The sequence below is a fragment of the Desulfogranum marinum genome (assembly GCF_963675105.2).
Classification (GTDB): Bacteria; Desulfobacterota; Desulfobulbia; order Desulfobulbales; family Desulfobulbaceae; genus Desulfogranum; species Desulfogranum marinum.
Genome location: NZ_CAXXRO010000002.1, coordinates 641,883 through 699,553, shown reverse-complemented (window position 1 = coordinate 699,553; position 57,671 = coordinate 641,883). Strand labels below are relative to the sequence as shown.

Below are 57,671 nucleotides of genomic sequence, written 5' to 3'. Positions count from 1 at the left end.
TGATCAATTTTTCGATCAAGACTTGTATCGTACATGTCTTTATAGCTCTCTTTCCAAGTCTGTGCTTTTTGCGCTGTCGCCATGGCATAACCTCCTGATTTTGCAGAACATTACACCATAAAAGCGTTAATTTTTGAACTAAAAATTCAACTTAAGTGTCTAAAATTACTAACTAAATCGTCCCTCAGTGTGATCGGCTTACGCATTCCATAAACGTCGGATGCACCCCATGTGATCAACTACCGCCCTTTTTCATTGTTTCTTCAATACTCAATGCTATATAATATTTTTATGCAATAGCAGTATTCGTCCAGAGCAAAACTAGTTCAACATCTGATTGTACAAGGACTTTCATGGAAAATTATCTACAGCCTATGGATCGACGAACTCATGACCGGTACCTAATAAAGGAAGGTGAAGATATACTCGTTGACTTTAAGGGAGATACAATAAAGGGTGTCTTTACCGTAAGGGATCTTAGCGAGGGAGGTTTAGCATTTTTTGCAGATGGCGTAAAGGGAGATGAGATGTGCAAAAGTGTTCACATTGATTTAGTTTTTGGAAATCATGATGTGATTTTCCGTTCTCTTGTATCACAGATTGTCTTCTGCTGCGACCCTACGAGGTATGGCTTGAAATTTTTGTTCCTTTCTAATTTTGAAAAAAGAGCTTTAAGGGTGTTTATTAATAAATATTGTCAGTAAGTTTTTTTCTACCCAAAACGTAATTATTCAACGAGAAGAAATAATATAAAAAACAGTGCGTTCTCATAGGTTAGCCTTATAGTTAAAGAGTTGAGACATCAACAGGTTCTTATATGCCTGGGGATTCTTATAGTTTAATAGGTGCCGTTGCCGGTTTGCTTGCAGGCAGGGTAATGACCTATGCAAGCTCCGTCTTCAAGGTAACATTCTAGTAGGGATTATCGGCGGCTTTCTCTTCAGACTCTTGGCAATCGCCGCCGGTGGCCTGACAAACTCAATATTGACTGCTGCTGAAAGTGGTCTGTTTTTGAAGATAACTGCCGGATAACTTGCGAGAACCACCATGGAAAAGAGCACGCTAGTTGCTAACACTGGGAAGGTACTGCTGGTTCGTGGCAGCGTAGTAGATATCAGTTTCCAGGTACATCTGCCTCCCATCTACACATTGCTGCACGCAAAAGAAGGGGCAATTGTAATAGAAGTGCTCGCTCAACTCGACACCCATCGTGTCCGTGGAATTGCGTTGACCCCCACACAAGGCCTCGCCCGCGGAGATGTGATCAAGGACACGGGCGGGCCTCTGAAAGCTCCAGTCGGTAAGACCATTCTCTCGCGAATGTTCGATGTCTTCGGAAACACTATTGACCAGCAACCCGCACCGACCGACGTCATGTGGCGCACAGTCCATCGCAACCCACCGACGCTGTCACAGCGCTCTTCCAAATCCGAGATTTTTGAAACAGGCATAAAGGTCATTGATGTCTTGGTGCCGCTGGAGCGTGGCGGCAAAGCCGGCCTTTTCGGCGGAGCCGGTGTCGGTAAAACGGTGTTGCTGACCGAGATGATCCACAACATGATCGGACACCAGGAAGGTGTAAGCATTTTTTGCGGCATCGGCGAGAGGTGCCGTGAAGGTGAGGAGCTGTACCGCGACATGCGGGATGCCGGCGTTTTACCGAACATGGTGATGATCTTTGGTCAGATGAACGAGCCGCCGGGCAGCCGGTTCCGCGTGGGCCACGCCGCCCTGACCATGGCTGAATATTTTCGGGACGATGAGCACCGTGACGTGCTTCTGCTGATTGATAACATTTTTCGTTTTATCCAGGCCGGTATGGAGGTGTCAGGTTTGATGGGCCAAATGCCGTCGCGTCTGGGATACCAGCCGACCATGGGCACGGAGTTGTCCCATCTTGAAGAGCGCATCGCCAATACCAACGCAGGAGCAATTACTTCCATTCAGGCGGTCTATGTACCGGCAGACGACCTGACCGACCCGGCAGCGGTTCACACCTTTTCGCATCTTTCATCATCCATCGTACTGTCACGCAAGCGGGCAGGCGAAGGGCTGTACCCCGCTATCGATCCATTGCAATCCAGTTCTAAAATGGCTACACCCAGCATCATCGGCGAACGACATTATCATCTGGCGCGGGAAATCAGGCGGACACTTGCCCAATATGCTGAACTAAAGGACATAATCGCCATGCTCGGCCTTGAGCAACTGTCGCCGGAAGATCGCAATGTCGTTGCCCGTGCCCGTCGATTAGAGCGTTTTCTCACCCAGCCATTTTTTACAACCGAGCAGTTCACAGGCCTTACAGGAAAACTTGTTACCTTGGAAGATGCTTTGGATGGTTGTGAGCAAATTCTGAGTGATGAGCTGAAAGACTACCCGGAAAGTGCGTTCTACATGATCGGAACCATTGACGAGGCCAGGAAAAAAGCCACACCGAAACCAGAAAAGGAGGTCGAAAATGCAGCCGTCACTCATGACGCTTAAAATTCTCCTGCCGTTTCAGATCTTCGCCGACAAAACCGGCATCACACGTATCGTAGCTGAAACCAGGGCCGGATCGCACGGAATTCTACCGAGGAGACTTGATTGCGTCGCGCCTCTCGTGCCTGGGATATTGATTTACGAAAACGATGAAGAGGGCGAAATTTATGTGGCCGTCGATGAAGGGATTCTGGTGAAAACCGGCCCGAATGTATTTGTTTCTGTACGCAATGCCATCGACGGAACAGACCTCAGACAATTGCAGGAAGCGGTGGAGCTGGAGTTTCTAGACCTGAATGAACGTGAACAGAACGTTCGCTCGGTGCTGGCAAAAATGGAGAGTGGTTTCATCCACCGCTTTACAGAGTTTCAGCATGGCAGATAAACTCGAAAAACGGCCGTCAAAGTCGAATCCGCCGTTCATCCAGGAGGTTGGCAGGAAGGCCAAGAACAAGCTCAAGGCGCAGCGAAAGACCACCCGCAACGTATGGTTTGGCCTGGGAATGATGGGGCTTGTCGGCTGGTCGGTGGTGGTTCCGACCCTGCTCGGTGCGGCGCTTGGCATCTGGCTGGACGGGCGTCACGCAAGCAGTCATTCCTGGACCCTGATGCTGCTGATTATTGGCTTAGGGCTCGGCTGTTTCAATGCCTGGCACTGGGTGGCCAAGGAAGACAGAGAAATACAGGCGGACCAGGAGGATAATGATGAGTGAAACTTTGACGGTGTTACTCGTTATAGTGGCCGGTTTTATTCTCGGACTACTGTTTTTTGGGGGCCTGTGGTGGACCGTGAACAGGGGACTGTCATCCCGGCGGCCAACCCTGTGGTTCATGGGAAGTTTTGTGCTACGAACAGCCATTGTCCTGGCGGGTCTGTATCTTGTCGCTGGCGATGATTGGCAGCGGTTACTGCTCTGCCTCTTCGGATTCATCATAGCGCGGGCCATCGTGCGCCGATACACCGACCGGCAACCCAACCAACAGTGCCTGCCAGCAAAGGAGGCCGGACATGCGACTGACTCCTGACGAGATTATTTTTTGGCAATATGGCTTTTTTAAGCTCAACGCAACTATTGTCTTCACCTGGATGCTGATGTTCCTACTCGCTGTCGGCGCAAAACTGATCACCCGGCATCTTTCCACGGACCTGACACGCTCCCGCTGGCAGAACCTGCTGGAGATCATCGTCACCACCATCGAAAAACAAATTTCCGAGGTGGGCCTCAGTCAACCACGGCCATATCTTGGCTTTCTCGGCACCCTCTTCCTGTTCATCGCTGCAGCCAGCCTCTGTACCATCTTTCCGGGCTATGAACCGCCCACTGGCTCGCTGTCAACCACAGCGGCACTCTCACTGTGCGTCTTTGTTGCGGTACCCTTTTACGGCATTGCGGAACAGGGGCTGCCTGAATATCTGCACTCCTACATGAAGCCGACACTCATCATGCTGCCCTTCAACATCATCAGTGAGATTTCACGCACCCTCGCCCTGGCTATCCGCCTGTTCGGCAACATGATGAGCGGCACCATGATAATCGCCATCCTGCTCACGATTACGCCCTTTATCTTTCCTATTCTAATGACTTTGCTCGGTCTGCTTACCGGCATGGTACAGGCATATATCTTCAGCATCCTGGCTGCAGTGTATATCGCAGCGGCGGCACAAGTCAGAAAAACCAGGCAAATAGTCGATAACGACAGAAACCACCAACATGTACACATCTTACCCTAGGAGCTGCTATGTATGACATGACTATTATCGCGGTGGCATCGATCGTCATCGCCGGGATCACGACTAGTTTTGGCACCATGGGGCCTGCTCTGGCTGAAGGCAGAGCGGTCGCCACAGCGCTTAGTTCTCTCGCCCAGCAGCCAGATGCCTCCTCGACGATCACCCGGACCTTATTCGTCGGCCTGGCGATGATCGAATCCACAGCTATTTACTGTTTCGTGGTCTCGATGATCCTCATCTTCGCCAACCCCTTCTGGAACCATGTCATAGCCCAGGCAGCAGGGAAATAGGCATATGTTAATCGACTGGTTCACCGTGGGAGCACAGGTAGTCAATTTCGCCATTCTGGTGTGGTTGCTCAAACGCTTTCTGTACAAGCCCATCATCGATGCCATTGATGCCCGTGAAAAGCGAATAGCACTTGCACTTGCAGACGCCGATGCGAAAACGGCCGAAGCCCAAAAGGAACGTGACGAATTTCTGGCAAAGAGTGAAGAATTTGATCGGCAACGGGCTACGCTTTTCATTCAGGCAACAGAAGAGGCACATGCTGAACGCCGACGACTCTTCGACGAGGCGCGGCAAGCCGCTGAGGAATTGCGGGTGAAACGACAAGAAGCAATACGAAACGAAGCCTCTCTCTTGCATGAGGCCATCAGCCGCCGAACCCGTGAAGAGGTTTTTGCTATCACGCGCAAAACCCTTGCAGACCTTGCCACAACCAATCTGGAAGAACGGTTGGTGGAGGTGTTCACTCGTCGTTTAGAAGAGATGGATGACAAAGTGAAAACAGATCTTGTTGCATCTTTGACGAAAACATCAGATCCGGCGATAGTACGCACAGCCTTTGAGTTGCCTCCAGCGCAACAGGCGATATTGCAAAATGCTCTCAACGAGACGTTTTCGACTGAAATCCGCATCCGCTTTGAGACTGCACCCAATCTGATCAGCGGCATTGAGCTCGCCACCGATGGCCAAAAGATTGCGTGGTCCATTGCCGATTACCTGCTGTCCCTGGAAAGGGCTATCGACGAACTGCTCCAAGAGGAGAAGCAAACTGAAGCTAAGCTTGAACCATCTACTCAGGAAAGAACAAACCCATGAAGATGGCAGCCGAAATTCTTGAGAACCTTTTCGACAGCACCTTTGCCGAGATACGCCAGGCGCGGGAAATCTTTGCTCCGCAACTGCAGCTGCTGGAGACAGGGACGATCATCAGTGTCGCTACCGGCATCGCCAAGGTATCGGGCCTCCCCGGGGTCGGCTCCGATGAACTGGTGATGTTTCCAGGGGGTGTTCTCGGTGTCGCTTTCAACGTGGACGCAAACGAAATCGGCGTTGTTCTCTTTGGTGATTACTCGCACCTGCATGCCGGCGATGAAGTGCAGCGTACAGGTAGAGTAATGGACGTCGGTGTCGGTAAAGGATTGCTGGGGCGGGTTATCGATCCGCTCGGGCGTCCCCTCGATGGTAACGGCCCGGTGGCCGTGAGCCGGCGTCTGCCCATCGAACGTCCCGCTGCCGCCATCATGGATCGCGCGCCAGTAACGGAGCCGCTCCAGACCGGTCTCAAAGTTATCGATGCACTCATCCCTGTTGGCCGGGGTCAGCGGGAGTTGATTCTTGGGGATCGTCAGACAGGTAAGACTACCATTGCCATCGACACAATTATAAATCAGCGTGACAAGGATGTCCTCTGTGTCTATTGCTCCATCGGCCAGCGGGGATCAGCCATTGCCAAAGCTCTGGCGACCCTGCAGCAGAAAGGCGCCATGGAGTACACCGTTCTTGTCGTTACTGAGGGAAATGATCCACCTGGTCTCTCGTATATCGCTCCTTACGCTGCAACCAGTATTGCCGAGTTTTTCATGGAGGCAGGACGGGATGTGCTGATCGTGTACGACGATCTCACCCATCACGCCCGAGCCTATCGTGAGCTGTCGCTATTGCTGCGTCGTCCTCCTGGACGCGAAGCGTTTCCGGGAGATATCTTTTATATCCACTCGCGGCTGTTGGAGCGTGCAACACATCTACGCCAGGAACTCGGGGGCGGCTCTCTCACCGCTTTGCCCATTATCGAGACAGAAGCGCAAAACATTTCAGCCTACATTCCAACCAATCTGATTTCCATCACCGATGGGCAGATCTACCTCTCGCCCGCCTTGTTCGAACTTGGTGTGCTGCCCGCGGTTGACGTCGGCAAATCTGTTTCACGGGTTGGGGGCAAAGCGCAGCGAGCAGCCTATCGGGCGGTAGCTGGAGACCTCAAGCTCGCATATGCGCAATTTGAAGAGCTTGAGACCTTCTCTCGGTTTGGCGCTCGCCTCGATGAGGCTACCCGTAGCATAATCGAGCATGGAAAGCGGATTCGTTTCTGCCTCAAGCAGCCGGAATCGGAACCTTTATCGATGCCGACCCAAATTGCGGTGCTGCTGGCGTTGACCGCCGGACTTTTCGACAGCGTGCCATTTGACAAGATTAAGGATGCTGAACACGCTGTGCAGGAAGCCGCAGCCAACATTCCGGCTGAGGTACGTGCGCGTCTGGATAGCGCTGAAAAAATGAGTAACGAGGATCGCGAATCAATTCTTTTCATCGCCCGTGAATCATGCGTGCGTTTTCAGCGTGCTGCTGGATCTGCCTCCAAGCGGGATGATTAGGTAACAGACCTGACAAAACAGGCCAAAACATGACAGAGGAGTGACTACGAATGCTGATAAAACTCCGATATTGGTGGCAGGAACAACGGTCGAGCTTCTGGTTCGTTCCCAGCGTGATAGTCCTGGACGCCGTAGTGCTCGCCACAATCCTGATAGTTATTGATACGACCATAGACCTTGGGGTTGCCGAAGGGTGGCCATTGGTCTTTGGTTCCGGTGCGGCTGGTGCCCGTGGCTTGCTCACCACTGTTGCCAGCTCGATGATCACGGTAGCCGGATTAGTGTTCTCCATTACTCTCGTGGCCCTTTCCCTGGCATCCAGTCAATACACATCACGAGTCATTCGTAATTTTATGCGCGACCGCGTCAACCAGGGTGTTCTCGGCATCTTTGTCGGCATTTTTGCCTACTGCCTGGTTGTACTCAGGACCATCCGTGGTGGGGATGAAGGGATGTTCGTTCCTGCGCTGGCAGTGCTGGTTGGTTTGCTTTTCGCCTTCGTTGGTATCGCCGTTCTGATCTTCTTCATTCACCATATCTCAATATCCATCCAGGCATCGAGTATTATTGCCGGGGCCGCAGAGGAAACAATTGCAGCCGTGGATCACCTGTTTCCAGAACGACTGGACGACGATGAGGAAGAAAACAAAGACGGTGGTTTTTCGACATCTCTGGCCCATCGACCCTGGTATGCTGTTCCGGCCAGGAAGAGCGGCTACATTGAGAGTGTCGACATGAACATACTCCTCGATATTGCAAGGGAACAGCGAATCATTTTACGGATGGAGCGCGGAGTCGGAGAGTTTGTCGTCGAGGGGGCACCACTGGTCTCAGTCATGAATCTGATTAATCCGAAAGAAGAGCTGATAGCCAAGTTGAACTCGATCTATGCTATCAGCCGCCAGCGCACTGTAGACCAAGATGCCTCCTTTGGGATTCGGCAGATAGTGGACATCGCCATGAAAGCACTGTCGCCTGGCATCAATGACACAACCACCGCGATTATGTGTATAGATTACCTGGCGGCGATAATGGTTCGAATTGCTGCGCGCCGAATGTCGCCCCCCCATTATCTCGATAACGGCGAACTGCGAGTCATTGCCCGAGGCCCGAGCTTTGAGAGCCTACTGTCAGAATCCTTCGACCAGATACGAGAGCACGGTGCAAGCAACATTGCAATCTTGTTGCGTATGCTCGGTGCACTGCAAACCATTGCACATCAAACAACCAATGCCTGCCGGTGTCGGGAAGTCCATAATAAAGTGCAGTGTATTGCAGATCTGGCCGAACGTACCATTACGTTCCCCTACGACTGGGAACGGTTTCAGAGCCGACTAATACAGGTACAAAAGTCGCTAAAGTCGTGCTGACATTGAAAAGGGTGGGAACTCTATGCCGCCATCTTTTCCTGATCTCATCAGGCGGTTTGGTTATAAACCACAGTGTTGGAGATGACCAATCCACAGATATTCTCAATAGGAAAACAGAACCGTGTGTCTAGCCAAGCAGAGTAACTAAGACACCTGAGGCGTTATGAGTGACACTATAGCGAGCCTGCGTCGACAAATAAGCGGAGCTGAAGATCTGCAATCTGTTGTCCGCACCATGAAGGCCGTGGCTGCTTCAAGTATAGGACAATATGAAAAATCAGTGCGTGCGTTGAGCGACTACCATAGTGTTGTGGAGCTCGGATTGGAGGCATGCTTCCGGTATACAACCTCTCATCCTATATTTGCCAAGGACACCCTGCCTCAAGATGCACAGAGGACCAGTGCTGTCGTTTTTGGTTCAGACCAAGGACTGGTAGGCCGGTTTAATGATGAGGTGGCCAGTTATGCGGTGCAGACACTCTCAGCCTTGCCGATCAAACCCGAGATATGGACGGTTGGTGAGCGTGTCCATGCTCATTTGGCAGATGAGGAAATGCACCTGATGGGACAATTCGCCATACCGAACACCGTCAAAGCCATCACGCCGTTCGTCGGAAAAATTCTTATGGAGATAGGGACGCGCCACAGTCAGAATGATGGAGCTGAGTTATATCTCTTCTATAATCGGCCTGCCAGCGGTTCCGCCTATACACCAGTCAGCCAACGGCTGCTCCCTTTGGACGAAGAGTGGCAAGACAACCTTGCAGAACGTACTTGGCCCTCTGAAAACCTGCCGGAGGTCATAGGGGGCAGTATAATGACCTTGCAGATGCTCATTAGGGAATATCTTTTCGTCTCGCTCTTCCGGGCGTGTGCCGAGTCGCTGGCAAGTGAGAATGCCAGCCGTCTGGCAGCGATGCAACGTGCCGACAACAATATTAACGAATTAATGGAGGACCTCAAGAGAACATTCCATCACTTGCGCCAGAGTGGTATTGATGAGGAGATGTTTGACGTTATTTCCGGTTTCGAAGCGTTGAATGGAAAGGAAACCTAATGCACAACCAAAAGTCAAAGAAGCTGAAATGTCGAGGAGTCGAACGAGGGGAACAAAAGTAGCTGAAAGGAAAAAATCAATAACAAAACACAGGGGGCAATATGACAAAATCAGACCGCACCATGACACAAAAGATGGGGATCTGGATCGATCGCAGAGAGGCCATTTTAGTCTCATTACAAGACGCCAAGACATCGATTGAGCGGATCGAATCAAATGCCGAAAGTCACTTTCGTCCATCAGGTGGGTGGAAGGCCTCTGGGACGAGTGTGGCCCAGTCCATATCAAAAGAAAAAACAGCGGACGAGCGCCGCAAACACCAATTTCATAAATTCTACAAGGAGGTAATCGAGAAGACTGACAAAGCCGACAATATTTACATTTTTGGCCCAGGGGAGGCGAAACTTGAACTGGTAAAAGAAATTGAGATAATAAAAGGCCGACACGAAAGAATTGCAGCAGTCGAAACCTGCGACAGCTTAACTGAAAACCAGATAGTTGCCCAAGTGAAATCCTTTTTTCAGCACCATAGTATCGGCCCGGCTGAGTAAGAGCAATTTGCATCGACACTAATCGACAACAGAACCAGGCGACGCATATTGACAGCAGGGGAGGTTGGCTTATAACCTGTTGCCCCTTCGTGGTTACAGCTTGCTGCAAGCACTGCATTTCCCTGCAGCAAGTGAGCTTCATGGCATGCTGTTCAAAGTGATGGCCTCGTATGTCAACTTTTTTGCAGAGACCATCTCCACAGTCAAGATAACTTTTTGCGAGAGCATCGAAAACCAATGAATATATCAGACTGGCTGGATGAAAAAGAAGCAGAGGGTGCAGATGTATCACAAATCGTATTGCCGAGAAATATGGCGTTTGATCAAGACCCGGATGAAACTATTTTTTTTAAAATAATTAATCCATGTGGGATTTTCTGTACAGAAAATCATCCCTTTTCGACGGTCGAACGTTTTGGACACTGGTATTATGCCAGAGGTCAAGACAAGAAAGCCGGTATTCATTCATCAGCAATGAAGTGGAGATTTTTTACAAAAAATAAAAATCTTGCCCTCCAAACTGCTAAAGCACACATAGAATAATGTCTTTCCAGAATGGTGTGATTTCCCCTTAATCTAGGTGCTCAAAAAAATGGCTCTTTGTCATTAATTAATTTGCTGCGGTTTCTATAGATTTTTCACGACATCTTCTGCATTGAAATTTGCAGTTTTTTTGTTTTGTAATGGGTGAGTTGTCGTTTTTAAAATAATGCACCTTACTGAAAATGAAGATAAGCCTCTCTGAGGTTGCGAGTAAACAGCGAGGAGATGTTAAACATGAACCCTGAGCGTTATCTGCCTCGATCTTTGCCCCCAGCAATGAAAGGGTTAACTGACCTGGCTCTTGATCTGCGTTGGAATTGGAATCATTGTGCTGATGCTTTATGGAAAAGCGTTGATCCTGAAAGATGGGAAGCTACCGAAGATCCGTGGCTCATTCTGGAAAGCATATCAAGAAAGCGCTTGGAAGCGCTGGCCGCTGACTCTACTTTTTTAAATGAGTTGCATCGCCAGCTCGCCAACCGTCAGGCTTACCTTCGTCAATCATCATGGTTTGACAAAAGCCACGATGAAGCTGAACTGGGAACAGTGGCATATTTCAGCATGGAGTTCGGATTAAGTGATGCTCTGCCTATCTATTCAGGTGGTCTGGGGGTGCTCGCCGGTGATTTTTTGAAGACTGCAAGTGATTTGGGAATTCCTCTTGTCGGTATCGGGCTACTCTATCAGCAAGGATATTTTCATCAGGCCCTGGACACCAATGGTGACCAGTTGGCTTTTTTTCCATATAACAATCCCACCATGTTACCAGTGTTGCCATTGCAGGGTTCTGATGGAGAATGGTTACGTGTTAGTGTGGAACTGCCGGGCCGTACATTGTGGCTGCGTGGTTGGCAGGCGCAGGTTGGGAGAGTTTCACTGTATTTACTGGACAGCAACGATCTTCTCAATGCTCCGGGCGACCGAGGCATTACCGGTGAGCTTTACGGCGGTGGAATTGAAATGCGTCTGCAACAGGAGATCGTGCTTGGCATCGGCGGCTGGCGGTTGCTGGAGGCCTTGAATATTTCTCCTTTAGTATGTCATCTTAACGAAGGGCACGCTGCCTTTGTCATACTTGAACGCGCCCGTCGCTTCATGGAGCAAACCGATCGGACATTTTCCATCTCTCTTCTTGGCACCAGGGCCGGTAATATCTTTACGACGCATACCCCGGTTGCCGCAGGTTTCGATCGGTTTCCACGGAAAATTATGACGCAATACTTTTCTGATTATGCGCATCATCATCTCGGTATATCCATGGACGAACTGCTTTCCCTGGGTCATGATCATGGTAGCGATGACAGTAACTTTTTTAACATGGCTTATCTCGCCTTACGCGGTTGTGGTAGGGTCAATGGAGTCAGCCGCTTGCATGGAGAGGTCTGCCGTCGTATTTTTCTCCCCCTCTTTTCCCGTTGGCCCAAGCATGAAATACCCATCGGTCATATAACCAACGGCGTGCACATGCCATCATGGGATTCAGCGGCGGCCGATGCATTATGGACGGAACATTGTGGCAAAGGGAGTTGGCTCAGCACTCTGGAAACCATTGAACAGGTCTGGCGAAGGGTAGATGATGATAAATTGTGGTCCATGCGGAACCAGGCTCGGCAGCCACTTGTTAAGGCAGTACGGAGACGTCTGGTGCGCCAGCATGCGGCCTGTGGCGTGACAAAAGAAGGTCTTATGCAATGTCTCCAAGTTCTTGATCCGAATGTCCTGACTATCGGCTTCGCAAGACGCTTCGCGGGTTATAAACGACCAACATTGCTCCTTGCCGATCCAGACCGTCTGACTCGCTTGCTTATCGACGCTCAACGTCCCGTGCAGCTAATTATCGCCGGCAAAGCCCACCCTCAGGACGAAGAAGGAAAGCGTATGGTGCGAGAGTGGAATGATTACCTGCGCAGACCGGAGGTTCGTGAACGCGCGGTGTTTCTCGAAGACTACGATATGGGGCTCGCTGCCGAATTGGTCCAAGGCGTGGACCTTTGGTTGAACACACCGCGGCGTCCCTGGGAAGCAAGCGGCACCAGCGGCATGAAGGTGCTTGTCAACGGGGGGCTGAATCTGTCCGAGTTGGACGGATGGTGGGCTGAGGCCTATGATCCGGAAGTGGGTTGGTCTCTTGGCGACGGGCAGGAGCACGATCATGATTCAGCCTGGGATGCAGTGGAAGCTGAGGAGCTGTATATGCTTTTAGAGGAAGAGGTTGTGCCAGCTTTCTACACCCGTGATGAGAAAGGAATACCAACGGCATGGATGGCTAGGATGCGGCAGAGTCTAGCCCGGTTGACGCCCATGTTTTCCTGTAATCGGATGGCCCGGGAATATACTGAAGATTACTACATACCTGCAGCCGCTGCATATCAGCGGCGAGAGGCAGGAAATGCGAGCCTTTCGGCCACCATGAAACAGTGGGAGGTGTCACTAGCCAATCATTGGCACAAGATACGTTTTGGTCAATTCTCGGTGCAGGAATCTTTGGTTCGGAACCTGTTTCAGGCTGAAGTCCACTTGGGCAAATTAGAGCCAGCAGCGGTCCAGGTTGAATTATACGCTGAGGCGTTGTCACACAATTCAAATCCAGTACGCGTGACCATGGATCGAGGCGAGATGCTTGCTGGATCTGACAACGGCTACCTATACCATGCAACTGTACCTAAAGGGCGTCCGTCAAGGGATTATACACCACGGGTAATTCCATATCATCTGGAGGCCTCCGTGCCACTGGAGGCTAATTTTATTATCTGGTGGGAGTGAAATGGGCAGCAAAGGCAAGAGAAGTCAAAAAAGACGAAATACTCTGCAAAAAATACAACTCAGATATACTTTAAGAGTACCTTGGAGGATCAGCACAACAAGTATTACGTCGTAATAGAACAAAGAATAGAGTATATTGTTCACATCTCAATATGCTATGGAAGGCAAGTACTTAAATGTATACTTCCATCTTATCTTGCACAGTCCGCCTACACGCCCATTGAAGCCTCTGCTGTTCATTTAAAAAATGAAGTATTCGGGTGCGTCATATCGTGGACTTTTTTTCAATGGCCCAAAAGGAAATGGTCTCGTAAAAGTCTCTAAACGGTCTGGCGTTGCATCGAAAGTCAATACGTTAAGAACGTCTATAGCCAATACAATTGTATATCTTACGATTGTATCCAAAAAGAAGTCCTCACTTTTTTAATTTTCCACAAGAAAACTTCGAACAGCTCCTAATCTAAAATGGGAAAGCTGCGTAGATTTTTTCTTCCATTCAACAGTTTTGAAATGATCAATATCTTTCCTATGAAAAAAGAGGTCGCTTTTAGATCAACGAGAAGCGGAGACTCAATGGCATTAATAGTAGTTGTAAAGTCATAAAGAAATATTTGGTGTGAGTCTCACTAAAGCAGTGGAAGGCAGAATCTTCACCCTTCACTAAATTATTAAGCAATTAATCATAAAAGGTAACAATAATATGGAAATATTATCAGATGTACCGATGCCGGAAGAATGCGCATCCAGGATACTGGAATACAGCGGTCGAGAAGTGGCCCCTCAAGGGGGGCAAAATCTGTGGCAAAAAATCTTACAGCATAAATGGGTCCTGTCTGAAAAACTTGGCCGGGATGTGGGTACTCATGTTTCGTGCCTTGATTTTATGGAAAATATTGAGTTCAGAGATCATACGTCACAGGAATCGGAAAAAATTCAGTTTCTCAAAAAACGAGGTGCTATGAGGATTGACCGGGATATTTGGGAAACTATCTCCGAAACTCAACCACCGAAAAAAATCGTTAACAAAAGAATAATACTTCCATTCACAGAGCCCGAACTTGCTCTCAAACATGGAGTTGTGCCGCCTCGAGCACTCATTTTTTTCGGCCCCCCAGGAACCGGCAAAACCCATTTTGTCCGTGCAATTGCAGGAGTGCTACAGTGGTGGTTCGTTGAGGTCAGTCCCAGCGATTTAATGGCCGAAGGCCAAGACCGCATTGGTGCAAACTTAAAAAAGGTTATGGAAAAAATCGGCGAGATGGACAACGTTATCCTCTTTATTGATGAATTTGAGGAGATTGCTGGTAACCGCGACGACGCTTCCCGTATCGATAAGTCAATCACCAACGAACTCCTTAAACAGATACCCATTTTGAAAAAACAGAACAAAAGAAATCTGTTGGTTTGTGCAACCAATTATATTGGACAACTGGATGCCGCCCTGCTGAGACCAGGACGATTTGACTGCATCATTCCAGCAGGAGGCCTAGACACCGAGGGGCGCAAAACTATCTTCGAGCATTACCTGTCGAACACAAATAAAGGAGAAGTTGATGTGGATAAAATTGTATCCATGATCTCACTTTTCACTCCAGCGGACGTTGAATATCTTTTCCAAAAAGTCAGGCAAATAACTTTTGAAATGGAGTTCGAAAGAAAAGGTAATAGCCTTGTCACAACAGAGACTTTTCTTGAGATGATCCCAAAAGTCTCGCCGACACTTACCCTGGAAATTATCGAGGAGTTTGAAATGGATTGTGTGAAATATACTCGCTATTGATTCTCTATAACGTTGTAAGGCGCTCGTTTGGAGAGCCCGTTATTGTGGTGGTAAACCCCTAATAGGGTTCCGTTTTATTCGCACCTAATTTGAGGAGTGTTTCCACGTTCCGGCAGCCATGCCAAAAGCGCCAGACCTGCCGCTGCAGAAAAGAGGGATGCAAGGAAAATTCCTAACTTCGCGCTGGTAAGAAGACGCTCGCCGAAAGCCATGTTTGCAATAAAAAGCGCCATGGTGAAACCGATTCCAGCGAGCAAACTGCCTCCTGCGATTAATCTCCAACTGAGATCCCGGGGACGAGCCGCAATATGTGAACGTACGGCCAACCAACTAAACACCAGAATACCAATAGGCTTACCGAGCACGAAAGCTGAAAAAACAGCTATCGTAACCGAGTTGCCGAGATCGCTCAAAGATAGCGGTAAGCCAGCGTTAGCAAATGCGAAGAGCGGCATGATGATAAAGCCGACCCAAGGGTGGAGCCCAATCACTAGGCGTTCGACTGGAGACAGCGTTTCACGAGCGGCAATCTCGGCGACCTGCAATGTTTGTCTGTTTTCCGTGTCTCCGCTCCCTTCACCACTGGTTGGATGCGCAATAACCTGGCTCAGTATGGCGTATAAACGGTCGTCATCTACCCAGCGTCGCGCTGGCGTCATTAAACCGAGAATCACGCCGGTGATGGTGGCGTGGATTCCCGACGCATCAACTGCGCACCAGATAACTCCACCCAGCAAGAAGTAGATCGGAAAACCACGAAAACCAAATATTGCCATTGCACGCACGATTGCCACGCCAAGTCCAGCAACCATCAATGCACCCCAGGCAATGTGGCTGCTGTAACCGATAGCCACAATCAGTATTGCACCGATATCGTCCACGATCGCTAATGAAAGCATAAACACGCGCAAGCTTTGAGGGATGCGTGACCCTAGTAACGCCAAGCAACCAATAACAAACGCTGTGTCGGTTGCCATTACGGTCCCCCAGCCGTTCTGGCCTGGTTGTCCTGTTTGTAACGTTAGATATATTGCAGCTGGAACGACCATACCTCCTATGGCCGCAGCTATTGATAAAGCGGCCATGCGTGGTTTCTTCAACTCACCAAGAACTAATTCTCGTTTGAGTTCCAATGCAACAAGAAAAAAAAACAAGGTCATCAAACCGTCGTTTATCCACTCTCTAAACGAACGGGCAAACTCCAGCGAGCCTAGCTTAAGGCCTATTTGCTTCTCCCAGGCGGCTTCAAGCATGTGAGCCCACGGTGAATTGGCCATAACAAGAGCAGCAATCGTAAATAAGAGAAGAAGCGCACCGACAGCTGCCTCGATGCGCAAGAATCGTGTGAAAGGTCTCGTCAGTCGATCTACGAATTCCTTCGGCAGTCGGGTGTTTGGGGTTCCCGAATGTGCTTGTTGATCTGTAATCATGAAAAGCCTTCGAGGTTAAAACGTTAATGGGTAAGGTCACTTGCCCCCAAAAAGTCTTTTCTCCTCACACCATTGTTGAAAAAGTATCGGTACCTATTTTTCTGGAAGTTTATTATGTCCCCGGGACATCTATTCCAATTTCGCCACGGTTTTCTCTGAATAGGCTTTTTTGACGTATCGATAAAAGTCACTCTCTGTTGTGAGGATGAGGATCGAGTTTTGGTTGGCATTGTCTTTGTAGCTCTCAAGGGTGCGGTGAAAGGCATAGAATTCTGGATTTTTGTTGTATGCTGTACCATAAATTCGTGTGGCACTTGCGTCAGCCTTACCCTGGACCTCCTGGACATGGCGATAAGCCGTTGAACGGATCCGCCGCAGTTCTTTTTCCATCTCTCCTAGAATCTCTGCACTGCGTCCTTCACCCTCGGAGCGGAACTGAGCGGCTATTCGTTTACGCTCGGAAATCATCCGCTCGTAGACTTTCTCGCGGACACTCTTTACATAGTCAAGGCGCTTAATTCGTAAATCGACCAGTTCGATGCCGTATTGAGGGATGATCTTCTGTGCCTCGACTAGCATCGTCCGGGTAATTTCCTCCCTTCCCCTGGCAATGGCACGTTTCAGCTCTGCTTCTCTTTCTTTGGGAATATCTTTAAGAGCTTCTTCTTTGGGGACTTCCCATGTCGCGCTGCGAACCAATTCAACGAGCTCGCTGCTCGACACCTGGTCGCGGACTACTGAATCGAGAATGTCATTAAGGCGTGACTGGGCACCCTCTTCACTGGCAACGTTTTCAAGAAATTTTTTGGCATCAGCGATCCGCCAACGCGCGGTGGTATCTACCCAGATAAATTCCCGACCCTTGGTAGGGATTTGATTAGGGTCCCCATCCCAGACGAGTAAACGTTTTTCAAAGCGGCGTACTTCATGGATAAAGGGCAGTTTAAAATGCAAACCAGCTTCGGTTATGGTACTGCCGATTGGCCGGCCAAACTGTAACACAATTGCCTGCATCCCCTCTTCAAGGGTATAAATAGCATTGGAAAGGGTAAAAAATGCAGCGAGCAGAAAACCGATGGTGATAGTTCTCAGTGTTCGATTCATGGTTGTTTTCCCCCTGTCAGTGGCCCGTTGGTTGACTCCAGTGGTAGCCAAGGGACCATTGCCTTTTGATCTTCGTCGACGATATAGAGCCCTTTCATTCCTGCAAGAAAACCGGTCATGGCCTCCAGGTAGAGGCGCCTTCGCGTCACCTGCGGAGCCCCTTGATATTCTGTAAGAATTGCTGAAAAACGGGTGGCCTCGCCTTCAGCCCGGTTGACCCGCTCAAGGGCATATCCTTCGGCTTCACTGATACTTTGGGTCGCCACACCTCGTGCTTTAGGGATTTCGCGATTAGCCTGCTCCTGCGCTTTATTGATGGTGCGTTCCTTGTCCTGCCGAGATTCGTTTACTTCGTTAAAGGCTGGTTTGACACTGTCTGGTGGGGTAACATCCTGCAGTTCAACGGTTACCAGGCGCACCCCTGTCTGGTATGCGGAAAGGACCTTTTGGATCTCAGTTTTTGCCTCACTTGCGACGGCCACCCTGCCGGTGGTGAGAACATCGCTGCCGAGTCGGTTGCCAACAGCGCGACGCATAATCGCTTCTGTTGTGTCACGAATTGTTTTCTGAGTATTGCGTACTTGAAAGAGATAGAGAATCGGGTCTTCGATACGATATTGGATAATCCACTGGACATCGATGACATTGAGATCGCCGGTAAGCATCAACGACTCTTCCTTATGCGATCCGCTTGGCGCATAGCGAGTTTTTTCTCCGGGTACGGTTGACATGGTTCTGAACCCGAATTCTTCCTTCAGTACCCTGGCGGTGGGTAAAAGGCGGACTGTTTCAATACCAAAGGGTAACTTGAAATGCAGACCTGGGCTTGATGATCGCATTACTTTGCCAAACCGCTGAACGATCCCCGTTTCTTCAGGCTGAACAGTAAACCAGGCTGTATTGGCAACAATGAAAAGGATAATAACGCTAACAATAACAGTAGTATGGCCCATGTTGAGACCGCCGGGTTTAAAGGAGCTTTTTTTCATCATTTCGAGGAAAGACCTGAGAGCCTTTTCCACGGTATCAAATAATTCAGCCATGATAACCCTCTCATGTTGCACATTCTTTTAAAGTGCAATGAAACAACTGTTTACTGCCAAACTCATTGCACTGTTTTAGGGTTTACGTTTTTATGCTTTCTTACTGATCGAACAACTTCCATTCCTTCCACTCTCGAAACAGTACATATCTGTACCTCAATTGCTTTTCGTAAAAGTATCCTGGAGCCAAGCAACACACCGAATTGGTCTGAACACAGGTGGTTATTCACATCTTCGCGAGTTTTCCATTCTGAAATCAGCTTAAAAACGGTTTCATCTTCGATGTCCTGATAAATACCATAATTAAGGAGACCATTACCGTTAGTTGGCGGTTCAACCATTGAGAGAAGCGTCTGAAGAACCTCCTTTTGCTTTACAGGTAAACTGTACAGTATAGTTCTGACAATTATCATAGCCTGACGGCTCCACTAAAAATGGTGACTGGATAAGGTAAACATGCTGTACCCGGGTGTAATTTATGCGTCCATTTGTTATTAAAAAGGAAATTTATAGTGTATTAGACATAAGTAGTATTTTCCTCAAATTGAGAAATAGCATTTTGTCGGCGCTGCCTGCAGGTGCAAAAGCGAAATAGATGATTGCATTGCTACTCTTTGCAAAGCAACCTTTGCACCAGTAGGCAATTCATCTCACCTGTTAAGGGTAAGTGTTCTATATTGTTATTTATTATCTCAAAGAAAACTTGCAAAACCGCAATGTCTTTTCAAAACAGGTGGTCATATATGCTCAAGTGGCCAAATGTAACCTTTTCTTCTTGAGCAGCAGGTATGTGGAAGGTTGAGACAAGCCAAATAGTGAGCAAGTATCCTTGCTGGCAAGCGGCTTGGGGGCATGATGTTTTGAGTTATAATACGGGGTTTGAGCGGTGACTCGATCGGAGAAAGATGCAATGTAACTGTGCTTCAGGATAGATCGCTTGTTGCGACGGAGGTAATATTATGGTTTTTGGATATTGAGCTTGCGCATGCGGGCCCGCAGAGTGCTGCGATCAAGACCAAGGATTTCAGCAGCACTGTTTTTTCCGCTGACTTTCCAAGTCGTCTGCTCAAGTACCTTGAGAATATAATCTTTTTCAACTGCTTCAAGTGTTCTTTGCCTTGCGGAGAGATCTCTGAATGGTTTTCTCAGTTCATCAACTAGGTGGAGTTTGGGGCCGGAGGAGTTGATCACAGCCCTCTCAAGGACATTTTCCAATTCCCGAACATTGCCCGGCCAATGATACTGCTGCAGTAGTGTCATTACCTTTGCGGGAATGATTTCGATGGTCTTGCCCAGTCGTTTAGCAATTTTTTTAACATAAAATTGTACCAATAGTGGGATGTCTCCCTGACGATCACGGAGAGGCGGAAGAGTGATGGGGAAAACATTCAATCTGTACCAAAGATCCTCCCTGAACTTTTTATTGTTTACCTCCTCTTCAAGATTACGGTTTGTGGCTGCAATAATGCGGACATCAACAGAGCGGGTTTCTGAACTACCCAGCCTTTCAAATTTCCCACTTTCAATAACCTGGAGCAATTTTGGCTGTAAATCAAGCGGCAGTTCGCCTATCTCGTCAAGAAACAGGGTGGTACCGTTGGCCACTTCAAAACGCCCAATTCTTTTGGAATGTGCCCCGGTGAAAGCACCCTTTTCGTGACCAAAAAGCTCGCTCTCAATAAGGCTGGTCGGCAGCGCCGCGCAGTTCATTTTGACTAAGGCCCTATCTTTTCTCTTGCTCAAGCTGTGAATCGCTCTGGCCACCAGCTCTTTACCGGTACCCGTTTCACCTAAGATCAAGACATTGGTGTCGGTGGCTGCGATCTGCTCTACCTTGTAGAAAACGTAGTTAATTTCATCGCTTCGGCCAATGATGTTGTCATGGTTGAACTCCAGTTTTATCTCCTCCTGGAGGTAGGCACGTTCAGCCTCAAGCTGCTCCTTGAGCTGTTGGACCTTCACAAGAGCGGCCTCGGCAGCCTGCTTGTTTACCTCTGCCTTCTTCTGTGCAGTCCTAAGCTCGGCAGTCCGTTTGTAAACAGCTTCCTCAAGATATCTCTTGTAGTCTTCCCGTACAGTCACGTCCTTAATTGATAAAAGAATCAGACTGGTTTCATTTTCATTATTATAGATGCGCCTGGCGTTCAAATGCATAATCTTGAAGCCGATGTTATCAAAGGTATGTTCAACTTCAAAGTTATCAAAGACGGTATTCTGAGGTAGGATGGATTCCAGCAGTTCTCTCAACCTGGGAATATCCCATTGACGATTGCCAAGATCATAGATGATGGTGCCCTCTGTCTCATCAGGGTTGACGTCAAAGATGGTGTAAAATGCCTGGTTCGCCTTAACTACCCTGAAATCGGCATTGAGTACCACCAGAGGTTCGCGAACCGCCCCTAAGATATTATCAAAAATCTCCAGAAAAGCATTTTTCATATATTTTCACCATGGCTTCGAACCGTGGTGCATTTGTGTTGCACCTTTTGGACATCAATACAAAAACAAAATTGAAACAATTGATGTCCAGTTGTGAGACAAAGATAATCAGATGGAATACTATCTCTTCTTAATTTTATCCTATTTTGAAGTTGTTGATCAAGCAGCAAGTTGTTAGGTGGGACACTGCTTCCGATATTTTGGGCTGGTAGGGCTTTAGGCCGCATACCAGAGTACTGCAAAATAATGACACAGGGTGCCGGCCATCACAAAAACATGCCAAATGAAGTGACCATATTGCAGTCGAGAATCGGTTGCGAAAAAGGCTACACCGAATGTGTAAAACAGGCCTCCAGCTAATAGCAGCAGCAAGCCTGTTGCTGGCACTTCGGCCAAAAATGGTTTGACGGCGATGATGGCAACCCATCCCAATAGGAGGTACAGGGAGGTGAATAATATAGGACGTGAGTCCATATAATACACCTTAAGTGCAACCCCCATTGCCGCGAGTCCCCAAACTACACCAAAGAGTGACCAACCCCAGGGGCCATGAAGTGCTCCAAGGGTGAAAGGGGTGTATGTGCCTGCTATAAGGAGAAAAATTGCGCAATGTTCGATAATCTGAAAAGCATGTTTGGCTTTCCCAGGCAGCAATGCGTGGTAGAGGGTAGAGAAAAAATAGAGAAGTATGATCGTTAAGCAAAAGACGCTGGTACCGACAATGAATCCACCGTTTTGGTATCGTAACGTGTTGCTGATGAGATATGGCGTCCCAACGAGGGCTGCGATGAGCCCTATACCATGGCTAATACTGTTATAGATTTCTTCTGCCAACGACTGCTGACGATGTTTCCCTGCGGTGGGAATGTGCATGTCGACTCCAGATCCTTTCACAGAACTGGAGCGTAGGGGGTATAACGTATCTAGTCGGCCTTTTACGCCTTTGGTGGTGTCTTTCTCAGCGCTATGAAAGTCACTGGTTGTTTCAGGGGTATTCATATGCTTGTTTAACTTTTTTCTGACAATAACGCCGAGTTCAGGAAAAAGGGTTTAGCCCGACAGGCTACTAGGGCTAGCAGGGCAATACCTCTTGCTATATAGGTCTCCGACCTTGGAGGAGGTTCAGCAGTATGACAATAAAAGCTAATATCAGCAGGATATGGGTAAATCCGCCTATGGTGTAACTGCTAGCAAGTCCGACCCCCCAGAGCAATAACAGGGTTAAAGTGATTGTCCACCACATAATATTCTTCTCGTGTAAAATTTTGAAATCAAAAGGTTACGCATCTGTTCGTGGTTATCATGTCTTTCCCGTGTTCTCTCTACATCCCTGAAAATGAAAACACCTGGCAGGAAGCGAGGAAGTGTATGCTGCCGTTTCATTTTTTTTGCAAAAAGTGTTCCATAAGGTAGCTGTCGTCATGCGGTCATCTTAACTTGTTAGCATACGCATGTAATTATACCTGTCTTTTTAGAGTGAAAAATCAAAGAATCTATCTATGTTAAGACATTGTAACAACAGCCTCATTCACTCTATCTAGCAGCAAATGCTTAACCAGGTTTGGAAAAAAATGGCGACGTTGTTATGTTGCTGTGTGTTCTTGATTTAAGACAGGGGAAATTTGTGAAATACAGATTGGGCGTGATGCTTCCGGTCCAACCCAAGCTTTTATTGGTTATATTTAACCAATAAAAGCTTGGATTCGTATGGATGATGGTCAAGGTCACAGGCAAAGGGTTTACACAATCCACCCCTGGATTGCCAATTTCACCGAATTTGCTTTGTTTGCGTACACTTGAAGTACTACCCAGTACGTCTGCGTGTACGCAGCCTCGCACCTTCGGTAAACTTGGCAATTGCAAGATTTAAGTGTGTTTTTTTACTTACTCCACCGTGATTTCAATATCGTTTGACTTTTTCTCCTCCGTTTTGAGAATTTCCAGGTTCAGCATGCCATTGCTGAAAAGAGCCTTGATGTTGGTCTTGTCAGCATTATCGGGCAAGGTGAAACTGCGGGTGAAAAGCCCATGATACCGTTCAATACGATGAATTTTTTTTCCTTTTTCTTCAACTTCTTCTTTACGTTCTCCTCTGATTGTCAGGGTGCCATTGTTGACCGAAACCTTAACATCTTCCTTTTTGATTTCTGGTATCTCAACCTTAATCAGGAACAATTTTTCCGTCTCAATAATATCTACCTTGGGTGCCCAGTCACCTGACGCAATAACCTCCTGGCTTCCTAACCGTGGCTGATGTAAAGCCCTGTCATAACGTTCGACAATATTCCCTAGTTCTCTCCATGGATCCCATCTAACTATTGGCATGATACACCTCTATCTTTGCGGAAATAGATTCCTCCCTCCGCAGACAGTTCCCGCAATCAGTCTTTGGAGGATTAGTGTACAACCTTTAACATTTAAAGCTATCGACTGATCCGATCCTGATGTTAAAGAGAAGCCTTACTGTGTTCCTACTTAACAATTTTCCGTTCGTTATTCGCCAATACCACCTGGTTCTTCCCGCTTTTCTTCGCCCGATAAAGTGCAGCATCGGCTTTATCCACAAGATCTCGGTATGTCCTTATGGCTTTTCCACAGGAAGCCACCCCTATGCTGACAGTCAGCTCTTTGCCATCGGGCAGTTGCACTGCCATTTTGGTCCTGATTCTTTCGGCAATAATTGCTGTTGCATGAATATCAGTGAAAGGCAGGATTACAGCAAACTCTTCGCCACCATAACGACAGCAGATGTCAGAATCTCGGGCTTCAACTAGCAGCACTTTAGCCATTGCGGCGAGCACCCTGTCACCCTCCTGGTGCCCGTATGTATCATTGACTGTCTTAAAATTATCGATATCTATTAACAGCAGTGAGAGTATCGTGTCATATCGTAATGATCGCCGTACTTCGAGGTCGATTTGTTGAAAAAAGTAGGTATGATTGAACAACCCCGTCAAGCCGTCTCGTAGAGAAAGCCCAACTATTTCTTCAATGACCGTTTCGCATACCAATGTCGGAGAATTCATCCTATAGGTGACATTGGAAAGGTAATCGAGTGCGGCTACAACAATCCCGATATCTCTGTGCAGTAAGGTTGATACTTGATTTTTATGCTGGATAATTTCATCCCACAGCTTTTCTGCAATCTCAGCTGAAAAATACTGGTGGGAAACCGAGTAAAGAAGATCAGAAAAAAAATCGTGTCCCCGTTCCTTTTTCAGATCATCAAGGCGATGAACCTCCTCTTTCGTGAGCAGGCGCCCCCCGGCAAATGCCGACACCAGACCAATGGAGAGCGCACTATCATCGAGGATATTACGACGGCGATCAGCTTCAGTTTCCCTACACAATGATGAATTATTGTATGGTTCCATTATGATCTCAATCCATTTTTGGTTACATAAAAAGTTCTTACATCGATAGTCTTACCAGTTCTTCGGTGTAATTTTATTTTGAGCCTAAAACTGGTAATATTTCCAATTCATCCTGACTGCTGATTATTCCAAAACGAGTTGGGAATTGGCTGTATAATTATCGGCTTCCCGGCCAAAGGCCTTGCAGCCATTGCGTAATATTTTGTGAATGACACTCCATTAGCTTCCCAAACTGTTTTTTCTGTTTGTTCATTTGTCACCTAGAATACGTTAGGATTCTAATGACTTTTCCACTCTTGAAAACAGTATGGTGGAGATGGTTATTGCAAAAAAAAAGAGTCTGAATACTGGGAAACGACCACCAGGGTATTGTCTGATAATTCAGTTTATTTAGTATTATGGCAGCTCTGTTTTTGCAGTGTTTAGCATTCTCCTGAGTTCCTCTCCCTGGATGCTTTCTTTTTCAGAGAGAAGTTTAGCCAGTTTATCCAGAACATCGCGCCGTTCGGAAAGCATTTCCTGTACTCTCTTATGCGCTTCGTCGACCAGTCTGCTAATTTCATTGTCAATTTCAGCAGCTTTGGCTTCGCTGTAGTTTTTTCCAGGCGAAAAACCTTCGGGTAAAAACATTGCTTGGCGCGGCTGTTCGTAGCTTACAAGGCCAAGGAGATCACTCATGCCGTATTGGGTAACCATGGAGCGGGCAATATCTGAGGCTCGCTGTAGGTCATTCTGGGCACCGGTCGATATTTCGTTAAAAACAAGTTCTTCCGCCACTCTGCCGCCAAGAAGAACGGCAAGACGATCCAGGAGTTCTGAACGGGTCATGAGATAGCGGTCCTCGGTGGGCTGCTGCTGGGTGTATCCAAGGGCCGATATTCCACGGGGAATAATAGAAATTTTATGTACCGGGTCGGCATATTCAACGGATTCGGCAACTATCGCATGTCCTGACTCATGGTAGGCGACAATTTCTTTTTCACGGGCATTCATAACCCGGTTCTTTTTTTGCAATCCGGCTACCACACGTTCGATAGCTTCATCAAAATCCACCAATTCAACCGTTTCTTTCTCATTTCTGGCTGCCAGCAAAGCTGCTTCATTGACGATGTTGGCGAGGTCCGCTCCGACAAAGCCGGGAGTTCTTCCCGCGAGCTTGCCAAGGTCTATATCCGGGCTAAGCACCACATTTTTTGTATGAATTTCCAGAATGGCCTTGCGGCCGTTAATATCTGGTCGGTCGACCAGCACCTGCCGGTCAAAACGGCCTGGGCGCAGCAGGGCGGGGTCAAGGATTTCAGGCCGGTTGGTAGCAGCCATGATAATGACGCCTTTGTTCGTTTCAAAGCCGTCCATTTCCACCAACAACTGGTTTAGCGTCTGTTCCCGTTCGTCATGTCCTCCCATAGTGTTCATGCCGCGGGCTTTGCCTATGGCATCGAGCTCGTCAATGAAAATAATGCAGGGAGCTTGGGAGGCTGCTTGGGAAAAAAGATCGCGAACGCGAGCTGCACCTACACCGACAAACATCTCAACAAATTCAGAGCCGCTTATACTGAAGAAAGGCACTTTCGCCTCGCCAGCCACAGCCCTCGCCAGAAGGGTTTTCCCCGTTCCCGGCGGGCCGACCAGAAGCACACCTTTAGGTATCCTTCCGCCTAATTTTTGCGATTTTTCAGGAGTACTTAGGAATTCAACCACCTCTTCGAGTTCTTCTTGTGCTTCATCGATCCCAGCTACATCTGCAAAGGAGAGATCGATATCACTCTCTGCAAAAATCTTAGCCTTATTCTTGGAAAAAGACATGACCCCCATTCCAGAACCCATCTTTTTCATAACGTAGAAATAGAAGAGAAAAAAAATGCCGATCGGCAGCATCCAAGAGAGGATGGTGCCCAGGACTTTATTTTGATATTCACCGGAATAACGGACCTTGCTCTCAGCCAGTTCCTTCACTAATCCAGGGTCATCAACCCGGATAGTTGAAATCTGGTGATCCGGGACACCTTTAAACGTTGCAGAAATTTTTTCAGGTCCGACAATCAAATTGTCCAGCTTGCCTTCGGTAAGATGCTGCTTGAATTGACTGTATGGTATTGTCTCCACTTTTGCAGAAAAGAAGAAAGGCTGCAGGTAAGAAAACAACAGGATGGTGAGAGCCGCATACCAGATATTAAAACGCGCCTTTGGGGGCTGACCATTTTCTCCTTTGTGAGAATGGTTCAACCCAAATAGCGCTCGAAGCTTGTTCCCTGAGTTCTCTTCTTTTTTATTTAGATTGGACATATTTCCACCACAGATTCTCTGGAAACCCTGAGTTGAAAGTACTTCTGTCTATTAACTCTTGAACTATCACCACTGTCAGGAGAAAAATATTGCAATTCTATACGATTTACCTTTAAGCCATTTGACGATTAGCTCCAGTAATTGAAATCACCTTCGGTTGTTTATCAATCCTGTCTCTCCTTTTTTGTTCTTGTTTTTCTTTGGCCTGTCTTTGCTTTTTGTTTGTATTTTTCTTGCCACCCTTGTCTCCCATGCTTTCCTCCTTGCAGACTTTATTTTTTCTTTTTCGCAAAAGAATGGCTGCTTAGGTCGCCATAAGGAAATGGACCTTCATCACCACCATGAGGACCTGCCACACCAGACTCTGTTTTAAATGTTTCAATGGCATTTCGAAGTTCGTATTGTAACTCCCTCCAGCCACTCTCAAGACCATCTTTCAAATCTTTCCATTGGTATTCGTCCGCTTTTTTCAAAATTCTCAGATCGCGATTTATATGATCGATTTTCAACTCTAACTGTTCGACATGCTCATCATGCCTGTCTTTTGCCTCAGCCGTAAAGGCCATACCGCGAACCCTGAACCTCTCCAATTCAGCCTCTGCGACAGCTATGTCGGCTTCGAGTTTCTCTATAAAATTTCCATTTTTCTTCATACTATGCCTCCATCGAAACTTATCTATGTGTGAATTGACCTGCATTTTTCACCCAAGATGCAATAGGCCAAGAGCCTGATGTATTGGTTTCGTTTTCTTGAATTTAAATAACAGGTACGATTGGCGAAAAACTCACTGCTTGCAAGAAGGAAAGCAAGTATGATGCCATCGAGGGCTAAATTGGTAGGAGAAGGTGTATCATTCTGAATTGTTAGTGGTATTTTACTATGGTGATCAGTAAGGTAGCCTGTCGAACCCGTCGGTAAAGGTCATATTTGTCCAAAGGGTGGTATTTGACCATTTGCCCGAATAATTTGTTTTTTGGGGAACGATCTGAAAAACTGTATTTCTTGAATTACAAACCAATCGACCACAGCAAAGGATGCTACATCTATTGGTTATTACTACAACCAACCATAGGATTCACTCTGGATAAAACAACTCGTCAACTCAACTAGCTGAAATAATAACTATTGCTTGAGCTCCTGGAAAAATATCATATGTTGAACAGTTAGAATATAGGAATTGAATGTGAATAATTATGTTTGACAAAAGCCTGATTCAGGAAATAATTAATGCTTGGAATAGTGACCAAAACAATCCACGTCGCGATAGGTTGAAACAGCCTATTCCAGAGCTATCCATTATAAGGAAACTTATTGAAATAGCCTTCATTGCAAGTCTTGAGAAGGAAGAAGACAGGGCTATTACATTTAGCTTGTCTTTGTTCAATGAGGATATGTCAAAAAGCTTAAGAGGGGCAATGGGGTTTAAAAAACCTTTTCCACTTAATGTTGAAACTGTTACCAAGTTAGCTCCAGCTATTGATCCAGAAATGTCATCATTTGTTGTCTCGAAAAGCGATACAACTGATGAACTCCTTTTGTGTGGTGTTGTTTCTTTTTCTCAGCCCGAAAATAGATTTAATAAGGTTCCTGGACAAATAGGTAATCTCAGTTGCACACGCCCAGATGTTTTTACACTTACAACAATTCATCCTGGTTCCTTGTTAATTACCAGAGGCAATTCACAGATTGGAAGATTTGCAAAAGGAGAGTTTGTCGCAGCTACCCCCAGCCCATTTGCTCCAACAGCAATGGGCAAATATATATTTAGTTTTGTTGAGCAACATGAATTATATAAAAAATACGGCGAATCATATTGGCACATCTATCGTGATTCACTTGATTTTATCTTGTCAGAAGCTGCCGCGCGTTCTAATGGAGCCTCAATTGTACTTGTAAACGAGAATCATTTTCCCGCAATAAAAAAGGGATTTATTCATGGTTATAGATTCTTTAAAAAATATGGTATCAAAGAATTGTTTTCTGAATATATGAATTACCCGACGATTGATATTCCTCGCGATATCAAGATGAGAAAAATGATGTCTGAACGGCTTCAATTAATCGCTCAATACACCTCTATTGATGGTGCTCTGATTCTCTCCGACCTGCTCGATGTAGTTTCATTTGGAACAAAGCTTTCTGCTGGTACATGGTCTGGGGAAGTCCTTGTTGGCCCTGATGGTTTCAATCGAGGTGGACAAGATTTTAGATATGATCATTTTGGAACACGTCACAAGTCTGCTATAGATTTTGTTGGAGAACATGAAAATGCAATCGTCTTTGTTCTTTCCCAAGATGGTCCTATACGTGGATTCGTAAAGATTAATCATAAAACCATTTTGTGTTGGCCTGACTGTACTGTTTCTATGTTTATTTAATCCGCTAACAAACACTCAAAATGGAATCTCTTGGGTACCTATACCTTCAATGATGGTGCCTCCTCCATTGTTATCACTGCTCAAAAAAGAACATGCAGCACCAATGCCGATGCAGTGCAGCTTGCAGGGGTAATACCTCCTCAGCCCCAAAATGTTGCCATTGAAGGGGATACTCTCCTACTTGATAATAGCGTAGCCGACTACGATCTGAGAGTATCCTACTCAGATAACAGCAACATGTTCGTAGAGCCGCTGTGGAGTGTTGACTGTCCTAGTGTGGCAGAAATTTCAGCCTCTGGCTTATTAACAGTCTATGATATAGCTCAGGATGAAACCTGTGTGCTTTCTGCTTTATATGAAGAAAATGGTCTCACTTTTAATGAAGAGCTTGGCATCTCTATTCATGACCAGGATTTATTAGTGCCTAATTATCTCAAAATTTCAGGCCCAAGTACCGTTGTTGGCAATACTACGGCTGCCTACAGTGCAGAAGTATACTACACAAGCGGAATGAGTATGGAGGCGCAACCGTTGTGGAGTACTGATTGCCAGCAATTGGCTGTAATCTCACCGGATGGTGATTTGACGGTTTTTGATGTGCAACAGGATGAATCATGCACCATTACAGCAATCTACGAAGAAAATGGTTTTACGGCGGTCATTGATGAATTAAACGTCACCCTGCAAAAGGCAACAGTGGAACCGGTTGAAGTTATTATTGACAACGGAGACTCGGAAACTTCATCTATCGGAAAATGGCGTACAGCAAGCGAGTCTGACTATTATGGCACCCCGTCGGAGTACAGCCAGAACAGCGATGGTGAGTATAGATACGCAACCAGCCTTATAGGTATGCAGGATATCTCACTTTGGTGGACACAATCGTCAAAACGTTGTGGAAATGTACCTGTTGAAATCTATGATGGTGATACCCTAATAGACACAGTTATTGTGAATCAACAGGTGAATGGTGGGCAGTGGAACATCCTTGACACTTATTTATTTAATGAGGGCGCATCCGTAGTAATTGTAGCTCAAAAACAACGTTGCAGCACCAATGCCGATGCTGTGAAATTTAACGAAATGAATTGAACTGTTTTTCAAGGTCTGGCAAGTAAGGTTTAAAAAAAAATCTGCTTGCCGACCTCTTCTGCTTCACAATAGTTAAGATGGCCGGTTCAAATCCAACGAAAATTAGTGATTCCCTCTGGTTGATATTCTTCCTGTTATGTTATTCGATAATTTCACCGACAAGCTTGTTCCATATTTTTTTCCCCTTGCAAGATAGTACTTTCCTATTGGTTCAGGACTTGATTATTTCTGGAGCGAAATTTGTCGATCAAAAAAGGGACAATAGGGGAAAATAGACTATGTGTTAGGAATGAGTACGCCGCACTACCAGAAAACAGAAAAGACACCAATTTTATCGCCCCTAAAAACAGGCCTTCCGTGGAATTATTTGATGCGCATTGCCGGATGGTAGTTGATGATCATCAACTGAATTATTTGCATATTAAAGGTCGGGCTTTAGAACTTCAAAATAAAGTCAAATTATGTAAGCGTTGTGACCGCGGAGGAGGTGCTCAACGCTCGATTTGTGCTACTTGCGATCGGAATGGGTGAACAACCCCTGTGGCCAACTTGGGCAGACCGGCTCAGAGAAATGGGAGCATCGGTAAATCATGTGTTCGATCCCCGCTTTTGCCTCGATGATTATCAAGGCGACGGTCCGGTTGGGGTGATAGGTGGTGGTATCAGTGGTGGACATGTTTCTCTGAGAGTAACTGAAAGAATGAACGCTGGCGTGTTGTTGATTTCCCGAAAGAATGTTTTCGTCAGTAATTTCGATTTTGCTCCAGGCTGGATAGGTCCAAGGTATACGGAAGGGTTCTACCGGTCACCGATTGAACAGCGACGTCAGCAGATAGCGGCAGCCAGAGCTAAAGGCAGTGTTCCCGGAGACATGAAACTTGCGTTGGACAAAGCGGCGGCACTGAATCAACTCACCTTCATAACTGACGATATAACCGACGCGAAATGTCAAAATGGAGATGCCTTGCTGATTGGACGGCAAGGTCGATATGATTGTCAAAGAATTGTTCTAGCCACGGGCTTTATGGAAAAACGACCTGATGGCGGTTTCGTGAACCAGGCAGTTGATGAATTCAACCTAAAAACAGCGGCCTGTGGATTTCCGGTGATAACGCCATCCCTCCAGTGGCATGATCGGATTTTCGTCACCGGCCCCCTCTCTGAACTCCAAATTGGCCCTGTTGCAAGAAACATCGTGGGGGCAAGACATTCGAGCGCTAGGATCACAGCGGCTTTCATAAAGAAGTCGGTATCTCGATCTCGGAGTGCAATTTAACCTCATTTTCGTAAAACTATTTATTCTGACCTATGTAATCTAGCTGGTCCACGACAGTGTAGAGTGACTGCTGATGGGATGACTGGCATCACCTCCCTGCACTCATAAGCTTTTTCTTTGGTAAGGTAATGCCAGCAGTTGCTCCATTCTTGAACAATTTCAATAAAATAAGGAAGTCTATCTGCATAGGAAGCACCTCATTTTTTGTATTCTCAAAGCAAAAAGAGATTGCCGTGGCAAATCTTTCATCGCGAAAACGATCTACTTAATTAAAAATATTATAATAATACATCCTCTTTAGCCATTTTTTTCGATAGGAAAATAGTTAAGGATTGTGCCTAGAGCCTTAAAGAAGGCTGCCTTAAAGTAAGATAATGAGTGAGGGGGACGGACATACTATCTGGCAGGTAAAGCGATCCCACCTACTATTAAAATAGTTAGTAAAGCTAATTAAGCCCCACTTCTTTCAAGAAGGAAATACGTTTTTGTGCTATCGCCTACTTCTATGTCAGGTCTCTCCATACGAGACAAAGACTAACTTTGCGGAATTACAACTTAGATTTTATTTGTGCTTGCATGCTGAAGGCCCCTCATTATGTATATCCAAAACCAAAAATCTTTCTTGACAGGAAAGTTATGGATTGTAAACTTCCTGTAAACTATTTCTTTTATTTTCGGTGGGCAGTATGGAAGACAGGCAGCTTCTTGGAAAAAACCTAAAACAACTTAGAAAATACCAAAAACTGACTCTTAAGCAGGTGGCAGATATGGCGAATTGCTCTGAAAGTCTGCTTTCTAAGGTCGAGAATGGTAGAGGTAACCCCTCTTTGAATACCCTTCATGCCATTGCCTCAGCCGTTGGCACTGATATCGGTACTCTTTTCATGCAGAATGTACTTCATGCGGAAATAGTAAGTAGAAAAGGTGAGCGACTTGTGACTCAAATAGCAGGTGGGCAGGGAAATGGCGTTTCCCTGGAGTACCTTTCTCCTCATAAACCGCATAATATACTGCAAGCCCATGTGCAAATAGTTGACCCAGGAGGTGGCTCTACCGGTGAAATTACTCATGAGGGAGAAGAAATGGGCTATGTGCTTGAAGGAATACTAAAATTAACTATAGATAATGATATATATATACTCCATGAAGGTGACTCCTTTTTCTTCGATTCATCACTGCCGCATAAATTTTTCAACCCCGGGGCAACTGTAGCTCGGATTATCTGGGTGAACACCCCTCCTACCTTTTAAGTTTCCCCTTAAGAAAGTTTCGCTACACTATTGTGTTTTATTTGAGCAATTATTTACAATAATGTGAAAAATTGCTGTTGACCTCTCTTCGCGCAAGACAAGAATAAATATTACGATATCAGTGCACTAGCCTTTTCTTTCCTGCTGGGAAAGTTTTGGGCATGGTTCCTGCTTTTCCTCGTTCAGATTCATAAACAAACAATCAAGTTATCTGGAGGAAAAGGTACAAATGAAACATCTAAAATTGCCCCTAACCTATCTCATGCTGCTTTGTGTATTGGTAGCCACTCTTTTTTCATCAGCACAAGCCGATCTCCTGGAAGATGTCAAAAAGAAGGGAGAGATAGTTATTGGAACCGAAGCAGCTTTCCCGCCGTTTGAATTCGTCGAAAAAGGTCAAATAGTAGGATATTCATCCGACATGTTGAACTTGATCATGAAAGATTTGCCGGATGTCAAGGTCAAGCAACTCGATATTCCATGGCAAGGGATACTTCCAGGGCTAGCCGCCAGTAAATTTGACTTTATTGTTACATCCGTAACAGCTACCAGGGAAAGAGCTGAAAGATATGCGCTCAGCCTGCCCATTGCAGATGCTACGGTTGCGTTACTTGTGAAAAAGTCGTCAAAAATAAAGAGCCCTGAAGATGTTGCAGGAAAGGTGGTTGCATCACAAACAGGATCTGCTCAGTTAAAAGCATTACAGGCATTAGCTGATAAACTTGATGCGCAAGGCAAGCCGGTCAAAAAAATTCAAGAGTACGTCTCCTTTGACGAAGCGTACGCTGATCTTGCTGTAGGTCGTGTCGATGCAGTAGCCCAATCTTTTCCAAACCTTGCTGACGCAGTGAAGAAGCGGCCAAATATTTTCAGCATTATCACTCCACCTTTCGGACCTAAGGTTTACTTTTCCTGGGCAGCTAGAAACGATGATGCGAGCAAATCCTTGGCTGACTTTTTTGATGCCGGCTTACGAAAGCTCAATGAAAGTGGCAAGATGGGCGAGTTGCAAAAGAAATGGTTTGGTTTTGCCATGCCTGTTCCGGCAGACGCATTACCTACTCCAGTTCAGTAACAGCCAACAAATCATCTCTTTGGGAACATCAAGCTGTGTTCCCAAAGATTCTGAGGCATCCTTATGGATTTTGACTTTGCCACAATTATTAGCAATCTGCCGGTTTTTTTTCGAGGTGCCGTTGCAACGCTATGTGTGTCATTAGCGGCGATTACGGTTGGAATGGTAGGCGGCATGCTAGTCTGTTTAGTAGGGATTTCCAGCCATAAAATTCTGAAGCTTGGAGCCAAGTTATATATAAGCGTGTTTCGGGGCATTCCAATTTTAGTGCTTCTGCTCATTGTCTACTACATTCTACCGGAAATTGGGATTGAAACCCCGCCTCTGATTGCTGCTATTACTGGACTAGCCCTCAACACTACTGCGTTTCAAGCAGAAATATACCGCGGAGGATTCGCCTCCATTCCTCATGGTCAAATTGAAGCGGCTCGCGCCTTGGGAATAGGCCCTTTAAGGTTATACAGAAAAATCCTGATACCACAGGTCATGAAGAAGGTTATGCCATCACTTATCAATGAAATAATCATCTTGTTGAAGAACTCGTCGCTCATCTCTGCAATCGCAGTTACAGAACTCATGCGCGTCAGTCAGACTTTGGTTGCCTCTACTTATCGTCCTATGGAGATTTATATGACTACTGCTGCTTTCTACCTTGTGATGACAATGGCCATTGCGGCTGTAGGCTCTGCGTTCAGTAGGAAGATGGCAGTTGCAGGGTGACCTCATGGAAATATTTGTAAAATATTGGCCCTTAATCTTCAGCGGATTGGTCGTAACCATAAGGATATGCATTATAGCAATTGGTCTAGGGCTGGTTGCTGGTTTGGGAATAGCATTATTACGCAGAGTAAAGCTGGCGCCTGTGAGCTGGTTCTGCAAAGCCTATATAGAACTCTTCAGAGGAACACCGTTCCTTATTCAGCTTTTTCTACTGTACTATGTTGCTCCGAATTTCGGCCTGATGCTGGTACCTGAGCTTGCGGGGATAGTTGGCCTCACGCTATACGGTGCGGCCTATTTTGCTGAGATTTTTCGAAGTGGACTGGAGTCAATCCCTAAAGGACAGGTGGAAGCTGCTGCCAGCTTAGGAATTGGCAGAATGCGTACGTTTAGAAAAATAATATTTCCTCAATTGACGGTCTTGATTATGCCGCCGTCAATCAACCAGGCAATCACTCTGCTCAAAGATTCAGCTGTATTGTCTATAATTACCGTTCCCGAGTTAACAAAAATCACAACCCGTATCATTAACGAGTCCTTCGCGACTACTGAGCCGCTTATTATTCTAGGCCTGCTTTATTGGATGCTTGCGGAAATAATGTCTTTCGCAGGCGCGCGGCTGGAAAAACGGTTTACTCGATACCTGAGACCAACAACTATTGAGCCATAATCATGCTGCACAAAGAACACTCTGTACCAATCATTTCCATACAGGATCTCCAGAAGAGCTATGGCGATACTGAAGTGCTAAAGGGGATTGACTTGGATATCTACCCTTCTGAGGTAGTGTGTTTTATTGGACCTTCAGGGTCTGGAAAATCCACATTACTACGCTGTATTAATTTTCTGGAAGTATACCAGGGCGGAAAAGTGCTCATCGGTGGTGAGCAGATCGGCTACGAAGCTGTGCATGGCGGGAAGCAAAGACTCGCTCCTGAAAGCAATACTCGTAGAATGCGCGAATATCTGGGGATGGTCTTTCAGCAGTTTAACTTGTGGCCTCATATGACAGTACTTGACAATGTGACGGAGGCGTTACGTTCGGTCAAGTTGATGAGTAAAAACAACGCTGCCCGCAAGGGGCGTAAAATGCTGGATAAAGTTGGCTTACTTGAGAAAGCAGAGGCATATCCGTCGTCCCTTTCCGGCGGACAGCAACAGCGTGTGGCTATTGCACGGGCATTGGCTATGGAACCCGAAATTATGCTTTTTGATGAGCCTACATCAGCGCTTGACCCTGAACTTGTCGGCAGTGTGCTCGAAGTTATGAAAGAACTGGCAGCAGAAGGAATGACCATGGTGGTTGTCACCCACGAGATGGGATTTGCTGCTGAAGTCGCCGATAGGGTCGCCTTTCTTGATGGAGGAAAAATAGTAGAACTTGGTCCTCCTAAAATGATTTTCAACAACCCCAAAAATCCTCGCCTTCAAACTTTTCTCGGAGACTGGCGGGGGGATAACAATAAAATAAATTAAATATTGAAGGAGTAAAACAATGAGTAACCTACAAACAATACCAGCTAGAAAAGGAATGGCGGCAAGAGTTGCTAAAGGGCAGTGCATAAAAATTGTTAACACTCATGGGGCACAAATTGTTGACACGTGGGCCTTCAGCACTCATGATTTGACGGAGTTCCTTTCTATGGAGCATATGCGCGCCTACCTTGATAAAGTCATTCCTGGGGAAGGGGATGTGCTGGTAAGTAATCGACGGCGGCCAATCCTTACATTCGCTAAAGATACCTCACCAGGTGTTCACGATACCCTTATCGCTGCCTGCGATATTTATAGGTATATAGGTCTTGGCATTACAGAGTATCACGATAACTGCCAAGACAACATGTATGCTGCTATGTCCACTCTTGGGTACAAAGCTCCTGAGTGTCCTAGTCCGTTAAATCTGTGGATGAACACCCCTGCAACCGGTAACACAATAGAATGGCTGCCGCCAAAATCAAGTCCTGGTGATTACGTTATATTAAAGGCTGAAATGGACTGTATTGTCGCCATGTCTGCCTGCCCGCAGGATATAGTACCTATAAATGGTGAACAGTGTACCCCCACTGAAGCACATTTTGAAGTATATACCCCCTGAAACTCATCCACCTTGTATCGCATGAAAAAATTATCGGCTTCTGTAGCACTTGCCCAACAACTGGTTGGCTTTGATACCCGAAACCCTGGAAGTAACGAGTTAGAATGTATCACTTTTCTTTCAGAGTTACTCAACAGGGAAGGGTTCGATTTAACCGTATTGTCATTTGATGAAAATCGCCCAAGTTTGGTTGCTAGTTTCGGAGAAGAAAAAGGACCGGCATTTTGCTTTGCCGGGCATATTGATACAGTGCCGTTGGGAAAGAAAGAATGGGCGTCAGATCCTTTTGGTAGGGATATAAAAATGGGGCGCTTATATGGTCGCGGATCAAGTGATATGAAAAGCGGTATTGCCGCCATGGTGACTGCGGCATGTAATTTAAAAAAAAGGCTCCCGAAAGAGAACAAACTCATTCTCATTATAGTAGCTGGTGAAGAGAGCGGGTGCCAGGGCTCTTATCATCTGGCACAAAATGCGGGAGTTATAGGTAGGGCAGGTGCCCTTGTGATTACTGAACCTACCAACAATTACCCTTTGGTCGGCCACAAGGGTGCTCTCTGGCTTGATATTGCTTTTAAAGGGAAAACTGCGCATGGCGCGATGCCGCATAAAGGGGTAAACGCAGTGTATAAGGCTGCTGAAGCTGTACGGCAATTAGAGGAGTTTACTTTTAATATGGAGCCGCATCCCTACTTAGCGTGTCCAACATTGAGTGTTGGATACCTTCATGGTGGGATAAATGTTAATTCTGTTCCTGATGGTGCGAATGTTGGAGTTGACATTCGTACCATTCCAGGCATGAGTAACGAAGATTGCATCAGGCAAATTGGTTCGTTGCTTGGCGGCAGTGCTGAGATTACAGCGAAAGTCAATGTTTCTCCATTGTGGACCGACCCTAATCTTCCCTGGGTGAAAAATGTATATGCTACTGTTGCTCCAATTTTAGGAGAGGTGCCCCGACCGCGAACAGTTGCGTTCTTTACTGACGGCCCTCCCTTAAAAGCTGCTTATGGAGGCATTCCAACTCTAATACTTGGCCCAGGAGACCCATCTTTGGCACACCAAACAGATGAGTATTGCCCGATAAAAGAAATTGAAGATGCAACTTTTATCTATGAGCAACTAGCCGAAAGTTGGTACAATTTTTCGCCTGATAAGTGTTAGCAAAAATGAGGGCTTAAATCAAAGCGCGATACCCTTGCTTCTTTTCATTTTGTGTGCATTGAAAAGGTTATGCTGGGCTATATAACTAATGACAAGAGGCTGGTCGTACGATCCGATTAAGATACTTGCTGATAACTTTCGCAACAAAATGCTGTGACAGGAATTTAACTCCATATAAGTTACCAAAATGGAGATACCTTCCCCCTAGACCTCAGTATTGGCTGGAAATTCAGCTGATTATTTTTTGCCAAAAATGAAATCAGAAGTCGGTAACTGGTTGCAAACAAGGGTAAATTAAGATCCTTAGCAACAGGAGACGGCCAGTGCCCAATAATACATTTACTTCAAGCTGCAAGCTTTATTTTCTGTTGCCGTTATTTATTTTCCACTACTCTGATGAAGTTGGCCTTAAACTCACTGGGAATCAACGTGTCACGCTTTCTTTCTATGTAGGTGGCCATGGTAAATGATGCAAACATCCATTTTTTGATCACGGAATGCGGTGGAAGGGTGCCTTAAAAACAAAAATCGATAATGTAACATTAGGATTGCCGATTTAAATCTTATACTCCTTCCATTTTGCTCTGGGATTAGCTTATTACTGTGAAGATCCGGATTCAACAAAAAAATAGGGTGCTCTCTCCTACCTGCCTGCCGATCAGTAGGTGCACAGGAATAAGGTTTCGCAATTGTTTTTCAGAAACCATTATACCTTTGTCATACCAATCTTTAATTGCTCAATCGAGAACAAGCCTTTCAGAACAAAGAGAATCTTTTCCTATAATCGGAAGGGGAAAGGCCGGTATTTTTTCTAAATAATCTACGGAATGAACTCGTATCCTCATATCCCACCTCGTATGTTATGGAATCAAATGGTTGGCCTGTCCTTTCGAGAAGTGTTCTGGCTTTCCCTATCCTGAGATGTTGAATGTACTCAAGGGGTGTATTGCCAGTTGCCTTTTTAAACCTTCTCATAAATGTTCTCGAACCCAAACCAGCAATTTCAGCAAGAATCGAAAGAGAGATTGTGTTTGTGATATTTTCCTCTATCCATTGTTGTACCTTTAAAACCTCTTTATCATTGTGCCTTATGTTGAAATTCAGTCCTTTGTAAGGAGTTTGCAGTCTTCTGGAAGGGTCGATCAGGAGTAATTTTGACAATGTTGAGACCAGCTCTGATGATCCAAACCTGCCGGCAAGATAGATTGATAAATCCAGATAAGCTGTTGCTCCCGCCGCGGTGATAAAATCACCTTCATCAATTATCATTTTTTCTTCCTTAAGAAGTACATCCGGGTAACGTTTCTGAAAATCTTCTGCAAGGTTCCAATGGGTTGTCGCTTCCCTGTTGTTGAGAAGACCGGTCTCTGCAGCCAGAAATACTCCGGCACACACAGCGCATATTATAACCCCCTTTTTATTTTGCCTGTATAACCAATCTGTCAGCTCCATGTTTGATAAGACTTGATTCAAGTCTCCATGAATAACAGGGATAAAAATAACATCTAGGTCCTTGCAATTATCTTTACCGTGGTGTGGGTATATTTTCGTCCCGAGAAAACAGGTTGTAGGTGATCCATCATCTGTAATGACTTTTAAACGAAATAAATCACTCTGTGTATTATCAACCGAACGACTCCACTCACGTGATGCAATAGTGAGTACGTCTAATGGCCCGATAATACTAGACTTCATACTGTTTTCGACAGCTAAAATAGCGATATTGATCATAATTGCCCAAACCTACGTGTCTTAATTCGCATTATTTTTGTCGATAGTGACACTTCTCATCGCCAACATATAGTTATATATTTGTAAGAAATCAAACATGGAGATGAGTTATGAAGATACATCATTTGAGAAACGCAACATTTGTAATTGAGGCAGGCAAGCATCACATTTTAATTGATCCCATGTTGAGTGATAAAGGGGAGTTACCTCCATTTTCATTCTTTAAATACAAAGCAAGACGCAACCCCATTGTCCCTCTTCCAGAAATCGCAGCTCAATTGCTTGACAAGGTGACATGTTGTCTGGTTACCCATAGCCGGACATTTGGTATCAAAGCTTTGCAGCACACAGACCATCTGGATGCTTCTGGAGAAGCTATGCTGATACGAAAAGATATACCAGTTCTCTGCAGACGGCGAGATTCTGCTTATCTAGAAAAATATGGGATCAATGTCCAAATGGCGTTGGGCTATTGGGACGCGCAATCTTTTGAGGGGGGAGAGATCATTGCAGTTCCAGCCAAACACGGCCATGGCTGGAACCATCGGTTGATGGCTAACGGGGCTGGCTTTTACATTCAGTTACCGAATGAACCATCAATTTATATTAGTGGTGATACCGTTTATACAAACGATGTTGAGCGGGCTCTAAACGAACTGAAGCCAGATATTGCTGTAGTTGCAGCCGGAAGTGCGAGTCTTGACATTGGTCCTCCCATATTAATGACATTAGAAGAAATTCTGACTTTTGTTCAGAAAGCACCTGGCATAGTTATCGCTAATCATCTGGAGGCTCTCAACCACTGCCCTACTACTCGGGCCCAACTGAAAGAAATCCTAAAACAACATGATTTGCTGTCAAAAACGTTTATCCCAGATGATGGAGAGGTATTGACTTTTGGATGAATTGCCATGCGAGTAAAAAAAGTAATTGAGGGAGCTTAGGAGTGGCAAGGTTAAGAGAGACCCAAATATGTGCGGTTATGCTTCTTCCTGTATCTATTCGATAATTTCACCGACAAGCTTGTTCCATATTTTTTTCCCCTTGCAAGATAGTACTTTCCTGTTGGGTCAGGAGAGGTGGTATTGTCGAGGAAATAATACTCACACTTAAGTGCAGACTCCACCATGAGATATAGGGCCGTAGTAAAATGTATCGCATGCCTCGAGTCCATGGCTTGCCTGACCAGGCACTACATTGCTGGAGATTCAAGATTCCCATAAAATGTGATTTTTCGTTAACACATTTGGCATTTGTTCCTGATCATGTTAATAATGTGTCTTAATATAGGATTAGAAGTAGGGGATTCTGGTATCTCTTGCGCTCCTAACTGTCAGCCTTAATTTAAAAAGCTTGTAGAAATTCATACCGTATTTGTTCATATAAGAAATCGTCTTGAGTGCTTGGATTTCATTGTAAAATTTTACGTAACTACTCACCGGGTTGGTAACTCTCTGATTTATTATACCTAATACCTGTACGTAGTTACGATTTGCGATGAATGCAATTATCAATCAACACTTTAAGGAGGTGATATCATGGTGCAAGAACCTGAAACGTGAGGAGGTTCATATATCGTGTTTTTCTTTCTTTTTGTGATTGGTTAAATCACTGAACTCATTGGGATCTCATATATGAAAACAGGTAGATTACTTGCATTCAGTTCAGTCGTTACCTTTATCATAGCTGTTGTAATGCTGGGATATATGGTACACGCATCCAAAGCCCTCTCTTACCTGTCGAAAGACCCCCTTGCCTGTATCAACTGTCACGTGATGAATACCCAGTACGCCACATGGCAGCACAATTCTCATCGCAGAGTTGCCAGCTGTGTCGAATGCCATCTTCCTACTCATTCGTTTGTCGGTAAGTATATGGCTAAGGCCAGGGACGGCTGGAATCACTCTGTTGCCTTTACCCTCAACACCTATCAAAACAATATTCAGATAAGTGAAGATGGTGCAAATCGCGTTCAGGCGAATTGTTTGTCCTGCCATGCAAAACTTGCAGAAACGATTGTTTCCAACAGCGATCGATTTCATGATTTTAATGGTACTACCGGAACGGTGAGAAAATGCTGGGAGTGCCATCGAGAGGTACCCCATGGCAAGGTAAGAAGCTTATCAACAACTCCCAACAATCTTGGGGTTCGAGAACTTTAATTCGTGGAGGAGATGGTGAACAAGTTTAAACTACTATTAGGCGGATCTGTTACAGCAATAATTGCCATGGGGTTTATGGCAAACTCTATAAACGGCAAGCAAGCCGAAAGAAAAGAACTCACTACCAGTCCTGTTGTGAAGGCGGAAGGCATCGAGAGTAAAAACGAGGTTTGGGCTAAATATTTTCCACGACAGTATGACTCCTGGAAACAGACCCGAAAAAACGATAAAATTGATGATATGCTGGCCAAAAAACCCCAGCTGGCTGTGCTGTGGGCTGGCTATGGATTTGCAAAAGATTACAATGCTCCCAGGGGACATTTTTATGCGCTGCAAAGTAATATTAATACACTGCGCACAGGGGCTCCGGTTGGACCTGCTACAGGACCGATGCCCACAGCCTGTTGGACATGTAAATCACCTGATGTTCCCCGAGTTATGGAAGAAGAAGGGGAAAATGAATTTTTTACTGGAAAATGGGCTCGGCTTGGTGACCAGATCGTTAATCCTATTGGTTGTGCCGATTGTCATGACAGCCAAACTGCAAATCTGGCAATTTCGCGTCCATACCTTAAACGCGCGTTAGAAGCCAGTGGAACCAATCTTGCAGATATCACCCACCAGGATATGCGTTCGCTGGTATGTGCTCAGTGCCATGTCGAATATTATTTTAAAACGACAGAATATACTGACAAAGACGGCAAGGAACAAGTTGCTAAAGTTGTCACCCTTCCCTGGGCAGAAGGTTTAAGTGGCGAGTCAATGGAGATCTACTACAACAATTATGGATTTTCAGACTGGACGCATAAAATTAGCAAAGCTCCAATGTTGAAGGCACAGCATCCTGGTTATGAGTTATATAAAACCGGCATACATGCCCGACGAGACGTTGCATGTGCTGATTGCCATATGCCATACAAGCAGGAAGGTTCAGTGAAATACTCCGATCATCATATCGGCAATCCTCTGGATAACATCGCAAACACATGCCTTAACTGTCATAAAGAATCGGAAGAGGAATTTAAATCGCTGGTAAAACGAAAGCTTGATAGAAAAGATCAGCTTATGGACATTGCCATGGATAACCTTGGAAAAGCACACCTTGAAGCAGGCAAGGCGTGGGAATCAGGGGCCACTGAAGAGGAGATGACTGAAAGCCTCGAACTTATCCGATCCGGACAATGGCTGTGGGATTATTCGATTGCAAGTCACGGTTCTTTTTACCATGCACCGGAAGAAACCTTGAGACTGCTGAGTGTCGCAAATGAGAAGGCCCAACAGGCAAGATTAAAACTGACCATGGTATTGGCCAAGCATGATGTATTTGATTACGTCGCGCCCGATTTTTCAACCAAAGAAAAGGCCCAAGAAATAGCTGGTGTGCCCTTACAAAAGCTTGTGGACGAAAAGTTGGCTTTCAAAGCCTCACTGCTGCAAGAATGGAATAAGAAGGCAGCTGCAGAAGGTCGACTCAACATGGATACACGGAAGGGTATGAGTGATAACTCCTCATACTCCAAATAAACCTTCACCACGTATATCGTAGATAGGGCTGTTGGTCATGTTGGCCAACAGCCCTTTTTTCCTTTTGTACAATCTTAGCAAAAAAGATTGACGCGATGGCCCATGAAAAACGTTATAATTCTTCTTTGCCGCTTGGCGCGATTCGAGACGAGGCCCAGCTCTCAACCATTCAATCTTTTGTATTTTCTGCTCCTGCGACAACGCCGCATATGATAAAAGCAAATTTCACCCAAAGAGAAAGCTTTTCACAAAATGTTTATTCTTTTTCGCTACTGCTCTTCTCCTCTGTAGCGCCGTCAGGCTTATCTATTGCCACGTTGTTTTCTTTTTTTTCGACAACACAGTAATCAGAAAAATTATCCATGCCGGTATGTCCGCACCAGCTATCGTCTGCCCAATCTTTTTCGTGAATGTTGTTCATTTTCTTTCCTGTTTTTTTTTGGGTAAGCTTTGTTGTCGCTCTTGTACTCATTTGCAGTGTTGATAGGACGTTATCCTGTATATTTTTAGATCCTATTCAGATAACTGCATGTCATATTTTCCCTGTTCGAGCTCCTTGTGAAGGGCATCATATCGTCCATGAGTACGAAGTTTTTGCAGTCCTTCATTAAATAGTTTTAACAATCGTATGTTTTCTGGGATTTGTTTGGATAAGAGTAGATGATATTTTCGTTCTTGAACAACAGTTGGCGAGTAGGCAATCTGATTGCGCTCTTTTTCGGTTAAAGTAGTGTTCAAAAAGTAGCGCCCTACATGTTTCACTTGAGGCACAGCGTCTACATCCCGCCAATATAATTTTTTAAACAGGATGTTGTAATTTCCACCCCGCGAAATTTTTAAAATGCCACGTTTTTCGGCTTCTTCAAAAAGGGGGTATGCTGTATGCAGTGTCCCACCGATGGTTTTGCCCTGTAAGTCCTCAACAACCTTCCAGTCAAGCGGTTTGCTTTTTAAATGAAATAAAATTTCGGTGTCTATGATAACAGGGTCACTATATAAAAAATCTTTGGCCCGCTCCTCTGTATACACCCATATGACTGTACCATTCCACGTTTTACCATGAACATCTTCTCCCGCTTTGGCATAAGCATACGATCTTTTCCAGGGGAAAAACCCATATTCCACGGAAATTCCCACCAATGCAAATGCTTCTGAAACCACATGAGAAGCAAATCCATAATGAGGTAATTTGTTAGAGAGATAGGGTGGCCAGCTACCATTCGTTATACTGATTACTTCCTTAGCAGGTGAGGAGACAGGTAGCATGAAAAAAAGAAGCAGGTGCATAAACAAACTGATCGTCCAGTATTGTCTAAATCCGGTCGATTGCAATCGTATATGTGGTATGGGCATTCTTTTCATAATCCAATTGTAGAATTAGATCATTGGCCGCCTGTTTTTTTATTTTGGAGAATATTTCTTACTTTGCAATACGCGGGTCGGTTGAGCAGGTCCGTGTTGCCGATTGTTTGTCTGAAACTGTTCAAATTTGCTTTTCTTCCCACTACCAGGAGCGGCTGGGTATAAATGGAGCAGATTCGAAAAAGTCATAAATATCATTAAATGATATAATGATATTAAATACAGAATGCCAGCACATAATTTTTAATTTAGCCATTTTTTTTAAACAATATAACACGTTAGTAGGACCGTGAAGTGTATCTTGCAGGTAACCTGTTCTCAAACTAACGTTTGTCCTCTCTTTTTATTTCAATTCATGACTCTTCATATTTGTACCCGACCCCATACACTGAGTGAATAAGTTCGAACCCTGGCTGTATGTTGCTGATTTTTATGCGAAGTTTTTTGATATGGCTGTCAATGGTTCTGTCATTTACAATTCGACGATCAGGATAGATGGTATCAATCAGCTGATCCCTGGAGAAAATCCTTCCTGGCTGTGCATAGAGAGTGACAAACAATTGAAATTCGACAGCCGTCAGATTAAGGTTTTTATCCTTCAGCAACACCCTGTATCCGGCCTCGTCAATGGTGATCGGGTTAGCTGTCCTGTCTTGCTCTCCATTTTCCGTTCGCCTGAGCACTGCTTTCACCCGAGCAACCACCTCACGTGGACTATAAGGTTTGCAGATATAATCATCTGCCCCCAGCTCAAGGCCAAGCAGACGGTCCACCTCGTCGACTCTGGCCGTGGTCATGATGATAGGTACTGTGGAGAAAGTGCGTAACTCTCTGCATACAGCAACCCCGTCCAATTCAGGCAACATTATATCCAGCAGAATAAGTGCAGGATTATGCCGTCGCACCCAGGGCTTTACCTCCATACCATTGTCAATAACGTGAGGAGAATAGTGTGATGCTTTCAGGTAATCATACAGCAGCTCAGCTACTGAAGGTTCATCTTCGACTATTAAAATTTTCCTATTCATGATGATTCTCCCAAAAGGGGCAAAGTAACCTGCACCCATAATCCTCCTGTGGGAGAATGGGTGGCAGTGATTGTTCCATTATGGGCAGTCACTATCTGTTGACAGATTGCAAGACCAAGTCCGGCACCGCCAAGGGATCTGTTACGGCTTTGCTCAACCCGAAATAGACGGTTGAAAAGTTGCGGTAACGCTTCGTCTGGAACTCCTGGTGCTGTGTCCATAATGTCCAATTTCATATTCGAGTTATCTCTATGCAAACTAATTTCTATGGCTCCCCCCTGCTCTGTATACGTAATACTATTGCTCAGCAAATTATTGAAGAGCTGCTGCAGGCGTTGCTTGTCGCCGGAGATAATGAGCGGTTTCTGTTCCGTGTCAAGAAGGAGGCGGAGTTTAGCTTTTTCAGCATCGTTTTGTCTGGCTGTTACCTCGTCAGCAAGTAAGGCGCGAAAGTCAATCTGTTCCTGGTAAAACGAGAGTACTCCTAATTCAGAAAGAGACAAGTCATACAAATCTTCCACAAGCCTGTTTAGTCTCGATACGCCCTGGTGCAGATTGGAAAATGTCTGCTGGTCAGGCTGACGAATTCCATCCTGTACTGCCTCTATTTCGCCCTGGAGACTTGTCAAGGGGGTCCGGAGCTCATGGGCAATATCACTGATCCATTGTTTTCGCTGGGTTTCAGTTTTGCCCAACGTCTCTGCAAGGGTATTGAAATCTCGTGAAAGCGCGCCGAGTTCATCGTTCGAGGTAACTTGCACACGGGTGGAATAGTCGCCGCCAATGAGCCGTCTAGCTGCTGCTGAAAGCCGGCGTACAGGCTTGGTCAGCTGAAAGGCCAGAGGTAGAGATAAGCCAATGGAAATAAGGATGGCGGCCAGAGCTACCAGCACGATGATTAATTTTTGTTTTTTAACAAAAAGCAGCTGGTGGCTGTCCTGGAAAAACTCAGGAGGGTAAAGACCGATAGCACCGATTTCCTGTTTTTCAAAAGTAAGCATTCGCAGGTTGGGTAAAGCATCCCCACGTTGACTACCGAAAAAAAGAAGGCCGAATTCATCCAGGATTATTGTACGTTCCAACGGATGGGTGGGGTGTTTTTTATCGTTTGGCGGTTCTTTATCGTTCATCCACGCTGGTAATTCCTTGTTACGAATTTTTTTCTGCAGATATCGTTTCTTTCTCCCCTCGGGGAGGGTTTTAGCGAAAATGCTAAAAAGTTCGTACTTGTCTTGTTTTAAGCTCTCCCAACTTTGATGCTTTGCATAATACGCCTCTAGCTCGGTGGCAACCAACTCCAGCTCTACCTGTTCCTGGGTGTCGATATATTCAAGGAATCCTTTATCAAAACTCCACTGAGTGACCACCCCCATGTATCCGATTACCAATACTGTCGCAGCAAGCATGGACATAAAAAGCTTGTATTGAATGGTAATTTTCATACTTGAATAATTCTCCCTGATGTGAACTGGACTGATTTAAGGATTTTCCTTTTTTTAAGCAAATGATGGCAAATATGCACAGAAAAATTCCATTTACACATTGTTTCCTCATTTCTTACCAATTGTCAGAGTATTTTTGCAGCATCATCTACCAAACAAAGTCTCACTATTTGAATGACTATCAAAAATATGAATACAACTGGATCAATGAAAATCAATCTTGCAGCAGGCATGCTCACGGTATTGCTGATAACGGCATGTAGCACCAAGCCGGTAGCGTTAAATGTGCCGGTTGAACTGCCATCTTCATTTTCGCTGTCAGGTACAGTGGAGCAGGCACCATCGTGGTGGCTATCATTCAATGACCCTACACTGAACGATTTAATTGAGCAGGCTCTGGGAAATAATTTTTCGTTAAAGAGCAGTTGGGACCGGCTTCGGCAGGCAAAGGCTGTTTATCGAAAAACCAGTGCGGAGCTGTTTCCAACACTTGATGGGGAAGCAGAAGGATCGCACAGTGCGGCTGAAAGTGATGGCACCGCTACTAAGACCGATGCGCTCGCCCTCGGTCTTTCAGCCCAGTATGAACTCGACTTATGGGGGAGGATTGGTTCAGCTACGGATGCATCCATGCTGGATATGCAGGCAACCGAAGCAGATTTGGATGCAGCAGCAATGACGTTAACGGCAGAGGTGGCCACCACGTGGTACGAACTGGTTGAACAGACCTGCGCCATCCGTTTATTGGAAAAACAGATAGAAACCAACAGAAAGGGACTGGAAATCGTTTCTGCTCAGTTCAAGACCGGACAGGTCTCGATAGCGGATGTTCTCCAACAACGCCAGCTAGTAGAATCAAAAAACGGCGAGAAAATACAAAAAGAGGCTGAACGTAAACAAAGTGAACACCAGTTAACCATATTGCTTGGTTTGGCACCAGGGGCCAAATCTTACCAAGTACCTTCAACGCTTACGTTATTGCCTGAGCTGCCACGGACTGGAATACCTGCAGAATTGATCCGTCAGCGTCCGGATATACGCAGCGCATTTTTGGCAGTACAAGCAGCCGACAAAAGGGTGGCGGCTGCAATTGCAGACAGGTTTCCGGCGCTACGGTTTACCATTTCGGTGGAGACATCAGGCAATTATGGCGGTGATATTTTCAGTGACTACATAGCATCCTTTGCCTCAAACCTGGTCGGACCGATTATTGATGGAGGGCGGCGCAAGGCTGAAGTGGAGAGGACAAAAGCAGTGGCAGCCGAACAACTCCATGATTATGCCCAAGCCATACTTGTTGCTGCAGGTGAGGTGGAAGATGCACTGATCCAGGAAAAGCAACAACTTCAATATATTAACAGCCTGAAGATGCAGCTTGATCTGGCAACACAAAGTATGGATCAGGTGAAGGAACGGTATCTGAAAGGCGTTGAAAATTACGAGCGGGTACTTTCAGCTTTAACGTCTCTACAGTCGTTGCAGCAAAGCGAACTCACTGCCCAGGCCAATATTCTAGTCAATCGAATCCAGCTATGCCGCTCCCTTGGAAGTGGTTGGGATTATAGCGGTAATCTACGCCGTATATAAACTAAACAAAACAAATTATATAAGCCCTGCTACATAGGAGCACTATGAACACCAACCAATCTCGTACTGTGGAAAAAAAACGATTAGATTCCTGTTCAACAATACCACACATTAAGCAGTCCAAATTTGCTTTTTTTGTGTGGACTGTTTTCTTGCCGATGACCGTCCTTATAGCTGGTGGCTTGATTACATTGCATCTGTTTGAAACCGGCCCTCAGGCGAAACCAATGCCGCAAAGCAGGCATACCGTTTTAGTGGACACAATTCCGGCTCTGTTTGGCACATATCCAACGCTCATTAATGCTATGGGTGTGGTTAAGCCTGCTCAAACCATTGACCTCAAACCGCAGATAAGCGGAGAGGTGACTGCAATAAGTGGGCAGCTTGTCCCAGGTGGTAATTTCACCAAGGGAGATACCCTGCTCCAAATCAACCCTAAAGACTATCAACTGATCGTGCGGCAGCAGGCAAGTCAAGTCGCGCAGGCCAAAAACAACATTGAACTTGAAAAAGGTAATCAACTGGTGGCTCAAAGAGAACTAGATCTCCTGGGAGAACAAGTGTCTGAGCTTGAAAAAAGCCTGATGCTTCGCCAGCCGCAGTTGAATAATCTGAAAAATGATTTGGATGTTGCCCAAGCGAAATATGAGCAAGCCCAGCTCGACTTGGAACGAACGAAGATTATGGCACCTTTTAATGGCATGATCCAAAGCCGTGAGGTGGATATCGGAACCTGGGTGTCTTCATCTTCTTCGCTGGCCACGCTTGTCGGTACAGACAGCTATTGGGTAGAAGTATCTGTCCCGGAAAATCAACTCCAATGGATAGCTGTACCCGCTAAAGTTGGGCAACAAGGCTCTGCAGTAAAAATTTATAATCCAGCGGCCTGGGGTGCAGGGAATTTTCGGCAAGGTCAGGTAATCCAGCTTTTGCCTGCCTTAGAGAGCGAAGGACGCATGGCAAGATTACTGATTGCCGTTGATGACCCCATGGCCATCGAGCAGGCCAATAGTGATAAACCCCAGGTACTTATTGATTCATTCGTACGGGTGGAGATAGAAGGACTTCCAGTTGCAGATGCATTGGAAATTTCCAGAGAATTTCTCCATAACGGGAAAGAACTGTGGGTGTTGAAAAATGATGGAACCCTGGATGTCCGTGCAGTGACCATTGCCTTCAAAAATCAGGAAAGCGTTTTGATTACTGGAGGCATAGATGCAAAAGAAGAGTTGATTGTATCGAATCTTTCTACACCTGTGCCTGGCATGCTTCTGCGTCGTTCCACTCCTGTTGCATCAGGGATGTTAAGTGAAAATGAGACAGGTAATCAATATGTACAACACGATAATGAGAAAAAATGATGAAAGTAAAAAGCACATCATCTCAAGGGCCAATTGCATGGATGGTCAACAATGGAGTGACTTCCAACCTATTGATGATATTTCTTATTATTGGTGGTTTCCTTGTCTCTTCTACTATTAAAAAAGAGGTCTTTCCTGATTTTGAATTGGATAATGTAGCCATTAGCGTTGCTTATTCAGGGGCAAGCCCGGAGGAAGTGGAGCAGGGGATTTTGCTGGTCGTTGAGGAAGCGGTCCAGTCGGTGGAGGGCGTAAAAGAAATATCAGCCAAAGCATCTGAAGGTTCTGGTACCGTGACCGCCGAGCTGCTTGATGGTGCTGATCGGCAAAAGGTGCTCCAGGAAATCAAACAGGAAATAGATCGTATCACCACTTTTCCCGATGAATCCGAAGAACCTGTTGTGTCCTTAAGTTCCAGAAAGCGGGAAGTGTTGCAATTAAGCCTGCATGGAAAGGTCTCGGAAGCAATATTAAGAGAACTGGGTGAACAGGTGCGCGATCGACTCCTGTTGCAGCAGCAAATTTCACAGATAAGTATTGTTGGGGCAAGGGATTATGAAATTCAGGTAGAAATCAGCCAAGACCAACTGCGCGCCCATAATTTAACGTTGGCAACGGTTGCTGCAACCATCAAGACAGCCTCTGTCGAGTTGCCTGGAGGAGAAATTGAAACCACCAGCGGTGATATTCTGCTCAGGGTAAAAGACCGCCATGATTGGGCCATGGAATTCAGCCGGATTCCTATTGTGACAGGTACAAACGGCACCGTGCTGTATCTTGAAGATATTGCAACGGTCAAGGAAGGATTTGAAGAATCAGATCATGTGGTCACTTTTAACGGCAACCCAACTATTGCTCTCGACGTGTACAGAGTTGGAGACCAGACCCCAATGGGAGTCGCTGCGGCGGTGCGTACAGCCATGGCCGACATAGAGACCGATCTCCCGCCTGGTATTCAGTGGACAATAAACAGAGACCAGTCAATAGTGTACCAGCAACGGCTTGAGTTGTTACTGAAAAATGCTTTTATCGGTTTATTGCTGGTGTTGGTGTTGCTCGGTCTTTTCCTGGACTTTAAGCTTGCCTTCTGGGTGACCATGGGCATCCCGGTCTCTTTTCTCGGTGGAATGCTTTTTCTTCCCCTGTTTGATGTATCGATCAATATGATCTCCATGTTTGCCTTTATTGTGGCTTTAGGAATCGTGGTTGATGATGCAATTATCGCCGGCGAAAACATCTATGAATACAGGCAGCAGAATATGGGGTTTGTGGAGGCGGCTATACAGGGAGCAAAAGATGTTGCCGTACCCATTACTTTTAGTATCCTTACCAATATCGCAGCTTTTCTTCCGATGCTGTTTGTTCCCGGAGTTATGGGAAAGATCTGGAAGGTTATACCTATAGTTGTTGTAACGGTATTTATTGTCTCCTGGGTAGAGGCGATTTTTATCCTCCCCTCGCATCTTGGCCATAGTAAAGCCGGGGGCGGCAATATTGTCACAAAAACGCTCTACGCCTGGCAGCAAAGATTCAGTACAGGGCTACTGAAATTTATTGACAAAGGATACGGCCCTGCTCTTCATCTTTTCCTACGCAGAAGATATCTTTCGGTTGCCGCGGGGGTAGCAATTTTACTTATTGTATTGGGGTATGTCTTTAGCGGGAGAGTTGGTATCATTCTCATGCCAAGGGTTGAATCAGACTATGCCACTGTTACTGCGACCTTGCCTTACGGTAGCCCGGACAACAAGGCAATCGCTGTACGCGACAAACTTGTTGCATCGTTGGAGAACGTTGTTGAGCGCAACGGTGGCAGGAGCCTGGTTACCGATATTTTTACCCACATTGATAACAATGAGGTGAATATAACCGCCTACCTGGCAGATCAGGAACTACGCACCTTGTCAACTCGGGAAATGACAAAAATATGGCGCAAAGAGACAGGGCCGATCATCGGCCTTCAGTCTCTTCGATTTGAATTTGATAAAGGAGGGCCAGGCAGGGGGAAATCACTTTCCGTGGAACTCTCCCATCGTGATATAAGTGTACTGGATAAGGCCGGCAGCGATCTTGCCCAACAGCTTGCCGACTTTCCCCAGGTAAAGGATATTGATGATGGTTTTAATCCGGGTAAAGAACAGTTGGATTTCAAAATTACGCCGGAAGGGGAAAGCCTCGGCTTGACTGCCCAATCGATCGCAAGCCAGGTACGCAACAGTTTTCAGGGTGTTATTGCATTGAAACAGCAACGGGAGCGAAATGAGGTGTCTGTTCGAGTACGATTGCCTGAATCCCAGCGACTCAGTGAACATGCTATTGAGTCGATGTTGATCAAATCGCCGGATGGTGAGTTTGTGCCACTTAGTTATGTTGCTGAAATGGAAAGGGGCAGGGCGTATACCAGTATCAGTCGACGGGAAGGACGTCGTACTGTAACTGTCGGGGCCGATGTCGATCCTATCGGGGAAAGCAATACGATCAGTGCCGCTCTTGACAAAACTATCCTGCCGGCACTTTTACGGAAATATCCTGGTCTTTCGTATGGATATGAAGGCAGGCAGGCAGACCGAGCAGAGAGCATGCAAAGTCTGCTGTTTGGATTTTGCGGAGCAATGGTTCTTATATATTTTTTATTGGCGATTCCCTTTAAAAGCTATATACAGCCGTTTGTCGTCATGATGGCGATACCCTTTGGGCTTGTAGGGGCTGTCTTGGGACATATGATGATGGGGTATAATCTCAGTGTTATGAGTATGATGGGCATGGTGGCACTGTCTGGCGTATTGGTAAACGATTCACTGGTGCTTATTGATTTTGCCAATAAACAAATGGCAAAAGGAATACAACCGTACCAAGCTATTCATGCAGCTGGAATACGAAGGTTTCGTCCCATTGTGTTAACCACGTTGACAACCTTTGGGGGGTTGGCACCGATGATATTTGAGACCTCAAGGCAGGCACGGTTCATGATCCCAATGGCCTTGTCATTGGGATACGGGATCGTTTTTGCAACAACCATCGTTCTGGTACTTATCCCTTGTCTGTTTATGATCACGGTCGATGTAGCGGCATTGTTGAGCCGCAATAGTGTAACGGAAAAAGAGAATTGCACAGTATTGATGGACTCGTAAAAAGTCCATCGCACACTAAGGATGGCTAAGTATAAAAGTTACGACGCCATCAGTATTGCAAAATGTTGAAAGCGTATGCTGTGTAAGCTATTTTTTCTGCAAAGATAAGGGAGATGAATAGATTTTTATGAAAAATATGAGAAGGCAAGATAAACAAATGAGTTCTGTTGGTGTTGCCGATTTACTCACCCAGGCAGAATACGGCATTGTGTCAACTGTCGGAGAAGATGGGCAACCCTACGGCGTGCCCCTGAACTATGTTTTTAAGGAGAATGCGATCTACTTTCATTGTGCCTTGGTAGGACACAAGCTTGATAACATTGAGAAGAACCCTCAAGTATCTTTCTGTGTTGTAGGGGACGTGGAAGTGTTACCTGCCGAATTTTCAACTAATTTTGAAAGTGTCGTAGTTTCTGGGGTCGCGTCTGAGGTGAAGGAAACTGAGCGTTATAATGCGCTTGAATGGTTACTGGAAAAGTATTCGCCAAATTTTATGGAGGAAGGAAAAAAATATATCGAAAAACTCGATAAGGCCACAAAAGTTATAAAAATTGAAATCCAGCACATGAGTGGCAAAATGGCTCCCGCGAAAATTTAGGACAAATACCTTGCTCAATACAAATCCGGTCGTCTGTCTTGAAAAACAGGTACAGCATTTCTTATCTGTTCGACCTTGGTCACATCAATAACAACCTGCTGCACCCCCTCAACAAATTCGAATTGGACAAGTGTGCTGCCGTCAGGGCCTACTGCAGTGGAGTGGCCGGCAAAAGGTACATTGCCCATAGCTGTATTATTAGCAGCTACCAGGTAGCATTGGTTTTCAATAGCTCTTGCTTTAAGCAACGCCTGCCAGTGACTAAGCCTTACCAAGGGCCATTGGGCAGCAACAACCAAAACCTGTGCACCTTCAAGAGCTAATTTTCGTATAAATTCGCAAAAACGGATGTCATAGCAGATGGAAAAACCAAAGGTAATTCCTTCAATGTCGTGCACACAAATCGTATTACCGGCAGTTAAGTAGAGGTGTTCGTCGAGCATTGGGACCAGGTGGATTTTGTCGTAAAATGCCACCAACTGCCCTTGACGATTAATGATTTGAGCACGGTTGGTTACGCCCTCGGAGGTTTTGGCAGCTACTGATCCACCGGCAAACCAGACGCCATGTTTTTGGGCGAGGTCACCTAGAAATGTGGCCTCTTCTAATCCCTGGTCGCTTGCAATATGATCAAGCTCTTGCAGCGCATACCCAGTGGACCAGAGTTCGGGCAACACTATAACATCAGGTTTAGGGAAAAGGCCAACAGCCTGCTCGATCAGTTGGCTCATCTTTAAGTAGTTAGCCTTTTTATTCCCACTAACAATGATTGGTTGAATTATCGCAATCTGCATAAGCTGTTTAACTCCTGTCCGGTATCGAAGTTATCTGGTAGCTCTTGACTATTTCCCGTTTGAGCACAGGATCTCGCATCGAAATTTTACAGGCAGAGGTGAAAATCGTCTCGCCACCAATGATGGGAATGGTGCCGCTCAGCAATGAAGGCTGTTTCCCTGTTGGACCGTCATCTGCAATTAATTTGAGGAGTTCGGTGAATTGGAGTATTTGGCCAAGGGGCCCTGCCTGATAGGCAATCCACTCACCATTTTGGAATACTTGGGAGTGGATCTCGATTTGATCCCAATGTCCGGCAACATCATCTACTTTCCAAAAAATATCGCCTAGTACTTTGTCGCATATCTGTTTTGCCTTCCCGACAGATACGGCTTCCGATTCGCGATCGATATGATCACCGGCAACGTTTATGTAGAGGGTACCTTCTGTATCTTTGGCCAAGAAAAATTCTACTTCCGGGCTTGTTTGATTACCAACAAACAACACGTTATCCGCATTTGTCAATCTTACAGGACAGATCCAGTACAGTGCTGGGGTAGCATAGGGGGAGGGCGCCCATTATTTTTAACTCATCAATATGCGTTTGTACACTCTCTTGGTCGCGACCTGTATACCCTGAAGCGACACAACTATCCATACCAAGGGTAATACCTTGGGGTTCACTGCTGATGTAATCTACATCTGCGTGATATGTAAACATGTGCATCACCATTAGCGTAAGGTGTGAATAAGACAAAAGTTAACGTTCCCAATGCCTTGAGCGAAAAACGAATTTGCGGGGCCCTTGTAACCGTCATTAATAGAGTTGAGCATCTTTGCCCAACTTCTGGAAATAGGCTACCAGGTAGAGCCTTCTTTTTCTGCTGTGCTTTCTATCGCGGATGGTAAAGGAAAGGGGTGGCTATGCAAAAAAGATTAAAGGGGTATCATTGCTTTCCTTGACTTACATCCTTTATCCGACCAGAAAACCCACGATTCTGGTTTTAAATGCCTCGGCATGGAGATCAATAATGTGCTTAAGCCGTTCGATGTCGCGGGTCTTGAGCAAATCAATAATTTGCTGGTGTTCGTCAATCACTGTCCGGTAATGTTCGCTAAGACTTTTCCGGTCATTAATCCGATTACCAAAGGAAAGATAGGCCAGCCGCCTGGTTTCACACTGGACTGCTGTAATACCATGGATCAGATACTCATTGTGGGAACACTCAGCGTAGGCCAGGTGAAAGCTATAGTTTTCCTTGACCATTGCCAACGTGTCATATGCTTCGGCTGCTTTTTCTAAATTTTGGTTGGCCACCGCCATTTTCTCTAGTTGAGTTTCAATCTCCTTGGTTGCTGCCAGGTCTGCAACTCCTTTTTCAAGAATTGCCAATGTTTCAAAGACCGCCCTGGTGGACTGGAGGGTAACCGGCCTGACTGTGAATCCCTTGCCTGATTTGGACTCAACCATCATGTTTATCTCCAGACGCATTAATGCCTCGCGAATGGGGGTCCGCCCTATACTAAGGGCTTCCATGAGGTACTTTTCTTCAAGTTGCTGTCCAGGCTGAAACTCGGTGGTCATTATCTGTTGAAAAATCTTGTCGTACGCGATCTCTACCTTTGACAACTTACGTTTGGTCATCTTGCCTCTTCACCCCTTTTCCTCTTTAGTTACTCTAAGGTAAAGAGTATCATACCACAATGCATGTAAATTTAAAGAGATAGGGTGAAATAATGCTTATGAATATAAATCAAATATATTTAGATTGCGTTTGAGCATATATTTAGTATTATTTTATCTATAAATGACGACCTGACGTGTTCAGGCCGGCACCTCGCCACCTGAAATTGCCTCTAAACAGTCAATTATCCTTGTAAGCAATTTTTTTTATTGGGTCATTCCAATGAGTTGGTTTAATATCAGGTTTTAACCAAATTTTGCCATATCTCATATTCTCAGGCTACACACACCACTCACTTAGCAAAGGGAGAGCGCTACTATGAAACAGATTGACCTCAATTGCGATATGGGAGAAAGTTTCGGTGCTTACCAGATGGGAGCCGATGATGAGGTCATGCCGCATATCACTTCGGCAAACATTGCCTGTGGATGGCATGCTGGTGATCCTATGGTTATGGATCGTACCATTCGTATGGCAATTGCACACAACGTCAATACCGGTGCGCATCCAGGCTATCCCGATCTCATGGGTTTTGGTCGTAGGCCAATGAATCTCACCCCTGTGGAAATTCGCAATTACATTATATATCAGGTAGGCGCACTTCAGGGTTTCTGCAATGTTCATAATACCAGGGTCAGTCATGTAAAACCCCATGGCAGCCTCTACCTCAAAGCCGTTGAAAACGAAGACATCGCCAAATCGATTGCTGAAGGAATTGTCAGCGTCAGTTCGGATATTGCCTTTATTGCCCTGGCCGGCGAAAAGGGAAAGATCATGGCAAAGGTAGGGGAGGAGTTCGGACTCCGTGTTATATACGAAGCTTTTCCGGATAGGGCATATACCCCCGATGGTAATCTTGCCCCCCGTGGCCAGGAGGGTTCTGTCAAGACCGATCCTTCCGAAATCGCAGAACGTGCTTTGATGATGGCAGAAGAAGGGAAGATTGTCGATACGGCGGGCAATATCATCGAAATCGAAATTGAAACACTGTGTTTGCACGGAGATACAATCCATGCGGGAACCCTGGTGAGAACTATCCGGAAAACTTTGGAAAAAGCAGGTATAAATGTGAAACCAGCGCTTGATCCTTGGCAAAATGGATAAAGAAAAGCAACATACCATATTTTCTCAACCTGTTTTTCGGCATGTGGGAGAAAGAGGGTTACTGATCGAATTCAGTGCTGAGATTGATCTGGAAACCAATCAAAAAATACATGCCTTCTGCAGATTACTTGAAGATGATTTACCTGAGGGGATTGTCGAAATAATACCCTCGTACAGATCTTTGGTTTTAGTGTATGAGCCACTGGTAGTCGATATGCCCAAGTTACAGGAAAAGCTTGTGATCCTGTATGGTGATGTGGAAAGCGCTACAGACTTGAATGCTGAAATAGTTGAAATTCCAGTGTGCTATGGCGGGGAATTTGGAGAAGATCTGGAGTACGTGGCAACCCACAATGGATTGTCCGTCGATCAAGTGATCAGCATACATTCGGGAACAGTGTATCCAGTTTACATGATCGGATTTACGCCGGGTTTTCCTTATCTTGGCGGTCTTTCAGAAAAACTGCATACGCCACGGCTTGCAACGCCAAGAACGCTTGTTCCTGCAGGATCAG

At 45.8% G+C, this 57,671-nt stretch carries 56 protein-coding genes (2 of these 56 cut by a window edge); 34 read left to right on the top strand and 22 right to left on the bottom strand.

The genetic code is table 11. The features are described from left to right. Nucleotides 1-83, bottom strand: the 5' end (the start) of a protein-coding gene (locus ACHZCY_RS03870) for an ISKra4 family transposase (RefSeq protein WP_319547911.1). Its footprint begins 1,303 nt before the window's first position; only the first 83 of its 1,386 coding nucleotides appear in the window; its start codon is at nt 81-83; the stop codon falls past the left edge of the window. A gap of 270 nt (nt 84-353) precedes the next feature. Between ACHZCY_RS03870 and ACHZCY_RS03865 the strand changes: the two genes are divergently transcribed. From ACHZCY_RS03865 to ACHZCY_RS03795, 15 genes are all read left to right on the top strand, one after another. Beyond that, nucleotides 354-704 (top strand): PilZ domain-containing protein, encoded by a 351-nt coding sequence (locus ACHZCY_RS03865; RefSeq protein WP_319547910.1) that lies wholly within the window; start codon nt 354-356, stop codon nt 702-704. Between the two features lie 343 nt (nt 705-1,047). Continuing rightward, nucleotides 1,048-2,487, top strand: a complete 1,440-nt coding sequence (atpD, locus tag ACHZCY_RS03860) for a F0F1 ATP synthase subunit beta (RefSeq protein WP_205221633.1) — start codon at nt 1,048-1,050, stop codon at nt 2,485-2,487. Further along, nucleotides 2,462-2,869 carry a F0F1 ATP synthase subunit epsilon gene (locus tag ACHZCY_RS03855; RefSeq protein WP_319547909.1) on the top strand — a complete coding sequence of 136 codons (408 nt, stop codon included), beginning with the start codon at nt 2,462-2,464 and terminating at the stop codon, nt 2,867-2,869. The genes atpD and ACHZCY_RS03855 overlap by 26 nt, the downstream gene beginning before the upstream one ends. After that, the gene (locus ACHZCY_RS03850; RefSeq protein ID WP_205221635.1) at nt 2,859-3,197 is read left to right on the top strand and encodes an AtpZ/AtpI family protein; all 339 of its coding nucleotides are present in this window, start codon (nt 2,859-2,861) and stop codon (nt 3,195-3,197) included. Before ACHZCY_RS03855 ends, ACHZCY_RS03850 begins: the two co-directional genes overlap by 11 nt. Continuing rightward, on the top strand, nt 3,187-3,510 hold the full coding sequence (locus tag ACHZCY_RS03845; protein WP_232370928.1) for an N-ATPase subunit AtpR: 324 nt from the start codon (nt 3,187-3,189) through the stop codon (nt 3,508-3,510). Before ACHZCY_RS03850 ends, ACHZCY_RS03845 begins: the two co-directional genes overlap by 11 nt. Then, complete coding sequence (locus ACHZCY_RS03840) at nt 3,494-4,216, top strand: F0F1 ATP synthase subunit A (protein ID WP_319547908.1); 723 nt, start codon at nt 3,494-3,496, stop codon at nt 4,214-4,216. The genes ACHZCY_RS03845 and ACHZCY_RS03840 overlap by 17 nt, the downstream gene beginning before the upstream one ends. An 8-nt stretch (nt 4,217-4,224) precedes the next feature. Next, nucleotides 4,225-4,506: a F0F1 ATP synthase subunit C gene (locus tag ACHZCY_RS03835; protein WP_205221637.1), complete on the top strand. Its 282-nt coding sequence runs from the start codon at nt 4,225-4,227 to the stop codon at nt 4,504-4,506. Nucleotides 4,507-4,510: 4 nt separating this feature from the next. Next, nucleotides 4,511-5,320 carry a F0F1 ATP synthase subunit delta gene (locus tag ACHZCY_RS03830; protein WP_319547907.1) on the top strand — a complete coding sequence of 270 codons (810 nt, stop codon included), beginning with the start codon at nt 4,511-4,513 and terminating at the stop codon, nt 5,318-5,320. After that, nucleotides 5,317-6,876, top strand: coding sequence for an alternate F1F0 ATPase, F1 subunit alpha (locus tag ACHZCY_RS03825; RefSeq protein WP_319547906.1), 1,560 nt, complete (start codon nt 5,317-5,319; stop codon nt 6,874-6,876). The genes ACHZCY_RS03830 and ACHZCY_RS03825 overlap by 4 nt, the downstream gene beginning before the upstream one ends. Before the next feature lie 50 nt (nt 6,877-6,926). After that, nucleotides 6,927-8,246, top strand: coding sequence for a DUF2254 domain-containing protein (locus ACHZCY_RS03820; protein WP_319547905.1), 1,320 nt, complete (start codon nt 6,927-6,929; stop codon nt 8,244-8,246). A 163-nt stretch (nt 8,247-8,409) separates the two neighbouring features. After that, complete coding sequence (locus ACHZCY_RS03815) at nt 8,410-9,303, top strand: F0F1 ATP synthase subunit gamma (RefSeq protein WP_319547904.1); 894 nt, start codon at nt 8,410-8,412, stop codon at nt 9,301-9,303. A 101-nt stretch (nt 9,304-9,404) separates the two neighbouring features. Then, nucleotides 9,405-9,854, top strand: coding sequence for a hypothetical protein (locus ACHZCY_RS03810; RefSeq protein ID WP_319547903.1), 450 nt, complete (start codon nt 9,405-9,407; stop codon nt 9,852-9,854). Nucleotides 9,855-10,091: 237 nt separating this feature from the next. Next, nucleotides 10,092-10,397 (top strand): hypothetical protein, encoded by a 306-nt coding sequence (locus ACHZCY_RS03805; protein WP_205221643.1) that lies wholly within the window; start codon nt 10,092-10,094, stop codon nt 10,395-10,397. A 234-nt stretch (nt 10,398-10,631) separates the two neighbouring features. Beyond that, complete coding sequence (gene glgP, locus ACHZCY_RS03800) at nt 10,632-13,160, top strand: alpha-glucan family phosphorylase (protein WP_319547902.1); 2,529 nt, start codon at nt 10,632-10,634, stop codon at nt 13,158-13,160. A gap of 700 nt (nt 13,161-13,860) precedes the next feature. After that, nucleotides 13,861-14,940 carry an ATP-binding protein gene (locus tag ACHZCY_RS03795; RefSeq protein WP_319547901.1) on the top strand — a complete coding sequence of 360 codons (1,080 nt, stop codon included), beginning with the start codon at nt 13,861-13,863 and terminating at the stop codon, nt 14,938-14,940. Between the two features lie 74 nt (nt 14,941-15,014). On the opposite strand, the gene nhaA is transcribed toward ACHZCY_RS03795, so the two are convergent. The 12 genes from nhaA to ACHZCY_RS03735 all read right to left on the bottom strand — a co-directional run bounded on the left by nhaA (nt 15,015) and on the right by ACHZCY_RS03735 (nt 27,269). After that, the gene (gene nhaA / locus ACHZCY_RS03790) at nt 15,015-16,370 is read right to left on the bottom strand and encodes a Na+/H+ antiporter NhaA (RefSeq protein ID WP_319547900.1); all 1,356 of its coding nucleotides are present in this window, start codon (nt 16,368-16,370) and stop codon (nt 15,015-15,017) included. 129 nt (nt 16,371-16,499) lie between these two features. Then, entirely contained in the window at nt 16,500-17,474 is a 975-nt protein-coding gene (gene hflC / locus ACHZCY_RS03785; protein ID WP_205221647.1) for a protease modulator HflC, read from the bottom strand. Next, nucleotides 17,471-18,517: an FtsH protease activity modulator HflK gene (hflK, locus tag ACHZCY_RS03780; protein WP_205221648.1), complete on the bottom strand. Its 1,047-nt coding sequence runs from the start codon at nt 18,515-18,517 to the stop codon at nt 17,471-17,473. The genes hflC and hflK overlap by 4 nt, the downstream gene beginning before the upstream one ends. Nucleotides 18,518-18,579: 62 nt before the next feature. Then, complete coding sequence (locus ACHZCY_RS03775) at nt 18,580-18,930, bottom strand: antibiotic biosynthesis monooxygenase family protein (RefSeq protein ID WP_205221649.1); 351 nt, start codon at nt 18,928-18,930, stop codon at nt 18,580-18,582. A 544-nt stretch (nt 18,931-19,474) separates the two neighbouring features. Next, a complete protein-coding gene (locus ACHZCY_RS03770; RefSeq protein ID WP_319547899.1) occupies nt 19,475-20,956 on the bottom strand; it encodes a sigma-54 interaction domain-containing protein in 1,482 nt (493 codons plus the stop codon). A gap of 216 nt (nt 20,957-21,172) precedes the next feature. After that, nucleotides 21,173-21,829, bottom strand: a complete 657-nt coding sequence (gene trhA, locus ACHZCY_RS03765) for a PAQR family membrane homeostasis protein TrhA (protein ID WP_205221663.1) — start codon at nt 21,827-21,829, stop codon at nt 21,173-21,175. A 220-nt stretch (nt 21,830-22,049) separates the two neighbouring features. Continuing rightward, nucleotides 22,050-22,199: a lmo0937 family membrane protein gene (locus tag ACHZCY_RS03760; protein ID WP_205221651.1), complete on the bottom strand. Its 150-nt coding sequence runs from the start codon at nt 22,197-22,199 to the stop codon at nt 22,050-22,052. A gap of 641 nt (nt 22,200-22,840) precedes the next feature. Next, a complete protein-coding gene (locus tag ACHZCY_RS03755; RefSeq protein ID WP_205221652.1) occupies nt 22,841-23,281 on the bottom strand; it encodes an Hsp20/alpha crystallin family protein in 441 nt (146 codons plus the stop codon). A gap of 146 nt (nt 23,282-23,427) precedes the next feature. Then, nucleotides 23,428-24,330, bottom strand: coding sequence for a GGDEF domain-containing protein (locus tag ACHZCY_RS03750; RefSeq protein ID WP_319547897.1), 903 nt, complete (start codon nt 24,328-24,330; stop codon nt 23,428-23,430). A 396-nt stretch (nt 24,331-24,726) separates the two neighbouring features. Then, nucleotides 24,727-26,616, bottom strand: coding sequence for an ATP-dependent zinc metalloprotease FtsH (ftsH, locus tag ACHZCY_RS03745; protein WP_319547896.1), 1,890 nt, complete (start codon nt 26,614-26,616; stop codon nt 24,727-24,729). Nucleotides 26,617-26,728: 112 nt separating this feature from the next. Beyond that, nucleotides 26,729-26,869 (bottom strand): hypothetical protein, encoded by a 141-nt coding sequence (locus ACHZCY_RS03740; protein WP_205221655.1) that lies wholly within the window; start codon nt 26,867-26,869, stop codon nt 26,729-26,731. A 19-nt stretch (nt 26,870-26,888) separates the two neighbouring features. Continuing rightward, nucleotides 26,889-27,269 (bottom strand): sll1863 family stress response protein, encoded by a 381-nt coding sequence (locus tag ACHZCY_RS03735; protein WP_319547895.1) that lies wholly within the window; start codon nt 27,267-27,269, stop codon nt 26,889-26,891. A gap of 541 nt (nt 27,270-27,810) precedes the next feature. Here ACHZCY_RS03735 and ACHZCY_RS03730 point away from each other — a divergent pair. The 10 genes from ACHZCY_RS03730 to ACHZCY_RS03685 all read left to right on the top strand — a co-directional run bounded on the left by ACHZCY_RS03730 (nt 27,811) and on the right by ACHZCY_RS03685 (nt 37,667). Further along, nucleotides 27,811-28,995, top strand: a complete 1,185-nt coding sequence (locus ACHZCY_RS03730; protein WP_319547894.1) for a putative sensor domain DACNV-containing protein — start codon at nt 27,811-27,813, stop codon at nt 28,993-28,995. 30 nt (nt 28,996-29,025) lie between these two features. Next, a complete protein-coding gene (locus ACHZCY_RS03725; protein ID WP_319547893.1) occupies nt 29,026-30,087 on the top strand; it encodes a golvesin C-terminal-like domain-containing protein in 1,062 nt (353 codons plus the stop codon). 472 nt (nt 30,088-30,559) lie between these two features. Further along, on the top strand, nt 30,560-31,363 hold the full coding sequence (locus ACHZCY_RS03720; RefSeq protein ID WP_319547892.1) for a SidA/IucD/PvdA family monooxygenase: 804 nt from the start codon (nt 30,560-30,562) through the stop codon (nt 31,361-31,363). A gap of 686 nt (nt 31,364-32,049) precedes the next feature. Beyond that, nucleotides 32,050-32,613: a cupin domain-containing protein gene (locus ACHZCY_RS03715; RefSeq protein ID WP_319547891.1), complete on the top strand. Its 564-nt coding sequence runs from the start codon at nt 32,050-32,052 to the stop codon at nt 32,611-32,613. A gap of 229 nt (nt 32,614-32,842) precedes the next feature. Continuing rightward, nucleotides 32,843-33,688, top strand: coding sequence for a transporter substrate-binding domain-containing protein (locus ACHZCY_RS03710; protein WP_319547890.1), 846 nt, complete (start codon nt 32,843-32,845; stop codon nt 33,686-33,688). 63 nt (nt 33,689-33,751) lie between these two features. Then, the gene (locus ACHZCY_RS03705; RefSeq protein ID WP_319547889.1) at nt 33,752-34,408 is read left to right on the top strand and encodes an amino acid ABC transporter permease; all 657 of its coding nucleotides are present in this window, start codon (nt 33,752-33,754) and stop codon (nt 34,406-34,408) included. A gap of 4 nt (nt 34,409-34,412) precedes the next feature. Then, nucleotides 34,413-35,078, top strand: coding sequence for an amino acid ABC transporter permease (locus ACHZCY_RS03700; RefSeq protein ID WP_319547888.1), 666 nt, complete (start codon nt 34,413-34,415; stop codon nt 35,076-35,078). Nucleotides 35,079-35,080: 2 nt separating this feature from the next. After that, a complete protein-coding gene (locus ACHZCY_RS03695; protein WP_319547887.1) occupies nt 35,081-35,884 on the top strand; it encodes an amino acid ABC transporter ATP-binding protein in 804 nt (267 codons plus the stop codon). A gap of 19 nt (nt 35,885-35,903) precedes the next feature. Then, entirely contained in the window at nt 35,904-36,503 is a 600-nt protein-coding gene (locus ACHZCY_RS03690) for an urea carboxylase-associated family protein (RefSeq protein WP_319547886.1), read from the top strand. Nucleotides 36,504-36,524: 21 nt separating this feature from the next. Then, nucleotides 36,525-37,667, top strand: a complete 1,143-nt coding sequence (locus tag ACHZCY_RS03685; RefSeq protein WP_319547885.1) for a M20 family metallopeptidase — start codon at nt 36,525-36,527, stop codon at nt 37,665-37,667. A gap of 756 nt (nt 37,668-38,423) precedes the next feature. Here ACHZCY_RS03685 and ACHZCY_RS03680 read toward each other — a convergent pair. Beyond that, nucleotides 38,424-39,398: a GlxA family transcriptional regulator gene (locus tag ACHZCY_RS03680; protein ID WP_319547884.1), complete on the bottom strand. Its 975-nt coding sequence runs from the start codon at nt 39,396-39,398 to the stop codon at nt 38,424-38,426. Nucleotides 39,399-39,508: 110 nt separating this feature from the next. Here ACHZCY_RS03680 and ACHZCY_RS03675 point away from each other — a divergent pair, with 110 nt between their 5' ends. From ACHZCY_RS03675 to nrfA, 3 genes are all read left to right on the top strand, one after another. Further along, nucleotides 39,509-40,303: an MBL fold metallo-hydrolase gene (locus ACHZCY_RS03675; protein ID WP_319547883.1), complete on the top strand. Its 795-nt coding sequence runs from the start codon at nt 39,509-39,511 to the stop codon at nt 40,301-40,303. Nucleotides 40,304-41,032: 729 nt separating this feature from the next. Beyond that, nucleotides 41,033-41,560 (top strand): cytochrome c nitrite reductase small subunit, encoded by a 528-nt coding sequence (gene nrfH / locus ACHZCY_RS03670; protein ID WP_205221953.1) that lies wholly within the window; start codon nt 41,033-41,035, stop codon nt 41,558-41,560. Nucleotides 41,561-41,572: 12 nt separating this feature from the next. Then, complete coding sequence (gene nrfA, locus ACHZCY_RS03665) at nt 41,573-43,084, top strand: ammonia-forming cytochrome c nitrite reductase (protein WP_319547882.1); 1,512 nt, start codon at nt 41,573-41,575, stop codon at nt 43,082-43,084. Nucleotides 43,085-43,340: 256 nt separating this feature from the next. Here the strand turns inward: nrfA and ACHZCY_RS03660 are convergent, their stop codons facing one another. From ACHZCY_RS03660 to ACHZCY_RS03645, 4 genes are all read right to left on the bottom strand, one after another. After that, complete coding sequence (locus tag ACHZCY_RS03660) at nt 43,341-43,505, bottom strand: hypothetical protein (RefSeq protein ID WP_319547881.1); 165 nt, start codon at nt 43,503-43,505, stop codon at nt 43,341-43,343. A gap of 92 nt (nt 43,506-43,597) precedes the next feature. Next, entirely contained in the window at nt 43,598-44,437 is an 840-nt protein-coding gene (locus ACHZCY_RS03655) for a substrate-binding periplasmic protein (RefSeq protein WP_319547880.1), read from the bottom strand. A gap of 362 nt (nt 44,438-44,799) precedes the next feature. Next, nucleotides 44,800-45,474 (bottom strand): response regulator, encoded by a 675-nt coding sequence (locus ACHZCY_RS03650; RefSeq protein WP_205221949.1) that lies wholly within the window; start codon nt 45,472-45,474, stop codon nt 44,800-44,802. Then, nucleotides 45,471-46,916: an ATP-binding protein gene (locus ACHZCY_RS03645; protein ID WP_319547879.1), complete on the bottom strand. Its 1,446-nt coding sequence runs from the start codon at nt 46,914-46,916 to the stop codon at nt 45,471-45,473. Before ACHZCY_RS03645 ends, ACHZCY_RS03650 begins: the two co-directional genes overlap by 4 nt. A 207-nt stretch (nt 46,917-47,123) precedes the next feature. Between ACHZCY_RS03645 and ACHZCY_RS03640 the strand changes: the two genes are divergently transcribed. From ACHZCY_RS03640 to ACHZCY_RS03625, 4 genes are all read left to right on the top strand, one after another. Continuing rightward, nucleotides 47,124-48,503, top strand: a complete 1,380-nt coding sequence (locus tag ACHZCY_RS03640) for a TolC family protein (RefSeq protein WP_319547878.1) — start codon at nt 47,124-47,126, stop codon at nt 48,501-48,503. Nucleotides 48,504-48,547: 44 nt separating this feature from the next. Next, nucleotides 48,548-49,864 carry an efflux RND transporter periplasmic adaptor subunit gene (locus ACHZCY_RS03635; protein WP_319547877.1) on the top strand — a complete coding sequence of 439 codons (1,317 nt, stop codon included), beginning with the start codon at nt 48,548-48,550 and terminating at the stop codon, nt 49,862-49,864. After that, nucleotides 49,861-52,995 carry an efflux RND transporter permease subunit gene (locus tag ACHZCY_RS03630; RefSeq protein WP_319547876.1) on the top strand — a complete coding sequence of 1,045 codons (3,135 nt, stop codon included), beginning with the start codon at nt 49,861-49,863 and terminating at the stop codon, nt 52,993-52,995. The genes ACHZCY_RS03635 and ACHZCY_RS03630 overlap by 4 nt, the downstream gene beginning before the upstream one ends. Nucleotides 52,996-53,122: 127 nt before the next feature. Beyond that, nucleotides 53,123-53,593, top strand: coding sequence for a pyridoxamine 5'-phosphate oxidase family protein (locus tag ACHZCY_RS03625; protein WP_319547875.1), 471 nt, complete (start codon nt 53,123-53,125; stop codon nt 53,591-53,593). 14 nt (nt 53,594-53,607) lie between these two features. On the opposite strand, the gene ACHZCY_RS03620 is transcribed toward ACHZCY_RS03625, so the two are convergent. The 4 genes from ACHZCY_RS03620 to ACHZCY_RS03605 form a co-directional block, all read right to left on the bottom strand. Further along, the gene (locus ACHZCY_RS03620; protein WP_319547874.1) at nt 53,608-54,387 is read right to left on the bottom strand and encodes a carbon-nitrogen family hydrolase; all 780 of its coding nucleotides are present in this window, start codon (nt 54,385-54,387) and stop codon (nt 53,608-53,610) included. A 7-nt stretch (nt 54,388-54,394) separates the two neighbouring features. Then, nucleotides 54,395-54,892, bottom strand: a complete 498-nt coding sequence (locus ACHZCY_RS03615) for a DUF2848 family protein (RefSeq protein WP_319547873.1) — start codon at nt 54,890-54,892, stop codon at nt 54,395-54,397. Further along, nucleotides 54,876-55,088, bottom strand: a complete 213-nt coding sequence (locus ACHZCY_RS03610; protein WP_319547872.1) for a hypothetical protein — start codon at nt 55,086-55,088, stop codon at nt 54,876-54,878. The genes ACHZCY_RS03615 and ACHZCY_RS03610 overlap by 17 nt, the downstream gene beginning before the upstream one ends. Nucleotides 55,089-55,340: 252 nt before the next feature. Next, complete coding sequence (locus ACHZCY_RS03605; RefSeq protein ID WP_205221936.1) at nt 55,341-56,012, bottom strand: GntR family transcriptional regulator; 672 nt, start codon at nt 56,010-56,012, stop codon at nt 55,341-55,343. A gap of 358 nt (nt 56,013-56,370) precedes the next feature. Between ACHZCY_RS03605 and ACHZCY_RS03600 the strand changes: the two genes are divergently transcribed. Further along, complete coding sequence (locus ACHZCY_RS03600; protein WP_319547871.1) at nt 56,371-57,156, top strand: LamB/YcsF family protein; 786 nt, start codon at nt 56,371-56,373, stop codon at nt 57,154-57,156. Further along, on the top strand, nt 57,149-57,671 hold the 5' portion of the coding sequence (gene pxpB, locus ACHZCY_RS03595) for a 5-oxoprolinase subunit PxpB (protein ID WP_319547870.1). 194 nt of this gene lie beyond the right edge of the window; 523 of the gene's 717 nt are visible here — the first part of the coding sequence; the start codon lies at nt 57,149-57,151; its stop codon lies beyond the right edge, outside the window. Before ACHZCY_RS03600 ends, pxpB begins: the two co-directional genes overlap by 8 nt.

What these genes read in the sequence shown, in the direction of transcription:
- ACHZCY_RS03865 (WP_319547910.1), top strand. Translation starts at nt 354, where the DNA reads ATGGAAAATTATCTACAGCCTATGGATCGACGAACTCATGACCGGTAC.
- atpD (WP_205221633.1), top strand. Translation starts at nt 1,048, where the DNA reads ATGGAAAAGAGCACGCTAGTTGCTAACACTGGGAAGGTACTGCTGGTT.
- ACHZCY_RS03855 (WP_319547909.1), top strand. Translation starts at nt 2,462, where the DNA reads ATGCAGCCGTCACTCATGACGCTTAAAATTCTCCTGCCGTTTCAGATC.
- ACHZCY_RS03850 (WP_205221635.1), top strand. Translation starts at nt 2,859, where the DNA reads ATGGCAGATAAACTCGAAAAACGGCCGTCAAAGTCGAATCCGCCGTTC.
- ACHZCY_RS03845 (WP_232370928.1), top strand. Translation starts at nt 3,187, where the DNA reads ATGATGAGTGAAACTTTGACGGTGTTACTCGTTATAGTGGCCGGTTTT.
- ACHZCY_RS03840 (WP_319547908.1), top strand. Translation starts at nt 3,494, where the DNA reads ATGCGACTGACTCCTGACGAGATTATTTTTTGGCAATATGGCTTTTTT.
- ACHZCY_RS03835 (WP_205221637.1), top strand. Translation starts at nt 4,225, where the DNA reads ATGTATGACATGACTATTATCGCGGTGGCATCGATCGTCATCGCCGGG.
- ACHZCY_RS03830 (WP_319547907.1), top strand. Translation starts at nt 4,511, where the DNA reads ATGTTAATCGACTGGTTCACCGTGGGAGCACAGGTAGTCAATTTCGCC.
- ACHZCY_RS03825 (WP_319547906.1), top strand. Translation starts at nt 5,317, where the DNA reads ATGAAGATGGCAGCCGAAATTCTTGAGAACCTTTTCGACAGCACCTTT.
- ACHZCY_RS03820 (WP_319547905.1), top strand. Translation starts at nt 6,927, where the DNA reads ATGCTGATAAAACTCCGATATTGGTGGCAGGAACAACGGTCGAGCTTC.
- ACHZCY_RS03815 (WP_319547904.1), top strand. Translation starts at nt 8,410, where the DNA reads ATGAGTGACACTATAGCGAGCCTGCGTCGACAAATAAGCGGAGCTGAA.
- ACHZCY_RS03810 (WP_319547903.1), top strand. Translation starts at nt 9,405, where the DNA reads ATGACAAAATCAGACCGCACCATGACACAAAAGATGGGGATCTGGATC.
- ACHZCY_RS03805 (WP_205221643.1), top strand. Translation starts at nt 10,092, where the DNA reads ATGAATATATCAGACTGGCTGGATGAAAAAGAAGCAGAGGGTGCAGAT.
- glgP (WP_319547902.1), top strand. Translation starts at nt 10,632, where the DNA reads ATGAACCCTGAGCGTTATCTGCCTCGATCTTTGCCCCCAGCAATGAAA.
- ACHZCY_RS03795 (WP_319547901.1), top strand. Translation starts at nt 13,861, where the DNA reads ATGGAAATATTATCAGATGTACCGATGCCGGAAGAATGCGCATCCAGG.
- nhaA (WP_319547900.1), bottom strand. Translation starts at nt 16,370, where the DNA reads ATGATTACAGATCAACAAGCACATTCGGGAACCCCAAACACCCGACTG.
- hflC (WP_205221647.1), bottom strand. Translation starts at nt 17,474, where the DNA reads ATGAATCGAACACTGAGAACTATCACCATCGGTTTTCTGCTCGCTGCA.
- hflK (WP_205221648.1), bottom strand. Translation starts at nt 18,517, where the DNA reads ATGGCTGAATTATTTGATACCGTGGAAAAGGCTCTCAGGTCTTTCCTC.
- ACHZCY_RS03775 (WP_205221649.1), bottom strand. Translation starts at nt 18,930, where the DNA reads ATGATAATTGTCAGAACTATACTGTACAGTTTACCTGTAAAGCAAAAG.
- ACHZCY_RS03770 (WP_319547899.1), bottom strand. Translation starts at nt 20,956, where the DNA reads ATGAAAAATGCTTTTCTGGAGATTTTTGATAATATCTTAGGGGCGGTT.
- trhA (WP_205221663.1), bottom strand. Translation starts at nt 21,829, where the DNA reads ATGCACATTCCCACCGCAGGGAAACATCGTCAGCAGTCGTTGGCAGAA.
- ACHZCY_RS03760 (WP_205221651.1), bottom strand. Translation starts at nt 22,199, where the DNA reads ATGTGGTGGACAATCACTTTAACCCTGTTATTGCTCTGGGGGGTCGGA.
- ACHZCY_RS03755 (WP_205221652.1), bottom strand. Translation starts at nt 23,281, where the DNA reads ATGCCAATAGTTAGATGGGATCCATGGAGAGAACTAGGGAATATTGTC.
- ACHZCY_RS03750 (WP_319547897.1), bottom strand. Translation starts at nt 24,330, where the DNA reads ATGGAACCATACAATAATTCATCATTGTGTAGGGAAACTGAAGCTGAT.
- ftsH (WP_319547896.1), bottom strand. Translation starts at nt 26,616, where the DNA reads ATGTCCAATCTAAATAAAAAAGAAGAGAACTCAGGGAACAAGCTTCGA.
- ACHZCY_RS03740 (WP_205221655.1), bottom strand. Translation starts at nt 26,869, where the DNA reads ATGGGAGACAAGGGTGGCAAGAAAAATACAAACAAAAAGCAAAGACAG.
- ACHZCY_RS03735 (WP_319547895.1), bottom strand. Translation starts at nt 27,269, where the DNA reads ATGAAGAAAAATGGAAATTTTATAGAGAAACTCGAAGCCGACATAGCT.
- ACHZCY_RS03730 (WP_319547894.1), top strand. Translation starts at nt 27,811, where the DNA reads ATGTTTGACAAAAGCCTGATTCAGGAAATAATTAATGCTTGGAATAGT.
- ACHZCY_RS03715 (WP_319547891.1), top strand. Translation starts at nt 32,050, where the DNA reads ATGGAAGACAGGCAGCTTCTTGGAAAAAACCTAAAACAACTTAGAAAA.
- ACHZCY_RS03710 (WP_319547890.1), top strand. Translation starts at nt 32,843, where the DNA reads ATGAAACATCTAAAATTGCCCCTAACCTATCTCATGCTGCTTTGTGTA.
- ACHZCY_RS03705 (WP_319547889.1), top strand. Translation starts at nt 33,752, where the DNA reads ATGGATTTTGACTTTGCCACAATTATTAGCAATCTGCCGGTTTTTTTT.
- ACHZCY_RS03700 (WP_319547888.1), top strand. Translation starts at nt 34,413, where the DNA reads ATGGAAATATTTGTAAAATATTGGCCCTTAATCTTCAGCGGATTGGTC.
- ACHZCY_RS03695 (WP_319547887.1), top strand. Translation starts at nt 35,081, where the DNA reads ATGCTGCACAAAGAACACTCTGTACCAATCATTTCCATACAGGATCTC.
- ACHZCY_RS03690 (WP_319547886.1), top strand. Translation starts at nt 35,904, where the DNA reads ATGAGTAACCTACAAACAATACCAGCTAGAAAAGGAATGGCGGCAAGA.
- ACHZCY_RS03685 (WP_319547885.1), top strand. Translation starts at nt 36,525, where the DNA reads ATGAAAAAATTATCGGCTTCTGTAGCACTTGCCCAACAACTGGTTGGC.
- ACHZCY_RS03680 (WP_319547884.1), bottom strand. Translation starts at nt 39,398, where the DNA reads ATGATCAATATCGCTATTTTAGCTGTCGAAAACAGTATGAAGTCTAGT.
- ACHZCY_RS03675 (WP_319547883.1), top strand. Translation starts at nt 39,509, where the DNA reads ATGAAGATACATCATTTGAGAAACGCAACATTTGTAATTGAGGCAGGC.
- nrfH (WP_205221953.1), top strand. Translation starts at nt 41,033, where the DNA reads ATGAAAACAGGTAGATTACTTGCATTCAGTTCAGTCGTTACCTTTATC.
- nrfA (WP_319547882.1), top strand. Translation starts at nt 41,573, where the DNA reads ATGGTGAACAAGTTTAAACTACTATTAGGCGGATCTGTTACAGCAATA.
- ACHZCY_RS03660 (WP_319547881.1), bottom strand. Translation starts at nt 43,505, where the DNA reads ATGAACAACATTCACGAAAAAGATTGGGCAGACGATAGCTGGTGCGGA.
- ACHZCY_RS03655 (WP_319547880.1), bottom strand. Translation starts at nt 44,437, where the DNA reads ATGCCCATACCACATATACGATTGCAATCGACCGGATTTAGACAATAC.
- ACHZCY_RS03650 (WP_205221949.1), bottom strand. Translation starts at nt 45,474, where the DNA reads ATGAATAGGAAAATTTTAATAGTCGAAGATGAACCTTCAGTAGCTGAG.
- ACHZCY_RS03645 (WP_319547879.1), bottom strand. Translation starts at nt 46,916, where the DNA reads ATGAAAATTACCATTCAATACAAGCTTTTTATGTCCATGCTTGCTGCG.
- ACHZCY_RS03640 (WP_319547878.1), top strand. Translation starts at nt 47,124, where the DNA reads ATGAAAATCAATCTTGCAGCAGGCATGCTCACGGTATTGCTGATAACG.
- ACHZCY_RS03635 (WP_319547877.1), top strand. Translation starts at nt 48,548, where the DNA reads ATGAACACCAACCAATCTCGTACTGTGGAAAAAAAACGATTAGATTCC.
- ACHZCY_RS03630 (WP_319547876.1), top strand. Translation starts at nt 49,861, where the DNA reads ATGATGAAAGTAAAAAGCACATCATCTCAAGGGCCAATTGCATGGATG.
- ACHZCY_RS03625 (WP_319547875.1), top strand. Translation starts at nt 53,123, where the DNA reads ATGAAAAATATGAGAAGGCAAGATAAACAAATGAGTTCTGTTGGTGTT.
- ACHZCY_RS03620 (WP_319547874.1), bottom strand. Translation starts at nt 54,387, where the DNA reads ATGCAGATTGCGATAATTCAACCAATCATTGTTAGTGGGAATAAAAAG.
- ACHZCY_RS03610 (WP_319547872.1), bottom strand. Translation starts at nt 55,088, where the DNA reads ATGTTTACATATCACGCAGATGTAGATTACATCAGCAGTGAACCCCAA.
- ACHZCY_RS03605 (WP_205221936.1), bottom strand. Translation starts at nt 56,012, where the DNA reads ATGACCAAACGTAAGTTGTCAAAGGTAGAGATCGCGTACGACAAGATT.
- ACHZCY_RS03600 (WP_319547871.1), top strand. Translation starts at nt 56,371, where the DNA reads ATGAAACAGATTGACCTCAATTGCGATATGGGAGAAAGTTTCGGTGCT.